The organism is Cellulomonas sp. NTE-D12 (assembly GCF_027923705.1).
Classification (GTDB): domain Bacteria; phylum Actinomycetota; class Actinomycetes; order Actinomycetales; family Cellulomonadaceae; genus Cellulomonas.
Map to the genome: position 1 here is coordinate 907833 of NZ_AP026442.1, position 56506 is coordinate 964338.

Here is a 56506-nt window from a genome sequence, read left to right on the forward strand (position 1 = left end):
GCACATCGCCGAGATCCCCGGGCTCCGCGCGGTAGCCGACCCCGCCTGGGGGACGTGCAACTTCCAGTCGTTCTGGGTCGAGGTGGGACCGGGGTACCCGCTCGACCGTGAGGGGCTGCTCGCGCACCTGGCGGACCAGGAGATCTCCGCACGGCGCGGGATCATGGCGTCGCACCGGCAGCCCGCGTACGCCGCGACGGACCACGTGCCCCTGCCGGTGACCGAGCACCTGACCGACACCACGCTGATCCTGCCGGTGTTCCACCAGATGTCGGAGTCGGAGCAGCACCGCGTGGTCGATGCGCTCCGCAGCGCCGGGCAGTCCGCATGAGCGGCACCCCGCTGGTCCTGGTCACCACGTCCGGCCTGGCGCGGGAGGTCCTCGCGCTGCTCCGGATGCACCCGATGTACCAGGTGGTCGGCTTCGTGGACGACGACCCGGCCCGGCAGGGCACCACCGTCGACTACGTCCCGGTCCTCGGACCGGTGCAGGCGCTCCGGGACCGGCCGGACGTCCAGGTGCTGGTGTGCGCCGGCCGCGGGTCCGTCCGCGAGGCCCTGGTGGGCCGGCTCGAGCAGCTCGGCGTCGACGAGCAGCGGTACGCCACCGTGGTCCACCCCGGGGTGGAGGTGCCACCGGGCTGCAGCGTCGGCGCCGGCAGCATCCTGCTGGCGGGCACGGTGCTCACCGCCGCGGTGACCGTGGGTCGGCACGTCGCGGTGATGCCGCACGTGACGCTGACCCACGACGACGTGGTGGAGGACTACGCCACGGTGTGCGCCGGCGTGCACCTGGCCGGCCGTGTCCGCGTCGGCCGGGCGGCGTACCTCGGCACCGGTTCCACGGTCCGCGAGGACGTGCAGGTCGGTGCGGGCGCGACGCTCGGCATGGGTGCGGCGCTGGTCGACGACCTGCCGGCGGGGCAGACGTGGGCGGGTGTGCCGGCCCGTCACCTCGCCGCCGCCGTGCGGGCACCCCGGCACGGCGTGAGCGCACGGGTCGAGACGACGGACGACGCGGGGCCGGCGACGGCCCCGGACGAGCAGAGAGCAGGCGCAGCATGAGCATCCCCTTCGTCGACCTGTTGGCCCAGCACGCCGAGGTGGCCGACGAGGTCCGAGCCGGCCTCGACGAGGTGTTCGCCGCGACGGCGTTCGTGGGTGGCCCTGCGGTCAGCGCCTTCGAGGCGGACTACGCCGCCTACGTCGGCGCCGCGCACTGCATCGGCGTCGCCAACGGCACCGACGCGCTCGAGCTGGCGCTGCGGGCCGTGGGCGTACGCCCTGGTGGCGAGGTGATCGTCCCGGCCAACACGTTCATCGCGACGGCGGAGGCCGCGTCGCGCATCGGTGCCGTGCCGGTGCCGGTGGACGTCGACCCCGTGCACCTGCTGATGGACCCGGCGGCGGTCCGGGCCGCCGTGGGTCCGCGCACGGAGGCGATCGTCCCGGTGCACCTGTTCGGCCAGGTGGCGCCCGTCGAGGAGCTCGGCAAGATCGCCGCCGACGCGGGTGTCCCGCTGATCGAGGACGCCGCCCAGGCGCAGGGTGCCCGCCGCAACGGCCGCTCGGCCGGCACGTTCGGGCTCGCGGCCGGCACCAGCTTCTACCCGGGCAAGAACCTCGGTGCCGCCGGTGACGGTGGGGCGGTCACGACGTCCGACGCCCAGGTCGCCCGGTCGGTCCGCGTCATCGCGGCGCACGGCTCGGCGCACAAGTACGACCACGAGGTGATCGGCTTCAACTCGCGTCTCGACACGGTGCAGGCCGTCGTGCTCGCTGCGAAGCTCCGTCGCCTCGAGGCGTGGAACGCCGCGCGCCGGGCCGCCGCGGACCGCTACGCCGTGCTGCTCGACGGTGTCGACGCGGTGCAGCTGCCGACGACGGCCGAGGGGAACGAGGACATCTGGCACCTCTACGTGGTGCAGGTGGACGAGCGCGACCGGGTCCTGGCCGAGCTGTCGGCCGCGGGCATCGGGGTCGGCATCCACTACCCGACGCCGGTGCACCTGACGGCCGCGTACGCCGACCTAGGTCTGGGTCGCGGCGCCTTCCCCGTCGCCGAGGCGGCGGCGGACCGCATCCTGTCCCTTCCGATGTTCCCCCACCTCACCTCCGGGCAGCAGGAGCAGGTGGTGGAGCAGCTCGCCAGGTCCGTGGCCCGGACGGCCCCGTGACGACGCCGCAGCCCGAGCCGCCGGGGGTGCGCAGCCGAACCCGGCGGCACGAGGCTGCGGACGCACGGAGGCCGCGATGAGGGTCCTCGTGTGCCCCGCGATGATGGAGATCGGCGGCAGCCAGCTCAACGCGATCGAGCTGGCGGCCGCGGTCCGCGACCTCGGTCACGAGGTGGTCGTGTACGGACCGCCCGGCGTGCTCGTCGAGCGCGTGCTGGCGTCCGGCCTCGAGCACGTCGTCGCGCCGCGGGAGAACGCATGGCCCACCCGTGCGGGCACCGCCGCGCTGCGCAGGCTCGTCCGGGACCGCGCCATCGACGTCGTCCACGCGTACGAGTGGGGCCCCGCGGTCGACGCGGCACTGGGCCCGCACCTGGTGGCGGGCGTGCCGCTGGTGGTGACGGTGCTGTCGATGTCGGTCCCCGACGTCGTGCCCCGCGAGGTGCCGCTGGTCGTCGGGACCGCCGACCTCGTCGCCGGCTCCGCGGGACGTCGCGGCCCCACGCTCCTGATGGAGCCGCCGATCGACACGCACAGCAACGCGCCGGGGGCGGAGGCGCAGGCGCGCGCCGCCCTGGGTCTGCAGCCCGACGACGTGGTTCTGACGGTGGTCGGCAGGCTGGTGGACGACCTGGGCAAGCTGCCGGGGGTGCTCGACGCGATCGCCGTGGCGGACCAGCTGGCCGACCGCGGGGTGCGCCTCGTCGTCGCCGGCGGTGGTCCGGGGCTCGCGGCGGTCCGTCAGGCGGCCGAGGAGGTCAACGACCGCCAGGGCCGCCGCGTGGTCGTGGTCACCGGCCCGCTGCTGGACCCTCGTGACGCGTACGCCGCCGCGGACGTGGTCCTCGGCATGGGCAGCTCGGCGCTGAAGGGCATGGCCTTCGGCAAGCCCCTGGTGGTCCAGGGTGCCGAGGGCTTCTGGCGGCGGATGGACCCGACGACGGTCGACGAGTTCCTCGCCCAGGGCTGGTGGGGGCTCGGCGGCCGCGGCCGGTCCGACCTGCTGGACGCCCTCCTGCCGCTGCTCGACGACGACGGGCTGCGCGAGCGGCTCGGGGCGGCGGGCCGGGCCCTGGTCCAGGAGCGCTTCAGCCTCGAGCGCGCGAGTCGCTGGCTGGTGGACCTCTACGAGCGCGCGGTCGACGAGCAGCCGACGACGACGCGGCGCATCGCGGACGTCGTCGCCACCGCGGGACGGGTCGCGCGGCTGAAGCTCGCGCTCGCCCGCGACGGTCTGGGGCAGCGGCCTGCCGCCGCGGACGCCGGGAGCACGGCTGCGCAGGTGGTCGCATGACCAGCACCGCACCGGCTGGAGCCCTCGGGGCGCACGTGCGCCGCGGGCTGGCGTGGAGCGCGCTGAGCACCGTCACGCTGCGGGTCGGCGGGTTCCTGGTCGGCATCGTGCTGGCCCGGGTGCTCGGACCGTCGGAGTTCGGCGTGTACGCCGTCGCTCTGACCGTCCAGGCGGTGCTGGTGACCCTCGCCGACCTGGGGCTGAGCGCCGACCTGATCCGGTCCCACGAGCCGGAGCGGCTCGCGCCGACGGTCGGTCTGCTCTCGCTGGTCGCGGGCGGCGTGCTCACCGCCGGCATGGTGGCGACGGCCCCGCTCGTGGCCACCGCGATGGGCAGCCCCCAGTCGGCGCCCGTCGTCGCCGTGCTGTCCACGACGCTCCTGCTCGCAGGCGCCGGGGTGGTGCCGTACGCCGCGCTGCAGCGGGCCTTCGACCAGAAGAAGATCTTCTCCATCGCCGTCGTGGACTTCGTCGTCGGCACCGCCGTCACGCTCGGGCTGCTCGCCGCCGGCTGGGGCGCGATGGCGCTGGCCATCGGTCGCGTGGCGGCACAGCTGGTGACGCTGGTGCTGCAGTTCGCGCTGACCCGGACGCGGCCGCGGTTCGGGCTCGACCGTGCGGTGCTCCGGCCGACGCTGCTGTTCGGCCTGCCCGTCGCGGGGGCCAACCTGCTGTCCTGGGCGCTGCTCAACGTGGACAACGTCGTGGTCGCCCGGCTGCTCGGCTCCACCGCGCTCGGGTTCTACGTGCTCGCCTTCAACATCTCGAACTGGCCGATGTCCGCGATCGGGCAGGTGGTGCGATCGGTCGCGCTGCCGGCGTTCGCGGTCCAGGGCCGCGCGCGCACCGACCAGGGTCGGTCGACGGGGGACGACCTCTCACCGGCCGCCGGGCTGGCTGCCGCGGCGGCGCTCCCGGCCGGGGTGCTGCTCGCCGCCCTGGCGACGCCCGTCGTGCGCGTGGTCTACGGCGACGTGTGGCGCCCGTCGGTGCCGGTGCTCGCCGCGCTGGGGCTCTTCGGTGCGATGCGCGTGCTGTTCGACCTGTTCGCGTCGTACCTGCTCGCGAGGGGTCGGTCCCGCGCGGTGCTGCTGGTGCAGGTGGTGTGGTTCGTCGCCCTGGTGGTCGGCGTGGTGGTCGGTGCACGCGGCTGGGGCATCGCCGGGGCCGGTTGGGCGCACCTGGTGGTCGCCCTGGTCGTGGTGCTGCCCGCCTACGTGTGGGCGCTGCGTGGCGCCGGTGTGCCGTGGCGGCCGCTCGGCCGCGCGCTCGTCCGTCCCGCGTCGACGTCGGCGCTCGCCGGTGTGGTGGCCGGCGGCCTCGCCCACGTGCTGTCGACCCCCGCGGTGTCCCTGGTGGTCGGCTGCGTCGTGGGCGGCGCGGTGTACGCGGCGCTGACCCTCCGCTGGTTCCGCGGCGCCGTCGCGGGCCTGCGCCGTGGCACCGCGGAGGTCGAGCCGGAGCCGGCGTCCGAGGTGGCAGCGCCCGTCGAGGCGGACCCCGTCACGCCGGGCCACACCGTGGCCGGGGCGGCACTCGGTGCGACGGGGGTGGCGCCGTGACCGCCGATCGCAGCACCCTGGCGCGCACCCGCTCGGGGAGGGTCCTGCACATCGTGCCGGTGGCGCTGCGCAGGCGCCCGCACGTCGCGGTCGTGGTCCCGTGCTTCAACTACGGCCGGTTCCTGCCCGCGGCTGTCGGCAGCGTGCTGGCCCAGCCGGGGGTCGACGTCAGCGTGGTGGTGGTCGACGACGCGTCCACGGACGACAGCCTCGAGGTGGCGCGCTCGCTGGCCGCGGCCGACCCTCGGGTGCAGGTGATCGCGCACGAGTCCAACCGCGGCCCGGTCGAGACGTTCAACGACGGTCTGGCGGCCGCACGCGGCGACTACCTGGTCCGCCTCGACGCCGACGACCTGCTCACGCCCGGTTCGCTGGCGCGCGCCGTGGCCGTCGGAGAGGCGTTGCCCGACGTCGGCCTGGTGTACGGGCACCCGGTGCACTTCCACGGCGACCCACCGGCGCCGCGCCGAGGTCGGGACCGGGCCAGCGGGTGGACGGTGTGGCCGGGCACCCAGTGGCTCGCGGACCGCTGCGCCGACGGCACCAACGTGATCACCTCGCCCGAGGTGGTGATGCGCATGTCCGTGGTCGAGCGCGTCGGTGGCCAGCAGCCGCTCGCGCACACGCACGACATGGAGATGTGGTTCCGGATCGCGGCGTTCGCCGACGTCGCGTACGTGCGCGGCTGCGACCAGGCGCTGCACCGCGAGCACGCGGACAGCCTGTCCGCGCGGAAGGTGGACGACGTCAAGGACCTCGAGCAGCGCCTCGAGGCGTTCGAGGTGCTCTTCGCCGGTGTCGTCGGGGAGGTTCCGGGCGCCTCCGTGCTCCGCAGCACCGCGTTGCGCGCCGTCGCCCTGCGGGCTCTCGAGATCGCCTCGCACCGGCTGGACCGGGGCCGCGCGTCGGAGTCGGTGACCCAGGGACTGGCCGCGGTCGCGCTCCGCGCATGGCCCGAGGTCGTCGGGCAGCCGGCCTGGGCGCGGCTCCAGCGCCGGCTGCAGGCGCCGGGCGGCTGGTCGCCCCGGCGTCCGGCCGCCGTGCTCGCCTCCGCGGCGTCGCGCGTCGAGGCCGAGCGCGCCGTCTGGCGCTGGGAGCGGCACGGCGTGTACGGCGGCGCGCGCTGACCGACCCGACCACCCGGTGCGCGCCACGCGGCGACCGCCGTCGGGACGCCGACGTCAGCCCAGGATCGTCCGGAACGCCGCGCCTAGGTCCTCGCGGAGACCCTCGTCGGAGTACCGGCCGAGGATGGCCTGCGACGCCTGCCGGCCGAGCCGGCGTCGCTGCGCCTCCGGCAGCTCCGTCGCGGCGAGCGTCGCCTCGACCAGCTCGAGCGTGCCGGTGACCGGCCGGCACAGCTGCGGGTCGAAGAACTCGTCGCCGCCGCCGCCGGTGTAGCCGACCACGTAGCAGCCGCTGGCCATCGCCTCCGCGGGGGGCAGGCCGAACCCCTCGAGCTCGGAGAAGCTGACGAACACCGAGCAGCGGCGCATCAGGTCCGCGATCGCCCGTTCGCTCAGCCCCGAGGCGGCCACCGTGGTCCAGCCCGGCCTGCGGCTGGCCATCACGTGCTCGAGCAGCTGCGCCTCACGCCGCCGGTGGGCACGCACGTAGCCGAGCACCGGCTCCCGAGCACCGTCCGGTCCGGGGTGGAACACGGCGCCGTCGACCACGGGCCGGCACAGGTGCACCGGCAGCTGCGGGAACGCCAGCTCCAGGAACCGCCGGTTGTCCTCCGACACCGTCATCAGCCCGACCAGCGACGGCAGGCCGGCGTACGGCGCACCGGGACCTGCGGTCGCCGGCAGCTCGTCGTACGTCCGGTAGGCGTTCTGGTTGAACACCACCACGCGCACGTCCGCCGGTAGCGCGTGCAGCCCGATCCCGTAGTACTCGGGCACGACCAGGACGTCCTGCGGTGAGAGCACCAGGTCGCGGGGGTAGACGATCCGCGTGTCGTTGTCGAACCAGGTGCACCGGAACCCCTCGCGTGCGTGCAGCACAGCGGCGGGGATGCCCATGGCGTTGAGGGTGTCGACGTGCCGGTAGAGCACCCGGACGCCGCCGCTGGGGCTGTCGAGGTGCGGGGTCAGGTAGTACGCGGTCGGCGGTCCGACGGCCGGGCCCACCCGGAGCCGGGGCAGCTGGCGTGGCCGCAGGTGCCGGACGCCCGAGGTCGCGAGCCGTGCCGAATCGGCGAGGCGGTCACGCAGACCGCTCACGGCGCACCGGTGACGAGGTCCCGGTGGCTCGCCGGACGTGCGCGGGCTGCGCGGGCTCGGCGGGGCACGCGGCCACAGTAACCACTCAGGTCCGGCCGGCCGGGAGGGGTCCGGGAAGATCACCCGCGCCCGGCCTCGGTGCAGCAGCGACCGCCGCCGGGTCCGGACGTGCGCCGGCCTGCGTGGTCAGTCGCGACAGCGCCGCCACCAGACCGAGGAACAGGAAGAGGCAGCCCGCGACCTGCGGGAAGCCCAGCGCGTCGAACGTCGCGGCGGCCGCGGCGGCGGAGGCCAGGCCTGCCACGAGGCTGACGGCCAGGCTGCGATCGGCCACCGACGGGAGGCGCCGGCCCATCCGCACCGCGACCACGGCCGCGGTGACCAGCAGGGCCAGGAACGTGGCCAGGCCCACCAGTCCGGTCTCGACGACCGTGCCGAGGTACTGGTTGTCGAGGATGTGGTACCGCGGCAGGAAGGTGCCGAAGCCCCGTCCGAACAGCGGGTCGAGGCCCACGTAGCGCAGCGCGATCCCGTAGGAGTCCACCCGCGACAGGGCGCTGTTGTCCGAGGAGATGCCGGTGAACAGCCGCGTCATCGTGCCGAGCAGGCCCGGCACCGCGACGTAGACGGCACCGAAGCCGCCGACCAGCGCCACGTAGGCCCAGCGACGCCGCTCCTTGGGCCACGTCGGCAGCACCACGACCAGGACGAGGGCCAGCCCGAGGATGGCGGAGCGCGAGAGGGTGACGGGGATCGCCGCACCGATGGCGACGACGGGGAACCAGCGACGGACCGGTCCGCGCCGCCGGTCGTTCAGGGCCAGGTGCAGGGCCAGCGGCAGCACCATCGTCAGGAGGACGCCGAACTCGATCGGGTGCGTCGAGGTGCCCGCCGCGCGGGAGAAGCCGTTCCGCGCGAACACCCCCGTCACGGCGCTGTTCTGCGTGAGGCCGGGGATGACGATCCGGTCGACGAAGGCCGTGCCGGTGGTGAACTGGAGCAGGCCCACCAGTGCACCGACCGCCGTACCGGCGACGACCACCCGGAGCACGTCGTCGAGCCGCTCCCTGGTGGTGATGCCGTCGCCGGCGACCAGCAGGATCCCCGCCCACGACAGGACGACGAGCATGCCGCGGTCCGCGGCGCTCAGCTCGACCCCCTCGATCGGTCGCGTCACGGCGACGATGTACGACACCAAGGTCGCGAACCAGAACACGCCCATCGCGAGCTGGACGGGCCGCCGGGTGCGGACCTGCGGCAGGCGGGCGAGGAAGTGGCTCGCCGCCCACCAGAAGGCACCGGCCATCCCGAGCACCTGCGCCGGGCTGCCGGCGGAGCCCAGCGGCGCGAGCACCAGCTTGGCGGGCAGCACGAGCAGCAGCACCGCCCACAGCCGCAGGAGGCTCGCGGCGTCCGGGCGGCGGGCGCCGAGGTCGACCACGTCCGGCGTGGGCTCGAACGGCGTCGAGAGGTCAGCGCCGCGCGCCGTGCGGTTCATGCGAGTCGGTCGGCACGGTCTCGTGGGGCACGGTCTCGTGGGGAGCAGCTCCGCGGAGGGACGCGCCGTCGCGGGCGGGCACGGTGTCGTGGGTCGGTTGGGCCTGGTCCGGGACGGCCGGTCGCGGTGCGGGCGGGGTGCCCTGGCGACGGCGCGGCCGCCGGGCGCGACGGCCGAGCAGCGTGTCGACGATCCGCACGACGAGCACCGTCCCGGCCAGCCCGAGGACAGCGACGGCGACCATCGCGCGGGTCTGGCTCTTCGTGTCGCGGGTCGGTGCGGCGACCCGGGCGACCTCGGTGATCCGGATCGCGAGCGAGTCCTGCACGCCGACGTCCTTCTGGAGCTGAGCCAGCCGGACGGGAGCCTCCCGCACCACGGCGTCGAGCAGGTCCATCGCCGCCTGCGGGGTGGCCGCCGACGCGTCGACGACGAGCAGCGGGCCGCTCGCGTCGGTGTCGCGCGCGACGGTGTACTTCGAGGACCCGCCGGCGGGGGCGTGCTGGTCGTGGAACGTGCCGCTGTTGAGCGCACGGACCAGGACGTCGGCCGCCGGGTTCAGGCCGCCGATGGCGAGGAAGGGGTTGGCGGGGGCGTCCGTCGTGGTCTGCGGCGGGATGAGCACCAGCGACGACTGGGCGGTGTACTGCACCGCGACGGCGAGCGTGGTGGCGTAGGCCATGCCCGCCGTGGCGAGGAGCCCCAGCAGGACGAGCCACCAACGCCGGCGGAGCTGGGCGAGGATCTCGCTGAACTCCATCCGGGATGCTCCTCGTCGCGACGGTCCGGTCGGCTCGGACGTTGTCACAATGCTCTCATCCGACGAACTGGGCGCCGGATCGTGACGAGGTGAATTGGTGGAGATGCGGTGAGCCTGCACCGGACGGTGATCCGGGCCGCGCGGTCGCCCGTCGCGGCGACGATCCTGCTGCTCGGGACCGGTGCCGCGGCGTGGAACGCCTGGGAGCAGCCGTCGGCCACGGTGGTCGGCGAGGTCCGCGTCGTCCTCCTGCCGCCCGACCACGCGCTGCCCAACGCCCTCGCGGAGACCACGACCTCCCTGATCAGCCTGGCGGGCGTCGTCGCGCGCGGCGTCGAGGGGTTCGAGGGGCCGCAGACGGTGGACTCGGACGTCACGCTGGCCAGCCAGGGCGTGCGGCTGGGCTACAGCGTGCGTCAGCCCAGCCTCGGCGGTCAGTGGGAGACCTCCTTCCAGGACCCGGTGGTGGACGTGCAGGCGGTGGGCCCGACCCAGGAGGTCGCGGCGACGCAGCTCGGCCTGGGACTCGCCCACGTGGGCTCGGAGCTGACGAAGATCCAGGACCGCGAGTCGGTCCCGGCGGATCAGCGGGTGCGCGTGCGGCTGAGCCCGGCCGACCCCGTGTACACCGTCCAGAAGGGCAGCCGCACGCGAGCCCTCGGGGCGACGGTCCTGGCCGGCGCCGTCGCGCTCGGGACGTGGTGGCGGCTGCGGCGGTCCACGGGTGCGCCTCGCCCGCGCGGGCCCGCCGAGACCGACCTGACCTGAGCGCCCCCTGACCTGATCGCCCCTGACCCGGCCACCCGGCGGGCGGTCCATGATCCGGGATGTCGGGATCGTGGGGGTTCCGCCTGGATCCGTCGGATGGTGCACTGGGTGGCGCCGGGACGTCCGGCGACGGGGTCCAGGTCCCGTGGTGCACTGCGACGGGAGGTCGGCCCGTGACGCTGCCGCCCCGCGGTCTGCCGCGACGGTTCGTCCCGGGTGTGCGCGCGACGCGGTGGCTGCGACGCGGCGCGGTGGCCGTCGTGGCGGTGGTTCTCGCTGCGGTCCTGCTCGTGGCCGACCGGCCGGCGCCCGCGGCGGCGGAGTCGATGTGGGGCGATGCGGCGCCGCCCGGGGTGCGGGTCGCCGTCGACCCACTGGCCGTGAACGTCGGGACCGCGTTCCGTCCGACGGTCTCGGGGGTCGTCGTCGGGCTGCGCTACTGGAGCGCCGCAGCCGCGTCGGCCGGACCCGACGGCGGCCTGTGGGACGCCGCGGGGCAGCTCGTGGCCGGCGCACGGTTCGGACCGGCGCGCGCCGCGGGGTGGCAGACCGTCATGCTGGCCCACCCGGTGCGCCTGAGCGCAGGTGCGGCGTACGTCGTCTCCTACCACGTGACCTCGGGCCGCTACCCCGTGACCGAGGGGTTCCTGGGCGGCTCCCGGTCGCCGCTGCTGCAGGTGGACCCGGGCGCGTCGGGCGTCTACGGCTACGGCGGCGGCGACGTGTTCCCGACGCAGAGCTGGCGGCAGTCGCAGTACTGGGTGGACGTCGTCTTCCGTGGCGACCCCGGAGCCAGTCCGGAGGTGCTGCCCGCAGCGTCACCCACGACGACGCTCTCCGAGGTCCCGCCTCCGGAGCCGCCGACGCCGTCGGCCGGCCCTGCCGCGACACCCACGCCGACGCCGTCTGCGGCTCCGAGCACGCCGGCGCCGACGCCGCACCCCAGCCCCCGCGCGGGCACGGCAGCACCCCCGGCGAAGGCGCCACCTGCGGCTCCCGCACCGGCCGCGCCGCTGCCGCCCGCCTCCGCCAAACCGGGCGCCGGCAACACCGGTGTGCCCGCCGGGACCGCGCTCTCGCCAGCCGACGGGTTGACGGTCACGACGCCGAACCAGGTGCTCAGCGGGCTGGACATCCACGGCGGCGTGGTGATCCAGGCGCCGGGGGTGGTGATCCGGGCGTCGCGGATCACCGGCACCGACACCAACGGGGTGCTGGTGCAGTCGGGCAGCGTCACGATCGTCGACAGCGAGATCTCGGGCTTCGAGAACGCCATCGCGGGCGACGACTGGACGGCGCAGCGCGTGAACATCCACTCGGTGACCGGTGACGGCGTCAAGCTCGGCAGCCGCGTGACGCTGAGGGCCAGCTGGATCCACGACCTGACGCCGGCGCCCGGCGCCCACGCCGACGGCGCGCAGATGCAGGACGGTGTGAGCAACCTCCTGGTGGCGGGCAACACGATCGAGCCCGGTGACCCCGCGAACTCCGCGATCTTCCTCGCGCCGGACCTCGGTCCGAGCACCGACGGACCTGTGACGATCACCGGGAACTGGCTGGACTACGGCGGTTACGCGCTGTTCTGCCTCGACGGTGCCAACGGGCGCTACGTGGTCCGGAACATCACGATCAGCGACAACCGCTTCGGGGCCAACTCCGGCTACGGGGAGTTCCGGATCACCGTCCCCGTCACCTTCACCGGGAACGTCGACGCCGCGGGACGGCCGCTCACCCTCTGAGGCGGGTCGGACCGATCGTGGCGTGCGACTGTGACCTGCAGGTCTGTCGCGTGGACGGGACCTTCGTCGCGGCCTGGGAGCGGGTGCCGGGGTGAATCGAGCGGCGGGACCGCTCGTACCAGGTATTTGTTCGCCGCGGTGGCGAATTTGGGCCAGCCGCAGTGTGATCTACGACACATTTGGTCGGACGGTCTGTCCGGTTACGTCGCGAACGTCCGCTACCCCATATCACAGATAGATCACGGAGGCGTTGGACCAAAAGGGTGAATTGCTTTCCTTACAGTGACACGAACGGGTGAACCCACCCGACCGTGTCGCGCGGTGCCAGCGACGTCGACAGACCTCGACGTCACGACCGAAGGACAGCTCTTCCCCATGTACTCACTTCGCAGCGTCACGCGAGCCGTGCGCCGTCGCACGGCTCGTGCCGTCCGGACCCCCGCCGCCCGTCGCTTCGCCTCGGCACCCAGCCGCGCCGTCGCACAGGCCGCCGCAGCCACCGCGCTCGCGGTCGTCGGCGTCGGCACCGTCGGCGGAGCCCAGCTCGCCGCGGCAGCGCCGTCCACCACCACGGCCGTCGCGTCCAGCACCTCGATGAACGTGCTGGCGACCAGCGCTCGCACCACCACCAGCCCGTCGTCCGCGATCGCCGCGGCGGCCGTGTCGCCGTCGGCGGCGTCGCAGATGGTGCTGCTGGTGGCGGCCGACGGGCCGAGCGCAGGCACCCAGTCGGTCGCCTCCGTCTCCGGCTGCGGCCTGACGTGGTCGCTCGTCCGCCGCGCCAACGGCACGCAGGGCACCTCCGAGGTGTGGTCGGCTGCCGCCCCGACGGCGCTGACCTCGTGCGCGCCGTCGGCCAAGCTGACGCAGACCGGCTACCTCGGCGCCGCCTCCCTGTACGCCGTCTCCGGCGGGACCGTGACGGCCTCGGCCGGGACCTCGGCCCGGTCCGGCGCCGCCGCGACCACCGTGAACGCCCCTGCGGGTGCGCTGGTGCTGGCGGTCGGGAACGACTGGAACGCCGCCGCGCAGCGGACGGCCCTGGCGAACGAGGCGCTGACCGCGCAGTACCTCGCGTCCGTCGGTGACACCTACTGGTTCCAGAAGGCCACGCCGTCGACGACGGGCTCGCTGGTCGTCGGCACCAGCGCTCCGGCCAGCTCGAGCTGGTCGTACGCGGCGGTGGCCCTGACCACGTCCACGGCCCCGACGGCCACGCCGACGGCGACCGCCACGGCGACGCCGACCGCGACCGCCTCGCCGACCGCGACCGCCACGCCGACGTCCACGGCGACGCCCACCCCGACCGCGACGGCCAGCCCGTCGCCGACGGCGACCGCCACGCCCACCCCGACCGCCACGGCCACGCCGACCGCGAGCCCCTCGCCGACGGCGACCAGCACCCCGGTGAGCACGTCGACCGCGATGCCGGGCGCCACCAACACCGGCGTCCCGGCCGGGACCGTCCTCACCCCGTCGGGCTCCATCCACGCCACCACGGCCGGTCAGGTGATCAGCAACCTCGACATCACGGGCGGCGTGACGGTGGACGCGCCCAACGTCGTCATCAAGAACAGCCGGATCCACGGCTCCGGCTCCGGTGACGGCGTCCGGGTCCTGTCCGGCAGCGTCACGGTGCAGGACAGCGAGATCTACGGCTTCGAGAACGCCATCGGCTACGACCACTGGACGGGCCTGCGCCTGAACATCCACGGCGACACCGGCGACGGGGTCAAGCTCGGGTCGAGCACCACGCTGCAGGACAGCTGGATCCACGACCTGACGCCGGCGGCCGGGGCGCACTCCGACGGCGGCCAGATGCAGTCCGGTGTGACCAACCTGGTCGTGCGGCACAACACGATCGACATGACGTCGACCAACGGTGCGAACTCGGCGCTGTTCCTGGCCCCTGACCTCGGCCCCAGCACCGCTGGACCGGTCCTGGTCGAGAACAACTACCTCGCGGGCGGCGGGTTCACCCTGTACGTGGTCGACGGTGCCAACGGGACGTACTACGTCGGCAACATCACGGTGCGGAACAACGTGTTCGGCGACTCCGGGTACGGACCGGACAACGTGAACGTCCCGGTGACCTGGTCCGGCAACACCCTGGTCAACGGCACGGTGGTGAACCCCTGACGCCGGTCAGCGGAACCAGGCGGTCCGTCTCGGCCCACCGCGGCTGAGCTCACCGACCGTCACAGCAGTCATGCCGCGCTCGTCGGCCTCCGTCAGCAGGAGGTCGACGAGCGCGGCTCTGTCGAACCGCGTGTGCACGGGCTCCCCGTCGGGTCCCGGCTCCAGCCGCTCGTGCAGCAGCAGCACGCCGCCCGGCGTCAGGCCGGCGGCGGCGCGTGCCAGGACCACGTCGGCGGGGTCGTCCTCCCAGTCGGCCGCGTCGGCCGACCAGACGACCACGTCGAGCCCGGCGCGCCGGGCGGCGGCCCAGCTCGCCGGTGACTGCAGCCCGTACGGAGGCCGGTACCAGCGCACCGTCGTGCCGGCGACCGCCTCGAGCCGGCGTCGCGCATCGCGTAGGTACCTCAGCGCACCGCGGTGGCCCATCCGCGGCAGCGGCCGGTGGTCGAGGCCGTGCAGCGCGATCTCGTGGCCGGCGTCGCGCACCTCGTGGACCAGCTCCGGGTGGCGCTCGGCCTGGTCGACGAGCAGGAAGAACGTGCAGCGCACACCGTGCCGTGCCAGGACGGCCAGCAGCCGGGGCGTCTCGGCGCCGTCCGGTCCGTCGTCGAAGGTGACCGCGACCTGGTGGGCGTCGTGCCCGCCGTTCACCGATCCGAACGGACGCAGCGCGGCGTCGGCCGTCCGTCGCAGGGCCCGACGTCCCCGCGGGCCCAGAGCGGCCAGGGGGCCGGGCAGCGCGCGAGGGCTCATGGTGCGGCCTCCTCCGTCGGTGTCGGCCCGCCCGACCGGCGGTCCGACGGGCATCTTCGCACCGGGCCGCCGCTGACCGGCGGCAGACCGTCCTCTACCCTGGCGCTGCGCGAAGGGAGCCGCCGTGGCGGAGGACGGGACAGGAGCGGAGCAGCGGCGGTCGCCGATCCGCATCGGCTTCGCCTGCCACTGGACCCAGCCGCCGCAGCAGAGCTGGTCAGGCACGCCGTGGCACCTGCGGGCGGCTCTGCAGCAGGTGGCGGAGGTGCAGGACCTGCCGCTCGAGCTGGCACCACCGCTGCGTCAGGTGGCGCGCGTCCTCGGGGCTCGGCGCACGCCCCACGGATGGACGTCCACCTGGCGGCACGGTGCGCTGAGCCGGGTGGCGATCCGGCGGCAGCTGCGCACCGCCACGGAACGGCAGCATCCCGACCTGGTGCTGCAGATCCAGGACCTCGGCGTGACCCCGACCCCGTTCGCCGTGCTGCAGGACCTCAGCTACGGCCTGCTGCTCGACGCCTACGGCCCGGACGGGGTGCCGCACTTCCGCGCCCTCGGCAGGCGGCGGATCGACCGGCTGCGCCGGGCGCAGGACCGCGTCTACGCCCAGGCGGCGCTGCTGCTGCCGATGAGCGAGTGGCTCGCCGCGCACCTGCGGTCCCAGGGTGTCCCTGGCGACCGGGTCCGGGTGGTCAACCCCGGCGCCAACGCGGCCGTCCCCGTGGGCACCCCGGTACCGGCCCGGCGGGTCGGTACCGCGCGTCGGCTGCTCTTCGTCGGCCGGGACTTCGATACCAAGGGCGGGGCGCAGGTGGTGGCGGCCCAGCAGCTGCTGCGCCGCGAGCTCGGGCCCGACGTCACGCTGACGGTGGCCGGCCCGGCGCAGTGGCCGCTGCGCTCACCTGTGCCGGACGGCGTCACGTTCCTCGGCCGGGTCCCGGGTGCGCAGGTCGGACGGCTGATGGACACGCACGACCTGTTCGTCATGCCGTCGCGGATGGAGGGCTTCGGCATCGCCTTCGTCGAGGCGCTGACGCGCGGCCTGCCGTGCATCGGCCGGGACGCCTGCGCGATGCCGGAGATCATCGGGCACGACGACGGCGGGCGGCTGGTCCGCTCGGAGGACCCGGGCGAGCTGGCCGCGCTCGTCGCGGAGGCGCTCGCGGACGACGTCCTGTACGCGGCGTGCGCCGCCGCGGCGGACCGGCGGCGGCGGCACTTCAGCTGGGAGCGCGCGGCCTCCGAGGTGGTCGCTGCTGCCGAGGAGAGCCTGCGCGTCCGTCCGGGTGAAGGTGCCGCCGCAGCCGGGTGACATCCGTTTGATCCGGTTTGCGCCCGATCTGTCCGGCGATACCGTGCCGAGAGCGACCGCACACGGTCCACCGTCGACCCGGAGGTGCCGCCGTCATGGCCGTCCCGCGCACGAAGGTCCTGATCATCGTGCAGAACCTGCCCGTCCCGCTGGACCGGCGGGTCTGGCTCGAGTGCCGGGCGCTGACCCGGGCGGGGTACCAGGTCTCGGTGATCTGCCCGCGCGGTCCCGGCGACCCGGCGCGGCAGACGATCGACGGTGTCGCGATCTACAAGTACCGTCCCGCGCCCGAGGCGAAGGGTCTGCTCGGCTTCGTCGTCGAGTTCGTCTACTCGTGGCTGCGGACCGCGGCGCTCTCCCTGACCGTCCGTCGGGAGCGCGGCTTCGACGTGATCCAGGCGTGCAACCCGCCGGACACCTACTGGCTGCTCGCCCGGCTCTGGCGGCCGCGCGGCGTGCGGTTCCTGTTCGACCACCACGACCTGAATCCGGAGCTGTTCGTGTCCCGCTTCGGCGAACCGGCCGGTGCGAAGGCTCGCACCGAGCTGATCGGGCTGCGCTGGCTCGAGCGGCGCACCTTCCGGGCGGCCGACCGCGTGGTGTCCACCAACGAGTCCTACCGGCACGTCGCGCTCACCCGTGGCGGCGTGCCGAGGGACCGCACGACGGTGGTGCGCTCCGGTCCGGACACCCGCGTGATGCGACCCGTGGAGGGCACCGACCACCTCGCGCGCGGCGGCCACCTGCTCGTCTACCTCGGCATCATGGGCCCGCAGGACGACGTCGACCTGGTGCTCCGGGTGATGGACGAGCTGGTGCACCGGCGCGGCCGCACCGACGTGCGGGCGGCGCTCCTCGGGTTCGGCGACTGCCTGGCGGACCTGCGGGCGCTCAGCCACCAGCTGGGGCTGGACGACGTCGTCGAGTTCACCGGCCGCGTCGGTCCGGACAAGATCGCCGCCTACCTGTCGGCCGCCAGCGTGGGCCTCTGTCCCGACCGCAACACGCCGCTGAACAACCGGTCGACGATGAACAAGACCATGGAGTACATGGCGTTCGCCGTCCCGCCGGTCAGCTTCGACCTGGTGGAGACGCGGGTGTCGGCGCAGGACACGGCCCTGTACGTGCCGTCCGGCGACGTGTCGGCGTTCGCCGATGCCGTCGAGCGGCTGCTGGACGACCCCGACCTGCGCGTCGACCTCTCGCTGCGCGCCCGCGAGCGGGTGGTCGCGGAGCTCGACTGGTCGCCGCAGGCGACCGCGTACGTGCACACCTTCGACTCCCTGACCGGGCACCGGTCCGGTCCGGGGCCGTTCGTCGACCCGTCGCCGGAGGTCCCGGCCGGCGCCGTCGACCTCGACCGCCTCGAGGAGTTCGTCCGGGCGCGCGGCGGTGCAGCGGCCGGGCCGGACGACCAGGTCAGCGCACCACTGCCGGCGACCACGCCCCGGGGATGAACACCCTCGGCTTCGCACCCGGCGTCGAGATGTCGAGCGACCAGACGTCGGTGGTGCCGGGCTCGTCCGCCCGCGCCATGCCGTACAGGATCGTCGTGTCGTCGAGCCACTCGATCTGGTCGTCGCAGCCGGCCGTCACGTCGTAGAGCGTCTCGGTCCCGTTGGCCAGCGTCAGCACGGCGTACGCCCACACCTTCTGGCCGGCGTCGGTGCGCACCACCTTCTTGTAGGCGAGGTGCGCGCGGTCCGGGGAGATCGACGGGCACTCGCCGCCGCTGCGGAACGCGGTCAACGTCCGTGCCGACACGCTGCCCTTCAGCAGCCAGGTGGCGTTGGCGGACTGCGAGGCGCCCGTCGCGTAGAAGGTGTCGTCGTCGACGAAGGACACGCCCCAGAAGTTGCGGTCGGACGCCGTGTAGGGCTTCCCGTCCACGGTGAGGGCGTAGTCCTCGAGGCTGCCGAGGTCCGTGCCGTCGGCCTTGTGGATCGTGGTCTCGGTGGAGAAGCCGACCTGGGCGTACGAGTGGCCCGTGACGAACGCGGTGGTCGCGACCAGGCTGCCGTCGGGGGAGATCCGCGACCGGCTCGGGATGCCGGGCAGCGGCCAGGTCGCGGTGGTGCGCCACGACGAGTCGAGGACGTCGGTCTCGTAGCGTGTGGCGACACCCCGGACGATGCGCAGGCACGACGTGGTGGAACCGACGGTGTAGAGCCGGTCGCACGCGGCGTCCGCGAAGGCGCGCGGTCCGGCGGGGGCCGCCAGCGGGACCACCGCCACCTGCCCGTACTGGGGGCCGGGAAGCGTGGAGCGGAAGACGACGTGCGGCGTGGCCAAGGCCGAGGCGAGGTCCGTGCTCGCCACCGAGGGCGCGGAGGCCACCTGGTGACGCTGGCTGCCGGCCGCCCGGACGACGTACCAGCCGACGCCCGCGGTGACCACCAGCACCACGGCCACGAGAGCCACGAGCCGCGGCGTCGGTCGTCTCACGGGCGGTCACTCCTCGGTCCTCGGCGGCTGCCACGGGCGCCGCGGTCGCGGGAGCGGTGTCCCAGCGGCGCCGGCTGACGCCCAGTGTGGGGTACCGGCGCCTGGGCGCCCAGCGCCGCAGCGGTGTCTGCCGGGTGATCCGACGGCCGTCAGCGGACCACCGCCGGGGACCACGCCCCCGGGATGAAGAGGGTCGGCCGGGCCGCCAGCGTGCCGACGTCGAGGGACCACACGTCGGTGGTGCCGGGCTCGTCAGCCCGGGCCAGCCCGTACAGGATCGTGGTGCCGTCGAGCCACTGGGCCTGGTCGTCCGTCCCCGCGGTGGCGTCGTACACCGTCTCCGTGCCCGTGCCGAGCGTCAGGACGGCGAACGCCCACACCTTCTGGCCGGCATCGGTGCGGAGCAGCTTCTTGTACGCCACCCGTGTGCCGTCGGGGGAGACGGAGGGGTACTCGCCACCGGCTCGGACGGAGGTGAGCGTCCGTGCAGACACGTCTCCCCGCACCAGCCAGGTGGCGTTCGCGGACTGCGAGGCGGCGGTGACGTAGAACGTCTCGTCGTCGACGAACGACACGCCCCAGAAGTTGCGGTCCGTCGCGGTGTAGGGCTTGCCGTCGACGGTGAGCGCCCACTCCTCGAGGTTGCCCAGGTCGGTGCCGTCGGCCCGATGGATCCGCGTCTCGGTCGACGAACCCGCCTTGGAGCAGGCCTGCTCCGTGATGAAGGCGGTGGTCGCCACCAGGCCGCCGTCCGGCGAGATGCGGGAACGGCTGGGGACCCCGGGCAGCGGCCACGTGACGGTGGGCCGCCACGAGGCGTCGAGCACGGCGGTCTCGTAGCGGGTGACCACGTCGCGCACCACACGCAGGCACACCGTGGTGGTGCCGACGGTGTCGAGCTGGTCGCACGCCGCGTCGGTGAACGCCCGGGGCCCGGCCGGGTCGGTCAGCGGCACCACCGCCACCTCTCCGTAGTGGGTCCCCGGCAGCGTCGACCGGAACACGACGTGCGGCACCGTGGTGGCGGAGCCGAGGTCGGTGCTGGCGACCGACGGGGCGGAGGACACCAGGGCCCGGTGGCTCGCGGCGGCCCGGAGGACGTACCACCCCACGCCCACCGTCACGACGAGCACCACCGCGACCAGCGCGACCAGCCGCGGTGCGGGCCGGCTCATGCGGCGACCTGCGTCCGCAGGCGCGCGTCGAGCGGCCGGAGCGTGCGCCAGGCGACGGGGACGGCCACCGCGAGCAGGCCGGCGACCAGGAGCATCGCGGGGCTGCGGCCCAGGGTGAACCAGGCGAGTCCGAACAGCCACGAGGCGCACATCCGGGAACCGGCCACCACGCCCTGCGCCGTGCCGATCGCGGACCCGCGCACAGCGGGACCGGCCAGCCGGCCCGCCAGTGCCGACAGCACCCCGTCCGTGCCGGCGTAGAACAGGCCGAGCAGGGCCAGCGTCGCGACCGTCGACGCCGTGCCGCCGCCGACGACGGCCGCGCACAGGTACGCGCCCAGCAGGGCGACGTGCGAGGCGACGAACACCCTCGCCCGTCCGATGCGGTCGGCGAGGCGACCCATCGGCGTGGCGAGGCACATGTACGCCGCATTGGTGCCGACGTAGAGCAGCGGGAACCACTGGGAGGCGAAACCGTCCCGCGTCTGCAGCGAGAGGTAGACGAACCCGTCGCCCACCGTGAGCAGCGCGAGCAGACCTGCCACGCCCATCAGCCGTCGGACCCCTGGTTCGGTGAGGAACCGCCAGCTGAACGACTGCTTGCCGCCGGGTGCGAGCGCCGTCAGGTCGCACGTGCAGCCCTTGCACTTGGGCAACCCGCGCTCCTCACGTGCGCGGTGCCGCTCGAGCCAGGCGGCGCGACGCGGGCGCAGGTCCGGCACCATGAGTCCCAGGACCGCCAGACCGAGGACGGCGCAGCCGAACGAGATCACGAACACCGTCCGGTACCCGTTGGGGATCGCCCAGAGCACGACGAAGGCAGCCAGGGGACCGAGTGCGGCCCCGACGGTGTCGAAGGTGCGGTGCACGCCGAAGGACCGGCCCAGCGTGCGCGGGTCCGACGAGGCGGCGATCATCGCGTCCCGCGGTGCCGTCCGCATGCCCTTGCCCACCCGGTCCACCGCCACGAGCGCGGTGATCGCGAGGAACCCGGACGCCAGCAGCAGGCCCGCCCTGGTCAGCGCCGAGACGCCGTAGCCGAGGAACGCGACCCATTTCGGGTGGTCGCCGCGGTCGGACGCCCAGCCACCCACCACGCGCACCAGGGCGGTGGCACCCTGCATGAGGCCGTCGACGAACCCGTAGGTCAGCGTGGACATGCCGAGCGCGCTGGTGATGAACAGCGGCAGCACCGCGGAGACGGCCTCCGACGAGATGTCCGTCAGCAGGCTGACGAAGCCGAGCGCGACGACGACCGACGAGACCCGCACGGGTCGTGACGAGGCGCGGGGTGAGCCGGTCCGCCTGACGGCTGTGGCGGAGGAGGCACCGGCCGCGGCCACCGTCTCGGCGGACGAGGTGCTCCGCACGGCGTCAGCCGGCCGTGGTCAGGCTGCCGGCGACGGCGATCTCGGTCCCACCGCCGAGACGTGCCTTGACGGTCACGACGATGCCGTCCGTCCCGTGCTGGTACAGGTGCGCCGACGTCCCGGGCAGGGCGGGGCTGCTGGCAGGGGTGAAGCCGCTCGCGCCGAACGCCTCGTCGTACGCGCCGAGCACCTGGGCCGGGGTCGCCGCGCTCGACGCCTGCATGCCGACCTGCACCCGGGCGCCCTCGCTGGAGACGGAGCTCGAGACGACGGTCACGCCCTTCGGGACCGGGACCACCTTCACGGGGAAGCCCGCGACGACGGCACCGTTGCGCTCGGCGGTCGCCGGTGCGGCCCCGGTGAGCAGAGGCTCGGCCGCGGGGGCGGTCGGCGCCGCCTGCAGGCCGGGCAGCGTGACGACCGGCGGTGCCGCCGGCCCGGGAGCCTGCTCCCGACCCGGTGCGGCCGACGACGCCGGCGAGCTGCCGTGCGCCCCGGACGACGAGCCGGACGTGCCGTCCCCGGTGCCGCCGGACGACCCTTGCGTGCCCGTGGTCGCGCCGTCGGCTGCTGCGTGGGCGGCACCAGCCGTGCTCGTGTCCGTCGCCTGGTGCGCGGCGGTGCATCCCGTCAGCCCGAGCAACGCCCCGACCAGCGCTCCCCACGCCAGGGTGCGAGCTGCCGACGGTCTCGCTGGACGACCCATGATCACGCGCCTCCGACACCACCGGCGACATACCTGCCCCAAAAGGACATTCGGGACAGGTCAACCCTAGGACGGCGGCGTGGGGCCGGAGGGCGGTCCCCCGGGTTTCACCCGGGTGCGAAGCGTCAGAGCGCCAGCTCGGCGGCGATGTGCCGGGCGATCTCGAGCGCCGCCGTCGCAGCGGGTGACGGTGCGTTCAGCACATGCACCTGGCGCGCGGTGCGCTGGATGACGAAGTCGTCCGCCAGGGTGCCGTCGCGCTCGACGGCCTGGGCGCGGACGCCGGCGGGAGCCGGGAGCAGGTCGTCCTCCCGGATGCCCGGGACGATGCGCGCGAGGCTCGCGGCGAACGCCTTCTTCGACAGGGAGCGCAGCACCTCGCGGGCGCCCGGGACGACGTTGTGCGCCGCCATCCGCCACGTCCCCGGCCAGGACAAGGCGTCCACGAGGTCGCCCGGCACCACGTCCCGCCAGGTGTAGCCCTCCCGGGCGAGGGCGAGCACCGCGTTGGGTCCCGCATGCACGCCGCCGTCCACACCGCGCGTCAGGTGGACGCCGAGGAAGGGGAAGCGGGGGTCCGGAACCGGGTAGATCAGGCCCTGGACCAGCGCGGCCGCCCGCGGCGCGAGGGCGAAGTACTCGCCGCGGAACGGCACGATCCGTGCCGAGGGGTCCACCTCGCACGCCCGTGCCACGCGGTCCGCCTGCAGGCCGGCGCAGGACACCAGCCCGTCCGCCTGCAGGTCCAGGCGGCCCGACCCGTCACCGTGAGCCGCACGCACCCGCACCCCGGCCGTGTCCTCCTGCGCCGCGACCAGCCCGGCGCCGAGGAGCACCTCGCCGCCCGCGGCGCGCACCTCGTCGGCGAGAGCGCGGCAGACCCCGACGTAGTCGACGATCCCCGTCGGCTCGACCCGCAGCGCCTCGACGCACGCGACGTGCGGCTCGAGCTCACGCGCCTGCGACGCGGTGACCAGCCGCGCGGCGACGCCGTTCGCAGCCCCTCGTTCCGCGAGCCTGTGCAGGCCGTCGACCTCGTCGTCCGTCGACGCGACCACGAGCTTGCCCGTCACGCGGACGTCCACCCGGTGCCGGGTGGCGAAGTCCACCATGCTGCGGGACCCGGCGACCGCCATCGTCGCCTTGAGGCTGCCCGGGGCGTAGTAGAGCCCGGAGTGGATGACGCCGGAGTTGCGGCCCGTCTGGTGGGTGGCGACCCGCCGCTCCTTGTCCAGCACGGTCACCCGGTGACCGTCCGCAGCCAGCCGTGCCGCGGTCGCCAGCCCGACGATCCCCGCGCCGACCACGACCACGTGTGCCATCTCGTCCATCTCCTCGGTGCACCGTGCCGATGCCGGTGTCGACGGCAGGATTCCACGGCCGGGGACCGGCGGCGGGGGCGCCGGCAGAGATCACCCGGCGGTGCCGTGCCGCCGCACGGGTGATGTGCCGGGTGATTACCGTCGCCCGTCCTGAATCGGGGCAGAAGGTGCAATAGCCTCGACTGGCCGTCGGGTGGTGGCGTGCGGTGATGGGGGTGCGCGATGGAGGGCTTGGGGGCTGACATCGGCGCCGTGGCGACCGTGCTGGTACCGGCGCACGACGAGGCCGCGGTGATCGGCCGGTGCCTCCGGGTGCTGCTCGAGGACGTGCCGCCCGGCCGGCTCAAGGTGCTGGTGGTGAGCAACGGCTCGTCCGACGGGACGGTCGCCGTGGCCCGGCGTGCCGCCGCGGAGCTCGGCCACGCCGTCGAGGCCCTCGAGCTGGCGCAGGCCGGGAAGATCGGCGCGCTCCGCGCGGGTCTCGCGGCCGTCGAGGTGTGGCCGGTGATCGTCCTGGACGCCGACTGCGAGCTGCCCGCGGCGACCGCCCAAGCGCTGGCCGATGCGCTGGCCACGGACGTCCCCACCGTCGCCTCGGCGCGCTTGACGGTGGCCGCGGGGGCCTCGTCGGGACTGGTCCGGCGGTTCTACCGGGTGTGGACGTCGCTGCCGTACGTGCGCGAGGGGATGGTCGGCTCCGGCGTCTTCGCCCTGAACGAGCCGGGCTGGCGACGCCTCGGCGACCTGCCCGACGTGACCAACGACGACGGGTGGGTGCGTCGGTCGTTCGCCCCGCACGAGCGCGTGCTGGTGCCGGAGCCGTTCGTCGCCCACGCGGCCCGGACCACCCGTGCACTGGTGTCGCGGCGGGCCCGCATCGTGAACGGCAACCGGGAGCTCGCGGTGCGGCTCGGCGCGGAGGACGGCCCGACCAACGCCGGCGGCCTGCGCGGTTCGGTGCGGAGCGGTCAGGTCGGCCTGGTCGATGCCGCGGCGTTCCTGCTCGTCACGGGCGCCAGCAGGTGCGTCGCGGCCGTGCGGCGGGCGCGCGGCGACCGGCGCTGGGGCACGGACCTCACCTCTCGGGTCGCCGCATGAGCGCCGGGACGCGCGGCCCTGTCCCTGGGCACGGTCGCCGTGAGGGGTTGCTCGGGGCGCTGCGACGGGTCGCCGACCCCGGGCTGCTGGTGCACCTGGCCAAGGTCGCGCGGTTCTACTCCTACGCGCACGTGCAGCCGCGGCGCCGGATCACGGCCGGCCCGGGGCTGCGGATGTCGCCCGTCGCGAGCCTGCGCAACGGCGAGCGCATCGTCCTCGGGAGCGACGTGCACGTGGGCGAGCGGTGCTTCCTGTGGGCCGGGGACTCGACCGGGCGGATCGTGCTGGGCGACAAGGTGCTGCTCGCGCCCGAGGTGTTCATCACGGCCAGCAACTACGGCCTGGCCCACGGGACGCCCGTGATGGACCAGCCGAAGCGCGAGGCCGACGTGGTGATCGGCTCCGACGTGTGGCTCGGCGCACGGGTGGTGGTGCTGCCCGGCGTGGCGATCGGCGACGGTGCCGTCGTCGGCGCCGCCTCGGTGGTGTCGCGCTCGTTGCCCGCCCACTGCATCGCGGTGGGCAGCCCGGCACGGGTGGTCGGCTGGCGGGACGGCTACGTGCCGACCGGCGACCCCGGGTCGGCGGTGGCACCGTGACCGCCGTGCCCGAGGTGTCGGTGGTCGTCGTGTCGCACGACGGTGCCGAGTGGCTCGACCGCTGCCTGCAGGCTCTGACCGGCGACGGCCGGCCGTCGGTCAGCGTCGAGACCGTGGTGGTCGACAGCGGCTCCGGTGCCGAGACGCTCGCCCTGCTGGAACGCTGGGCTGACCGGGTCGACGTGCTGGTCGCGGGGGAGAACGTCGGGTTCGCCCGTGGCTGCAACCTCGGGGTCGCACGGACGACCGGCCGGCGGGTGCTGCTGCTCAACCCCGACGCGGTCGTCCGTCCGGGGTGCGTCGACGCCCTGGTCCGGGCGCTCGACGAGCACCCGGAAGCGGGACTGGTGGGCGGCCGGACCGTCCGGCCGGACGGCTCGGTCGACCCGAGCTCGTGCTGGGGACGTCCGACGCTGTGGAGCTGGTTCTGCTTCGCCACCGGTCTCAGCTCGGCGCTGCGTGGCTCGCGGCTGTTCGACCCCGAGTCGCTGGGGCACTGGCAGCGGGACACCCCTCGTCGGGTCGACGTGGTCACCGGGTGCCTGCTCATCGCCGAGCGGACCACCTGGGACCTGCTGGGCGGCCTCGACGAGAGCTACTTCATGTACGGCGAGGACGCGGATCTGTCGCTGCGCGCCGCCGCCGCGGGGCTGCACCCCCGGATCACGCCCGACGCGGTGGCCCTGCACGCCGTCGGCGCGTCGTCCGGGGGCAACTCGTCGGCGACCAAGATGCGGCTGCTGTTCACCGGCAAGGCGACGCTCGCCCTGCGGCGGTGGTCACCGGTGCGCGCGCGGCTCGGCATCGGTCTGCTGCGGGCCGGGGTGGCGCTGCGGGCGCTCGGCGAGCGGGTCCGGCGGACGCCGTCACCGCGATGGGTCCCGCTGGTCAGCGACCCGAGCTGGACGAAGGGGTGGCCGGAGCAGCGGCCAGCGCTCGCCGCACCTCGGTGGTGATCAGGCTCATCGCGGTCTCGGCCGCCTCGGCGTCACCGGCCCGGACGGCAGCGGCGACCGCCTCGTGGGCCGCCAGTGCCTCCTCCTCGGGGTGCGGCGGCATCAGGCCGTGCTCGGTGCGGCCGCGGAGCACCTCGGCCACCACGTCGGTCAGCGCGGCGAACATCTCGTTGCCCGAGGCGCGCAGCAGGCGCGCGTGGAACTCGATGTCGAGCTCCATGAACTCCGCGAGCCGACCCTCCTCGCCGAGGCGGCGCATCCGCGCGGTGAGCGCCACCAGCTCGTCGCCCTCCTGACGGCCGGCCGCGGCCGCGGCGCACGCGGCCGCGTGCGGCTCGACGGCGAGCCGGAGCTCGGTCAGGGAGCGCAGCTGGTCGGCGCGCTGGGGGCCGTCCAGCCGCCACCGGATCAGTCGCGGGTCGAAGACGTCCCACTCCTCGCGCGGGCGGACCACCAGGCCGACGCGCCGGCGTGAGGTGATCAGCCGCATCGACTCGAGCATGCGCATCGCCTCGCGCGCGACCGTCCGGGAGACGCCGAACCGCACGCAGATGCCGTCCAGCGTCAGCGCGGAGCCGACCGGGGTGATGCCGTCGACGATCTCGCGGCCGAGCGCGTCGAGCAGGCCGTCGTGCAGCACCGCGCCCATCGCCCGTCGTCCTCCCCCCGGTCTGGCGAGGGTAGCGCCCTGCAAGGCGCGTGGGACGGGACCGGTGGCCGGCTGCGCGGAGCGCCTGCAGGATGTGACGGGCGTCACGTCATTAAGTATGACCTTTGGGTAGCCAAAGGTGTCACCTTTGGGGGACAGTGTTCGCCGTCGACGTCGACGGGTGACGACGAGGTCAGGAGCGGGCAGTGGAAGAGCGTCAGCACGTGGTCGTGATGGGCGTGGCAGGGTCCGGCAAGACGACGGTCGCGCACCTCCTCGGCGAGCGGCTCGGCTGGGTGGTCGCCGAGGCGGACGAGTTCCACCCCGCGTCCAACGTCGCCAAGATGGCCGCCGGCCACCCCCTGACGGACGAGGACCGCTGGCCGTGGCTGGCGGCGATCGCCGCGTGGATCGGTGAGCAGGACGCGGCGGGCCGCTCGTCCGTCGTCACGTGCTCGGCCCTCAAGCGCGCCTATCGCGACGTGCTCGCCGCCGCGCCGGGACGGGTCCGGTTCCTGCACCTCGCGGGCTCGCCGGAGCTGATCGGCGACCGGATGACGCACCGGACGGGCCACTTCATGCCGACCACGTTGCTGCCCTCGCAGTTCGCCACGCTCGAGCCGCTCGAGCCCGACGAGGACGGCGTGACCGTCCCGGTGTCCGTCTCGCCGAACTCCGTCGTCGACGCCGCGCTCGTCGCGCTCGGCCTGCACCCGTCCGGCGAGCACCCGTCCGGGGAGCAGCCCTCCGGCACACCCTCCGAATCCACCGCAGCACCAGAACAGACAAAGGAGTCTTGATGTCGTCCCTGCTCCTCGCGGCGCCGACCACAACGGCCGGCACCCCGCAGCTCATCGTGGCAGCCGTCATCGGCATCGCCGCGATCATCCTGCTCATCGTGTGGCTGAAGCTGCACCCGTTCCTGTCGCTGACGGTGGGCGCCGGCCTGATGGCCGTCATCGCCGGCGTCCCGTACCTCAAGGCCTTCAACAGCTTCAGCACCGGGCTCGGCTCGACGGTGGCGAGCGTCGGCGTGCTGATCGCGCTGGGTGCCGCCATCGGCACGCTGCTGGTGCGCTCGGGCGGTGCCGACGAGATCGTCGACACGGTCCTGGCCAAGACGCCGCTGCAGCGGCTGCCGTGGGCGCTGGCGCTGGTCGCCTTCATCATCGGCATCCCGCTGTTCTTCGAGGTCGGCGTGGTGCTGCTGATCCCCGTCGTGATGGTGGCCGCCCGCCGGGCCAAGGTGCCGCTGATCCTGCTCGGCATCCCCGCGCTGGCCGGCCTGTCCGCGCTGCACGGCCTGATCCCGCCGCACCCCGGGCCGCTGATCGCCATCGCGGCGCTCAAGGCGAACCTCGGCCTGACCCTGGGCCTCGGCCTGCTCGTCGCCCTGCCCACCGTCGCCATCTCCGGTCCGCTGCTGGCCCGCTACATGGCCCGCTGGGTCCCCATCGAGGCGCCGGCGCTGCTCGGCGAGGCCAGCCACGACCCCAACCAGCGCCGGCCGCGCTTCGGCGTCGCGCTCCTCGTCGTGCTGCTGCCCGTGGTCCTCATGCTGCTCGCGACGCTGGCCGAGACGATGGGCTTCGCCAAGTCGGGCATCGGGCAGGCGCTGACGTTCGTCGGCACCCCGCTGATCGCGCTGCTCATCACGACGCTGCTCGCGCTCGTGCTGCTCGGCACGGCCCTCGGCACCGGCCGCGACAAGGTGTCCGCGATCGTCGGCTCCTCGTTCGGGCCGATCGCCGGGATCCTGCTCATCGTGGGTGCCGGTGGCGGCTTCAAGCAGACGCTGGTGGACACCGGGGTCGGCAACGTGATCGCGTCCGGCCTGGCGAAGTCGGCCCTGTCCCCGCTGCTGGCGGCGTGGCTGGTCGCGGTGCTGATCCGCATCGCCACCGGCTCGGCCACCGTGGCGACCATCACGGCGTCCGGCATCGTCGCGCCGCTGGCGTCCGGTCTGCCGGCGACGCACGTCGCCCTGATGGTGCTGGCCGTCGGCGCGGGCTCGGTGTTCCTGTCCCACGTGAACGACGCCGGGTTCTGGCTGGTCAAGGAGTACTTCGGGATGACCGTGGGGCAGACCTTCAAGACGTGGGCGCTGATGGAGTGCGTCCTGTCGGTGGTCGCGCTCGCGTTCATCATGCTGCTGAGCCTGGTGGTCTAGCGCGGCGACCTCTGCCCGGCAGCCCCGGGCGCAGGCAGGAGTGTTACGTGGTGCCCCGGACCAGGTCTCGGTCCGGGGCACCACGCCGTCCGGGCCCCATGTCGTCCCCACGTCGTGCGGACCCCGGGGCGTCGGGGTCGCGATGCCGCCGCGCGCCGGGGGCATGTCGGTGATGCTTCGTAGACTTGTCCCATCCCCGGGTCCGGCAACGGATCCGGCCTGTCGTGCTGCCCGCGTCCGGGTGGCGCGGTGCCGATCGCCCGGCCTGCGAACCGGGTGCCGTCCCGCTGCGGAGGACCGATGGACCTGACCGGACTGCTGCCTGCGCTGCTCGCCGACCCGGCAGCCGCCGAGGCCGTGCAGCAGGTGCGTGCCCGCGGCGAGCTGGACGTGGTCAGCCCGGCCGGCGTGCGGCCGCCCCTGCTCGCGGCGATGGCCGGGGCTCGTCCGACGGGTTCGCCGGTGGTGGCGGCGGGCCGGCCCCTCGTCGTCGTCACCGCCACCGGCAGGGACGCCGACGAGCTGGCCGGCGCGCTGCGCTGCTACCTGCCGGACGACGACGTGGCGGTGCTGCCGGCCTGGGAGACGCTGCCGCACGAGCGGCTGTCGCCCCGCAGCGACACGGTGGCCCGCCGCCTGGCGGTGTTCCGGCGGCTGGCGCACCCTGGCGAGCCGGGGCCGGCCGGACCGGTGCGGGTGCTGGTGGTGCCGGTGCGGGCGCTGCTGCAGCCGGTGGTGGACGGGCTCGGCGAGCTGGTCCCCGTGCAGCTCGCCGTGGGGGACCGGGTGGACCTCGACCAGCTGGCGCAGGGGCTGGTCGACGCGGCGTACACCCGGGTGGACATGGTGGAGCGCCGCGGCGAGTTCGCGGTGCGTGGCGGCATCGTCGACGTGTTCCCGCCCACCGAGGACCACCCGCTGCGCCTCGAGCTGTGGGGTGACCAGGTCGAGGAGATCCGCTGGTTCTCCGTCGCCGACCAGCGCAGCCTCGAGGTGGCGGACCGCGGCCTGTGGGCGCCGCCGTGCCGGGAGATCCTGCTGACGGACGCGGTCCGCGAGCGGGCCGCCGCGCTCGTCGAGCAGCTGCCGGGCGCGGTCGACATGCTCGACCGCCTGGCGCAGGGCATCGCCGTGGAGGGCATGGAGTCGCTCGCGCCCGTGCTGGTCGACCGGATGGTGCCGGTGCTGGACCTGGTGCCCGACGACGCCCTGCTGGTGGTCGCGGACCCCGAGCGGGTGCGGCGCCGGGCGCACGACCTCGTGGCGACCACGCAGGAGTTCCTCGCGGCGGCCTGGACCGGCGCGGCGGCCGGTGGCGCGACCCCGCTGGACCTCTCGGCGGCGTCGTTCCACTCGTTCGCCGAGGTGCGCGGGCTCTCGGCGGTGCGCGGGCTGGGCTGGTGGACCCTGTCGTCGTTCTCGCTCGAGGTGGCGGCCGTTCCGGCGGGTGCGGACGGCGAGCACGACGACGCGGCCGACGACGGCCCGGCGGTCTCGTCGGACGCGACCACCCTGCTCGTCGCCGCCCGGGACGTGGAGCACTACCGCGGGGACGTCGCCCGCGCGATCACCGACCTGCACGCCCACCAGCAGGACGGTTGGCGGATGGTGCTGACCACCGAGGGGCACGGTTCGGCCCAGCGGATGGTGGAGCAGCTGCGCTCGGCGGACGTCCCTGCCCGGCTGGTGTCCGGCGTGCCCGACGAGCTGGACCCCGGCGTGGTGCTCGTCGTGCCCGCGCCCGCGGGCCCCGGGTTCGCGTCCGAGCAGCTGCGCCTGGCGCTCTTCAGCGAGTCCGACCTCACCGGCCGTGCCGGGACGTCCACCCGCGACATGCGCCGCATGCCCAGCCGCCGGCGCAACGTGGTCGACCCGCTGCAGCTGCGCCCCGGCGACTTCGTCGTGCACGAGCAGCACGGTGTCGGCCGGTTCGTCGAGCTGGTGCAGCGGACCGTCGGCACCGGTCCGACGGCCGCGACCCGCGAGTACCTGGTCATCGAGTACGCGTCCGCCAAGCGCGGGCAGCCGGGCGACCGGCTCTACGTGCCGACCGACCAGCTGGACCAGGTGACCCGCTACGTCGGTGGCGAGTCACCGACCCTCAACCGGATGGGCGGCGCGGACTGGGCCAAGACCAAGGGCCGGGCCAAGAAGGCCATCAAGGAGATCGCCGCCGAGCTGATCCGGCTCTACTCCGCCCGCATGGCGACGCCCGGCTACGCCTTCGGGCCGGACACCCCGTGGCAGCGCGAGCTCGAGGACGCGTTCGCCTACGTCGAGACGCCGGACCAGCTCGCCACCATCGACGAGGTCAAGGCGGACATGGAGAAGTCGGTCCCGATGGACCGGCTGATCTGCGGCGACGTCGGCTACGGCAAGACGGAGATCGCCATCCGTGCGGCCTTCAAGGCCGTGCAGGACGGCAAGCAGGTCGCGGTGCTGGTGCCGACCACGCTGCTGGTCTCCCAGCACCTGGAGACGTTCTCCGAGCGGTACGCGCCGTTCCCGGTGACGGTGAAGGCGCTGTCGCGGTTCGAGACGGCGTCGGAGTCGAAGGAGGTGCTCGACGGGCTGGCCGACGGCAGCGTCGACGTGGTGATCGGCACGCACCGGCTGCTGTCCGGCGGGGTCCGGTTCAAGGACCTCGGGCTCGTGATCGTCGACGAGGAGCAGCGGTTCGGCGTCGAGCACAAGGAGACGCTGAAGGCGCTGCGCACCGACGTGGACGTGCTGTCGATGAGCGCCACGCCCATCCCGCGCACGCTCGAGATGGCGGTCACCGGGATCCGCGAGATGTCGACGTTGGCCACCCCGCCCGAGGAGCGGCACCCGGTGCTCACCTTCGTCGGCGCGTACGACGAGAAGCAGATCACCGCCGCGATCAGGCGCGAGCTGCTGCGCGAGGGCCAGGTGTTCTACATCCACAACAAGGTGGAGTCGATCGAGCGGGCCGCCCAGCGCCTGTCCGAGCTGGTGCCGGAGGCCCGGATCGCCGTGGCCCACGGCAAGATGCACGAGAAGCAGCTGGAGCAGGTGATCCTCGACTTCTGGGAGAAGAGGTTCGACGTGCTGGTCTGCACGACGATCGTCGAGACCGGCCTGGACATCTCCAACGCCAACACGCTGATCCTCGAGCGCGCGGACCGGCTGGGCCTGTCCCAGCTGCACCAGCTGCGCGGCCGCGTCGGCCGGGGTCGGGAGCGGGCCTACGCCTACTTCCTCTACCCGCCGGAGGCTCCCCTCACCGAGACGGCACACGACCGGCTCGCCACGATCGCCGCGAACACCGATCTCGGTGCCGGCATGGCGGTCGCGATGAAGGACCTGGAGATCCGCGGTGCGGGCAACCTGCTCGGTGGCGAGCAGTCGGGCCACATCGAGGGCGTCGGCTTCGACCTGTACGTGCGGATGGTGGGGGAGGCCGTCGCGGCGTTCCGCGGCGACCAGCCGGAGGAGCAGCCGGACGTCACGCTCGAGCTGCCGGTGGACGCGCACATCCCGCACGACTACATCGCGCACGAGCGGCTTCGGCTCGAGGCGTACCAGAAGATCGCCGCGGCCACGGACAAGGCGGGACTCGAGGCGGTCCGCGCGGAGCTGCTGGACCGGTACGGCCTGGTCCCCGCCGCGGTGGACAACCTGTTCGAGGTGGCGGCGTTCCGGCAGCACGCGCGTGCCGCCGGGCTGACGGACATCACGGCGCAGGGCCGGTACGTGCGGTTCGCGCCCGTCGAGCTCGCCGAGTCCGGCCAGCTGCGGGCCAAGCGGCTGTACCCCGGCACGGTGCTGAAGCCGGCGGTGCGCACCATCCTGGTGCCGTTCCCGACGACCGCCCGGGTGGGTGGCAAGCCGCTGCACGGTGCGGCGCTGCTCGAGTGGGCGCGGACCGTGGTCGACGCGGTGGTCCGCGGCGACGTGTCGGCGGCGGCGGGCGTCGGGACGGCCGCGCGCTGACGCCGGCGGCGGGGGCGACCGCGTGCCGACCGGGCGCACGGGACCGTCAGCAGGACCGCCTACGATGTCGCCCGGACCAGCGGTCGATGCTCGAGGAGGACCTGTGAGGCTGCAGCGCGACGCGAGGACGGGGCTGCGCCGGGCGGTCGGCACGGTGGGATCGCTGGTGCTGATGACCGGGGTCCTGGCGGGCTGCGCCGACGGCGCCCGGCCGGGGACGGCCGCCGTGGTGGACGGACGCACGATCCCGGCCTCCGAGGTGTCGGACGCGCTGAGCCAGCTCGGCCCGCTGTTCAACGGTGCGACGCCGCAGCTGGTGCTGCAGGTGCTGATCGACGAGCCGACGCTGACGCAGCTCGCCTCGGACAAGGGCGTCGGCATCAACGACGCCGAGGCGACCCAGTTCCTCGCCCAGTCGTTCCAGGGTGCGGGCGTAGCAGCGCCGACCCACTACTCGACAGGCGCGATGGCGATCGCGCGGTACCAGCTCGCCGCCAACAACGTGCAGGGCCTGTCCGACTCCGCGTCCGCGGTCGCGGACCTGCAGAAGCGCCTGGCGGCGCTCAAGGTGACCGTCAACCCGCGCTACGGCACGTTCGACCCGACGGCGGCCGGCGTCGCCGCGCCGACGGCCTCGCCGTGGATCGTCACGCAGGGTGCCCAAGCCACCCCCGCACCCGGCGACTCCGCGGCGCCGACCCCGCAGCCGTCGGCCAGCGCCACCCCGTGACCGACCGCACCTGCTGACCACCTCCTCGTGACCACCGCACCGGACGGCGAGCCGGCAGCCGCACGCGATGCGCTGCGCGAGCTCGTCGCGGTGATGGACCGCCTCCGCTCACCCGGCGGCTGCCCGTGGGACGCGGCGCAGACGCACACCTCGCTGCTGCCCTACCTGCTCGAGGAGTCGCACGAGCTGGCCGAGGCCGTCGAGGGGGACGATCGCGCCGGGCTGCGTGAGGAGCTCGGCGACGTGCTGCTGCAGGTGGTGTTCCACGCGCGGATCGCGACCGAGCACCCCGACGACCCCTTCGACGTCGACGACGTCGCGCGGGACCTGGTCGCCAAGCTGGTGCGCCGGCACCCGCACGTGTTCGCCGACGCCGAGGTCGCCTCGATGGGCGCGCTGCACACCCAGTGGGACCGCATCAAGCGGGCCGAGAAGCAGGACCGCGGCTCGGCGCTCGACGGCGTGCCCGCGTCCCTGCCGGCCCTCGCCCGGGCGCAGAAGATCGCCTCGCGGGCCGCCCGGGCAGGCCTGGACGCACCGGTGCCGGCGGACGACGAGCTCGGCGCGCAGCTGCTGGAGCTGGTGCGGCGGGCCCACGCCCAGGGCGTGGATGCCGAGGGTGCGCTGCGCCGTGCCGCGGCGGCGTGGGAGAGCGCGCTCCGCGACGTCGAGGCCACCGCGACGGCATCCGGCGAGGAGGCCGGCACCACACCCGACAACGCGCGCACTCCGGACGTGCCGAGCTGATGACGTGCCTCGTCACTGCGCTGACCTGGGCCTTTGGTCCAGTGCTGCGTCGTGGCGTGGTGAGGACCATGGGACGGCCTGTTGCTGCAGGCCACAGCCAGAGGAGTGATCGATGCTGATCGGGATCCCGACGGAGTCTCGACCCGGGGAACGGCTGGTGGCCGGCACGCCACGTACCGTCGCGGGCCTGGTGAAGCTGGGCTACGACGTGGTGGTGCAGGCCGGGGCGGGTGCGGCGGCGAGCATCCCGGACGAGGCGTACGTGGCGGCGGGCGCGAGCGTGGCCGACGCGGAGGCCGTCTGGGCGGCCGACGTGGTGACCGCCGTCAACACGCCCTCCGACGCCGAGCTGGCCGGGCTGCGGTCCGGGCAGGTGCTCGTGGCCAGCCTCGCCCCCGCGCTGCACCCCGAGCTGGTGCAGACCTTGTCCGCGCGGGGCGTCACGGCGCTGGCGCTGGACGCGGTCCCGCGGATCAGCCGGGCGCAGGCGCTCGACGTGCTGTCCACCATGTCCAACGTCGCGGGCTACCGGGCCGTGATCGAGGCGGCCGCCGAGTACGGCGGCATGTTCACCGGTCAGGTGACCGCCGCCGGCAAGACGGCACCGGCCACCGTGTTCATCATCGGCGGCGGCGTCGCCGGGCTCGCGGCCATCGGGGCCGCGGCGTCGCTCGGCGCCCAGGTGCGGGCGTTCGACGTGCGGCCCGAGGCCGGTGAGCAGATCGAGTCCCTCGGCGCGACCTTCGTCCAGGCGTCGGCCGCCGCCCAGCAGGAGCGGTCGGCCACCGGCTACGCCGCGGCGCTGACCGAGGACCAGGAGAAGGCGACCTTGGCGCTGTACGCCGCGGAGACGGCGCGGGCAGACATCGTCATCACGACCGCGCTCGTCCGGGGTCAGGCGCCGCGCACCATCACCGCGGAGATGGTCGCTGCGATGCGACCCGGATCGGTGATCGTCGACCTGGCCGCCTCCGGCGGCGGCAACTGCGAGCTGACGGTGCCGGGGGAGCGGGTGGTCACCGACAACGGCGTGGTCATCCTCGGCTACACGGACCTGACCAGCCGGATGCCGCAGCACACGTCGCAGCTGTTCGGCACCAACGTCGTCAACCTGATGGCCCTGCTGACCCCGGGCAAGGACGGGCAGCTGGTGCTCGACCTCGACGACCCGGTGCAGCGCGGCATGACGGTGACGCGGGACGGCGAGGTCCTCTGGCCACCACCGCCTGTGCAGGTCTCGGCGGCTCCCGCGGCGGCGCCGGCAGCGACCGACGAGCGCACCCCCGAGCAGCGCGCCGCCGAGGCGGCCGCCAAGAAGGCCGCCGCATCGCGACGCAGCCTCACGCTGATGGTCACGGCGGGTGCCGTGCTGGCGATCGCCCTGGCGTTCACCGACGTCGCGTTCCTCGCGACGTTCACGGTGTTCGTGCTGGCCGTGTTCGTGGGCTACTACGTCATCAGCAACGTCAGCCACTCGCTGCACACCCCGCTGATGTCCCAGACCAACGCGATCTCCGGGATCATCCTGGTCGGCTCGCTGCTGCAGATCGGCTCGGCGGACACCCTGGTCACGGTCCTGGCCGTGGTCTCGGCGGCCATCGCGAGCATCAACGTCTTCGGAGGCTTCCTGGTCACGTACCGGATGCTCGGCATGTTCCGGAAGGGTGCGTGACCGTCGTGAGTCTCACCACGGTGGCCCAGGCCGCCTACCTCGTGGCGGCCGTCCTGTTCATCCTGTCGCTGGCCGGCCTGTCCAAGCAGGAGACCGCCCGCCGCGGCAACGTCCTCGGCATGGTCGGCATGGGCGTCGCGCTCGTCGCCACCATCGTCCTGTCCCTCAAGGACTCGGTGCGGTCTCCGTGGGTGACGGCGCTGCTCATCGCGCTGGTGCTGGTGGTCGGTGCCGTGATCGGCACGTGGCGCGCCCGCACGGTCGAGATGACGCAGATGCCCGAGCTGATCGCGATGCTGCACAGCTTCGTCGGCGCCGCGGCCGTCATCATCGGCTACAACTCGTACCTCACCGAGAAGGCCGGTGGCGCGCACCTCGTCGAGGTGTTCCTCGGGGTGCTGATCGGTGCGGTGACGTTCACCGGCTCGATCATCGCGTTCCTCAAGCTGTCGGCGCGGATCAAGTCGAACCCGCTCACCCTGCCGGGCCGCAACCTGCTGAACCTCGGCGCGCTGGTGGTGTCGTTCGCGCTGATGGGCTGGTTCGTCGCGGCGCCGTCGATCTGGCCGCTGGCGATCATGACGGTCATCGCCCTGGCGCTGGGCCTGCACCTGGTCGCGGCGATCGGCGGCGGCGACATGCCGGTGGTCGTCTCGATGCTGAACTCGTACTCCGGGTGGGCCGCGGCCGCCGCCGGCTTCATGCTCGGCAACGACCTGCTGATCGTCACCGGCTCCCTCGTCGGGTCCTCCGGTGCGATCCTCTCCTACCTGATGTGCAAGGCGATGAACCGGTCGTTCATCTCGGTGATCCTCGGCGGGTTCGGTGCCGAGGGGGGCAAGGTCAGCGCCGCTGCGGTCGGCGGTGAGCACCGCGAGGTCAGCGCAGCCGAGGCCGCCGAGCTGCTGTCGTCGGCCCGCTCGGTCATCGTCACCCCCGGCTACGGCATGGCCGTCGCCAAGGCGCAGTACCCGGTGGCGGAGCTGGTGACCCGGCTGCGGGAGAAGGGCGTCACCGTCCGGTTCGGGGTGCACCCGGTCGCCGGCCGCCTGCCCGGGCACATGAACGTGCTGCTCGCCGAGGCGAAGGTGCCGTACGACATCGTCCTTGAGATGGACGAGATCAACGACGACTTCAAGGACACCGACGTCGTCCTGGTGATCGGCGCCAACGACACCGTGAACCCCGCCGCGCTGGAGGACCCGGGCTCGCCGATCGCCGGCATGCCGGTGCTGCACGTGTGGGAGGCGCACCAGGTGATCGTCTTCAAGAGGTCGATGGCCACCGGCTACGCCGGGGTCCCGAACCCCCTCTTCTACCGGGAGAACACCGCGATGCTTTTCGGCGACGCCAAGACCCAGGTCGAGGCCATCCTCGCTGCTCTCTGAGGGCCTTTCGGCCCAAGGTCCTGGCGCTGCCCGAGGCCTCCCGCACTAGGGTGGTTTCGCAAACCCACCATCTGTCCGAAGGAGCACCCATGGCCACCATCGAGGCCGTCGGCGCCCGCGAGATCCTCGACTCGCGCGGCAACCCCACCGTGGAGGTCGAGGTCGCCCTCGACGACGGCACCCTGGCTCGTGCGGGCGTCCCGTCGGGCGCCTCCACCGGCGCCTTCGAGGCCGTGGAGCGTCGTGACGACGACAAGGGCCGGTACCTCGGCAAGGGCGTGACCGGCGCGGTCCAGTCCGTGATCGACGAGATCGCCCCGGAGCTCATCGGCTACGAGGCGACCGAGCAGCGCCTGGTCGACCAGGCCCTGATCGACCTGGACGGCACGCCCAACAAGGGCAAGCTCGGCGCCAACGCCATCCTCGGCGTGTCCATCGCCGTCGCCAAGGCCGCGGCCGACTCGGCCGACCTGCCGCTGTTCCGCTACCTCGGTGGCCCGAACGCGCACGTGCTGCCCGTCCCGATGATGAACATCCTCAACGGTGGGTCGCACGCCGACTCCAACGTGGACATCCAGGAGTTCATGGTCGCGCCGTTCGGCCTGCCGACGTACAAGGAGGCGCTGCGTGCCGGCGCCGAGGTGTACCACTCCCTCAAGAGCGTGCTGAAGAGCAAGGGCCTGTCCACGGGCCTCGGCGACGAGGGCGGCTTCGCCCCCAACCTGCCGAGCAACCGTGACGCGCTCGACCTCATCGTCGTCGCGATCGAGAAGGCCGGCTACGTGCCGGGCAAGGACGTCGGCCTCGCGCTGGACGTCGCGGCCACCGAGTTCTTCTCGGAGGACAAGTACGCGTTCGAGGGCCAGAAGCTGCAGTCGGCCGCGATGATCGAGTACTACGAGAAGCTCGTCGCGGACTACCCGCTGGTCTCCATCGAGGACCCGCTGTCCGAGGACGACTGGGAGGGCTGGGGCGCCCTCATGGAGCGCATCGGCTCCCGCGTCCAGGTCGTCGGCGACGACCTGTTCGTCACCAACCCGGAGCGCCTGGCCAAGGGCATCAAGCTGCGTTCGGCCAACGCCCTCCTGGTGAAGCTGAACCAGATCGGCACCGTGACCGAGACGCTCGACGCGATCGAGCTGGCGCAGCGCAACGGCTTCCGCACGATGACCTCGCACCGCTCCGGCGAGACCGAGGACACCACCATCGCGGACCTGTCCGTCGCGTCGAACGCCGGCCAGATCAAGACCGGTGCGCCGGCCCGTGGCGAGCGCATCAACAAGTACAACCAGCTGCTCCGCATCGAGGAGGAGCTGGACGACGCCGGCACCTACGCCGGTGCGTCCGCCTTCCCGCGCTTCCAGCGCTGAGGCGTCCCGCAGCTCAGCACCATCCCGAGGGCCGGTGACCGTCAGGTCGCCGGCCCTCGGCGCGTCCGGGTTCGGACACGTGCGGACACCTGCACGAGCTCGGCGTCGACCACACGCTCCTGCTACGACGACGGTGTGGGCGCGGCCGCGTGGTCCGCCGTCCGCCGCGCCCGGACACGGCGGAGCGGCACCGGGTACCCGGGGTTGGCGACGTGCCGGGGCACAATCGAGCACATGCCGTCCGCCCGTCGTCCTGCCGCGCCCGGCGCGCGCTCGGCGGGCACACCCCGGGTGGCCGAGCGCGCGGCGTCGGGCGTCACGCCGCGCACCACCCCACCACGGACGGGAGCCCCGCCGCGGACCACCGCGCCGCGCACCAGCCCGCCGCGCGCGTCCCGTCGTCCGGCTGCGGCCCGGGCGTCGACCCGGCCGTCGTCCATCACCCCGCCTCGCGGCACCCCGCGTGCCGAGGTGGTCCAGCAGCGGCTCCCGCGGATGCTGACGGTGCGCGCCATGGTGCTGGGCCTGGTGCTGCTGCTCGCGTTCGTGCTCGTGTACCCGACGCTGCACTCCTACCTGGAGCAGCAGACGCAGCTGGCGCAGCTGCGCGCCCAGGTGGCGGCGGCGCAGCAGCACAACTCCGACCTGCAGGCGGACCTCAAGCGCTGGGACGACCCGGCGTACGTCAAAGCGCAGGCGCGGGAACGGCTCAACTTCGTGATGCCGGGCGAGACGGCCTTCCGGGTGGTGGACCCGCAGACCGTGCCGGACACGGCGCCGAACGCGCCGAAGACGGGTGCGAGCGACGGGTCCGGCGCGGTCGGCTCCACGCAGCCGTGGTACCTGGACGTGTGGCAGTCGGTCCGGGCGGCGGGTGCGGCCGCGGCGCCGACGACCAAGGCGACGTCGGGAGCGACCTCCGCGCCGACCGGTTCGCCCACCGCGGCGCCCACGGGCGCAGCGAAGCCCTGAGACCTCGCCCGGTCCGAGCGGTGCGGAGCAGCCGGTAGCGCCCGACGGGTGCTCGGCCGACGGACGGCACGGCCGGCCGACCCTGGTCAGGGACAATGGAGGTCCCCTCGCGACAGGACGCCTTCCCGATGACCGAGCAGCACGTGCCGCCGTACCCCGCCGTCGACCCACGTGACCTCGCCGTGGTGACGGAGCAGCTGGGCCGGCCCGCCCGCGGCGTCGTGCGGATCGCCGCGCGCTGCGTCTGCGGGCGCCCGACGGTGGTGCAGACGGCGCCGCGGCTGGACGACGGCACCCCCTTCCCGACGACGTACTACCTGACCAACCCGCAGGCGGTCGCGGCGGTGAGCACGCTCGAGGCGACGGGTCTGATGAAGGAGCTGACGGCACGGCTCGCGGTCGACGAGGAGCTGGCGGCCGGGCATCGTCGGGCGCACGAGGCGTACCTCGCCGACCGGGAGGCGCTGGGCCACGTGCCCGAGATCGCGGGGATCTCCGCCGGGGGGATGCCGACGCGGGTGAAGTGCCTGCACGTGCTCGTCGGCCACGCGCTCGCCGCCGGTACCGGCGTGAACCCGGTCGGTGACGAGGTGCTCGCCCTGATCAGGGACACGTGGCGGCCCGACAGGTGCACGTGCTGAGCCGCTGAGGGCAGGCCGGACGGCCCGGTCGGTGTCTGGGGTGGATGGCACGATGTGCCGGTGACACGCGTGGCAGCCATCGACTGCGGGACGAACACCATCCGGCTCCTGGTGGCCGACCTCGACATGGCGGCGGGCACGCTGACCGAGGTGGTCCGGCTGGCCGAGATCGTGCGGCTCGGCCAGGGCGTCGACCGGACCGGTGAGCTGGCGCCCGAGGCGCTCGCCCGGACGCTGGACATGACGGCGCGCTACGCCGCCACCTGCCGTGAGCACGGGGTCGAGGCGGTGCGGTTCGTCGCGACGTCGGCGACGCGGGACGCCCGCAACCGCGACGAGTTCGTCTCGGGGGTGCGCGGCGCGCTGGGCGTCGACCCCGAGGTGGTGACCGGCCACGAAGAGGCCGCCCTCTCGTTCCGTGGGGCGACAGGTGTGATCGCCGCGACGCATCCGGGCCCCTTCCTCGTCGTCGACCTCGGCGGCGGCTCGACGGAGCTGGTGCTCGGCAGCCGCGAGCCCGAGGCGGCGGTCTCGATGGACATCGGGTCCGTGCGGCTGACCGAGCGGCACCTGCGGTCCGACCCGCCCACCGCCGAGGAGATCGCCGCGGCACGCGCCGACGTGTCCGCGGCGCTGGACGAGGCGGAGAAGACGGTGCCCCTGGGCCGGGCCGTCACGCTGGTGGGTCTGGCGGGGTCGGTGACGTCGGTGACGGCGCACACGCTCGGCCTGCCGCGGTACGACCGGACCGCCATCGACGGGGCGGTGCTGGACGTCCGCACCGTCGAGGCGGCCTGCGACGACCTGCTGCACCGCAGCCGCGCGGAGCGCAGCGCGCTCGGCTTCATGCACCCGGGACGGGTCGACGTGATCGGCGCCGGGGCCCTCATCTGGTCCGAGGTGATCGCCCGGGTGCAGGCGGAGGTGGCTCGCAACGGCCGCCAGCTCACCGAGGTGGTCACCAGCGAGCACGACATCCTCGACGGCATCGCCTGGAGCATCGCCGGCTGACGGCGTCGTGCCCCGCAGGGGAGGCCGCGTCCGTTCGCCACGTTGTGCCTAGGCTGGAGCTTCACCGACCCCGGGATGAGACGTGACCACCGAGATCTGGACAGACATCGCCCTGGTCCTCCTGTTCATCGGCATCGGAGGGCTGTTCTCCGGCACGGAGCTCGCGCTGGTGTCCCTGCGCGAGAGCCAGCTGGTGCAGCTGGACAAGCAGGGCGGCCGCGGCGCCCGCGTCGCACGGGTGGCGCGCAACCCCAACCGGTTCCTCGCGGCGGTGCAGATCGGCGTCACGGTGGCCGGCTTCTTCTCGGCGGCGTTCGGCGCGTCGACGCTGGCGCCGCACGTCTCGCCTGTGCTGGTTCGCTGGGGGCTGTCCCAGGGTGCCGCGGACACGGTGGGGCTGATCGCGCTGACCCTGGTGATCGCGTACCTGTCCCTGGTGCTCGGCGAGCTGGTGCCGAAGCGGCTGGCGATGCAGCGGCCGGCGAAGGTCGCCACCGCGGTGGGCTCGGCGGTCGACCGCCTCGCGTGGGTGATGACACCGGTGATCTGGCTGCTGTCCGTGTCCACCAACGGTGTGGTGCGACTGCTCGGCCAGGACCCGAGGGCCAAGGGCGAGGCGGTGACGGACGAGGAGCTGCGCGACCTCGTCGCCACGCACCCGGACCTGCCCGAGGACGAGCGCCGGCTGATCGACGACGTGTTCGACGCGGGTGACCGGCTGCTGGTCGAGGCGATGCGTCCGCGCGGCGAGGTGCGGTTCCTGTCCGCCGCGCAGTCGGCCGTCGACGCGGCGGCGGAGGTGCGGCAGCTGCCCTACTCCCGCTACCCGGTCACGGGGACCGACTTCGACGACGTGGTCGGCTTCGTGCACGTGCGGGACCTGCTCGCGGCCGTGGCGGACCTCGCGGTGGACCTGGGCGACGGGGTGCGTGACGAGCCGGAGGCCACCGTCGGCGACGTCGCCCGGCCCATCCCGTCGCTGCCCGGCACCAACAAGGTGCTGCCGACCCTGTCCAGCATGCGTCGGACGGGTACCCACATCGCCCTGGTCGTGGACGAGTACGGCGGCACGGACGGCATCGTCACCCTGGAGGACCTGCTCGAGGAGCTGGTCGGCGACATCGTCGACGAGCACGACGTGAAGCCGGAGACGAGCGGCACGGGGTCCGACGTGGACGCGCGGCTGACCCTCGAGGAGTTCGCCGACCGGACCGGCGTGCTGCTGCACGACGGTCCGTACGAGACGGTCGCGGGCTACGTGCTGTCGCGGCTCGGCCGCATGGCGGCGATCGGCGACCGCGTGCCGGTGGAGACGGTGCGCTCGGGGCTGACCAACGCCACGCTGCAGGTCACCGCGGTGGACGGGCACCGCGTGGCGGCCGTGCGGCTCGACCCGGAGGGTGATCCCACCGTGCTGCAGGGCCGGGTGTCGGGCTCCGCCGCCGACCGCGACCAGCCGCCGGCGACCGACTGACCCGCTAGGCCGTCACGGCCGCGTCGACGGCCTCGGTCAGCCGGCGTGCGATGTCCTGGACCACGCCGAGGGTGTTGATCACCGAGGTGCGCAGGGCGCGTTCCGGTCGCACCAGGGCGTCCACGCGCCGGGCGACGTGCAGGTCGCGCAGCGGACGGAGCACAACGCCGGGCCGGACCGGTGCGGTGTAGCGGGGCATCAGCGCGATGCCGCCTCCGGCTGCGACGACGGCGGCCGCGACGGTGAAGTCGTTGATCCGGTGGCGGAGCTGCGCCGGCCGGCCCGCGGCGGCGGCGATCGCCTCGAGGGACCCGAGCAGCGGGTAGCCGCTCTGCACGGCGATCCACGGCTCGCCGCCGACGTCCGCCACCGACAGGTCGGCTCGGCCGGCGAGCGGATGTCCCACCGGGAGGGCGACGTCGAGGGGCTCGTGCAGCAGCGGGGTCACCGACGTACCGGCCGGCCACGGTGGGCCGTGGTCGGGCCGGTGCGCGATGACGATGTCGTGGTCCGCGGTGAGAGCGGAGAAACGGGCCTGCTCCACGTCCTGGTCGGCGAGCTCGAGGACGGCGTCCCCGCCGGCCTGGAGCAGTCGCGGGAACAAGGTGGCGGCAGCGCTGTGGAAGGCCGCGACCCGCACGGTGCCGCAGGGGTCGGTCAGGTGCCCGTCGACGGCGCGCTCGGCGCGGGCCAGGGCGGTGGCCACGTCGGCCGCAGCGGTCGCGAGGGCGTGGCCCGCGTCCGTCAGGACGAGCGTGCGCCCCCGCCGTTCGGTCAACGGAACGGGCGTGCTGCGCTGCAGCGCGGCCAGCTGCTGGGACACGGCCGACGGGGTGACGAACAGCGCTGCGGCGACCGCCGTCACGCTGCCGCGGTCGCCGAGCTCCCGGAGTACGGCCAGCTGTCGCGGGTCCATGAAGTGATCCTAAAAGAACGCTCGAGAAACACGTCATTGATCTTCACGGTGGGCGCTTGCAAGGTCGGCCCGTGCTCACCACTCGGTCCCGCTCCGCCGTCGACGCGGTGCTCCTCGGCGTCGCGCTCGCCTGGGGCAGCAGCTATCTGGTCGCGAAGGAGCTGACCACGGTCGCCCCGGTGCTCGTCGTCCTGACGCTGCGCTACGTGATCTCGGCCGTCGCGCTCGGGGCGGTGTGCCTGGTGCGACGGGTGCCGTCCCCGCGGGGCCGGCAGCTGCGCGTCGGTGTGCTGCTGGGCTGTACCCAGGCGGCGGTGCTCACCCTGGAGACGTTCGGCGTCGCGGCGACGTCGGCGACCAACGCCGGCCTGATCATCAGCCTGACCATCGTCTTCACCCCGTTCCTCGAGAGCCTCTGGTCGCGCGCCTGGCTGCCTCTGCCGTTCTTCGTCGCCGCGGTCCTCGCCGTGCTGGGCGTGGCGCTGCTGGTGTCCGGTCACGGCTTCCGGGCTCCGACGGTGGGCGACGTGCTGATGCTCGCCGCCGCGGCGGTCCGCGCCGTGCACGTCACCCTGATCGGTCGGCTCACCAGCGGCCGGCCGCACAGCTCGCTGTCGCTCACCACGGTGCAGGCGGTGGTGGGCACCGTGCTGCTCGGCGCTGCCGCCGGTGACCGGCTCGCCTCGACCGTGCCGCACCTGTCGTTCGTCGGCTGGAGCCGGTTGGCCTACCTCGCGCTGGCCTGCAGCGTGTTCGCCTTCCTCGCCCAGACGTGGGCCATCCGGCGCACGTCGGCCAGCCGGGCCAGCCTGCTGCTGGGGACCGAACCGGTCTGGGCCGTCGCGGTCGGCGTCAGTCTCGGCGGCGAGCCGTTGACGGCTCTCGGCGTCGTCGGGGCGGCCCTGGTCATCGCGTCCACCTCCTGGGGCCAGCAGGTCGAACGTCGTCATCGGCTCGCCGTCGGGACGCCGGCCCCACCCTCGTGCTCGCCGGCGACGGTTGACCGCGCTGCCCGCGAGCGGGATGCCGGCCGTCTCTGGGCGCCCCCTGTGCGGAGGATCACGTGACACCGCCACGGCGGGGACGAAAGTCCCGGTTTACGGTTGAGACATGTCCGATCCCGCTGCCGTCCAGGGTTCCGCGCCGGTCCCGTCGGAGGCGCCCGTGCGTCCGGCCAAGCCGCGCAAGTCGCCTCGGGTGCTCATCCTCGGGGGCGGCACGGTGGGGCTGTACACCGCCCGCCGGCTCCGCCGCCGACTCGGCAAGCGGGACGCGGCGATCGTCGTCGTCGACCCGCGGTCCTACATGACGTACGCGCCGTTCCTGCCGGAGACGGCGGCCGGGTCGATCGACCCCCGCAACGTGGTGGCCCCGCACCGCCGAGCGCTCAAGGGTGTCGACGTGCTGCAGGGCAAGGTGACGCAGATCGAGCACGCCGGCCGGCGGGTGCAGATCACGCCCGAGGAGGGCGACCCGTACTGGGTGCAGTACGACCACCTGGTGGTCGGGCTCGGCTCGGTGGCGCGGACGCTGCCGATCCCCGGCCTGGCGGAGGAGGGCATCGGCTTCAAGACGGTCGAAGAGGCCATCGCGCTGCGCAACCACGTGCTCGACCGGATCGACCTGGCGGCCAGCACCTGGGACCCGGAGCTGCGTCGGCGGATGCTGACGTTCGTCTTCGTCGGCGGTGGCTTTGCGGGTATCGAGGCGCTCGCGGAGGTCGAGGACCTCGCGCGCTACACGATCCGGCACTACAAGCAGGTGGAGGAGGACGAGCTGCGGTTCGTCCTGGTCGAGGGCTCGCCGCGGATCCTCCCCGAGGTCAGCGAGGAGCTCGGCGGCTACACCCTCGAGCAGCTGCGCAAGCGGCGCATCGAGATCTACCTGTCCACGTTCCTCAACTCCTGCGTCGACGGGCACATCGTGCTGTCCGACGGCACCGAGTTCGACACCGAGACCGTCGTGTGGACGGCGGGCGTCAAGGCGAACCCCGTGCTGGCCGACTCCGACCTGCCGCTGGACAAGACCGGCCGCGTGATCACCAACGCGTACCTGCAGGTGACGACGGCCGACGGCGACGTCGTCCCCGACGCGTACGCCGCAGGGGACTGCGCGGCGGTCCCGGACCTGGTCAACCCGGGCAAGACGTGCCCGCCGAACGCCCAGCACGCGCTGCGCCAGGGCAACCACCTGGGCGACAACCTGGCGCGCATCCTCAGCTCGGCGCCGCCGACGGAGTACAAGCACAAGAACATCGGCGCCGTCGCCTCGCTGGGCATGTACAAGGGCGTCGCGCAGATGTTCGGTCGCATCAAGGTGCGCGGCTTCCTGGCCTGGGTGCTGCACCGCACGTACCACGTCTTCGCCATGCCGACGGTGAACCGCAAGCTGCGCATCATGATGGGCTGGACGTCGTCGCTGCTGCTGCGCCGCGAGGTCGTCTCGCTCGGCGCCCTGCAGGACCCCCGCGCCGAGTTCCGCGCCGCGGCGGTGCGGCCCAAGCCGAAGCCCGCCGCGGAGCAGGCCGACCCGTCGGTGGCCGGGGCGCGCTGAGCGGCCCGACGCGCAGCGCCGGCTGGCACGATGGGGCTCGCGCCCCCGTAGCCCAACCGGCAGAGGCGGCCGGCTTAAACCCGGCTCAGTCCGGGTTCGAGTCCCGGCGGGGGCACCAGGGCACGGCGCCGCCGTGCGGCACCAGGCGCCCTGCGGCCGCCCGCGGCGCTCGTTTGTCGGACCTCGGTGGGACGGTCGTCGGATGAGTCCCACGTTCGCCATGCTGGTCCTCGAGGTGCGCGACCTCCGGCGCTCGATCGAGTTCTACCGACTGCTCGGGCTCGACGTCCCCGACCCGCGGCCGGATCGTCCGGTGTCGATCTGCCGGCTCGGGCCGGGCGCCAAGCTGGTGCTGACCGAGCAGTTCGCCGCCCGCTACGACCCGGACTGGGTGCGGCCGGAGCGCGGCTACCAGCAGCTGGTGGAGTTCTACGCCGGTGACGACGTCGCGGTCGACGCGGAGTGGGCCCGGCTCACCGGCGCGGGGTACCACGGGCGCATGGCGCCGACCCAGACCGCGGGGCCCTACGCGGCGATGGTGGACGACCCGGACGGCAACGTCATCCTGCTGACGTCCGACGAGGCGGCCCGGCCGGACGGGGCGACGGTGTAGCGCTGCTGGCGGCCTCAGTGGTCCGCGGCGGGCGGCGGGGTGCCCTGGTCGTCGTCGTCCCGCTCAGCCAGACGGCGCTCGCGCTCGCGCAGCTGGTCCTCCCACGCGCGCAGCAGCTTCTCGTGCTCGGCGTTCGACTCGGCGATCCCGGCCAGGAACGCCGGGTCGTCGTCGGGTGCGACGGCGCGGGGGCGCTCGTACTCCGGGAAGCCGGCCGTGGCGGTCGACGGCCACGGGACGCGACGTGGACCCGGCCCGACCGGCCTGCCCGCCACGAGCCAGGCGACGCCGCCGACCAGCGGGAACAGCAGGATGAGGACGATCCAGCCGCCCTTGGGCAGGTTCCGGACCGCGCCCGGGTCGGCCTGGATGCAGTCGATCAGGCAGAAGACGAGCAGCGCCAGGTCCAGGGCGAAGGGCAGCACGCGCAGCATGGGCCGGACGGTAGCGGAGGACGACGCCGCGCGGGAGCGGTTCGGGCCTCAGGAGTCGAGGTGCGCGTCGAGGTCCGCGTTGAGCCGTCGCAGCATGTGCGCCAGCGTGCCGAGGTCCTCCTCGGACCAGGCCGAGAGCACCTCGCGGTAGACGGCGTTGCGCGCCGCCCGGGTGCGTGCGAGCGCGTCGAGACCCTCCGACGTCGCGGAGATCACCTGGTGCCGTCCGTCGCGCGGGTCCTTGCCGCGGCGGACGTGGCCGGCCTCCTCCATCGCGACGACCTGCCGGGTCACCGTCGACCCGTCGAGCCGCAGCTCGTCCGCGATGCGGGTGATGGTGGAGGGCCCGTTCGACTCCAGCAGCCGGAGCGCGAGGTAGGCGGACCGCTCCAGGGCCCCGTCCATGAGGCGGGAGCGGCGACGGTTCCGGTCCGAGAGGCGCAGCAGCAGCGCCACCTCGGTCTCGATGCGCCCGATGCGGTCGTCGGACCTCGGGGCCGTCTGGGCCGTTGCCGTCATGAGACATCCCCCTGAACCAGGTGTATGGTACAAGTAAATCACTGGTGCATACAGCAATCGATGCACCGGCCGCACGACGAGGTGCGCACCACCGTCCTCCACAGGGAGCCGCATGAGCGCCACCACGCGCGACGAACCGCACCGCACCGCCATCTACGCCACCGCGCTGACCGCCTTCTTCGCGATCGCGGGCATCGCTGTGGTCGATCCCATCCTGCCCGTCATCGGCAGCTCGCTGGGCGCTTCCACGTGGCAGATCGAGCTGCTGTTCACGGCCTACATCGCCGTGATGGCCCTCGGCATGGTGCCCGCCGTGATGTCCACGGGGCGGTTCGGGTACAAGAAGGTGCTCACCGCGGGGGTCTCGGTCGTGGCGGTCGCCGCGCTGGCGGCGTCGGCGGTCGGCGGCATCGGGCAGCTCGCGGCGCTCCGTGGGCTGTGGGGCCTGGGCAACGCGATGTTCTTCGCGACGGCGATGAGCCTGCTCGTCGCGCTCGCACGGCAGAGCGAGTGGGTGGTCGAGCTCTTCGAGACGTGCGTCGGCCTCGGGTTCGCCGTCGGGCCGCTGATCGGCGGCCTGCTCGGCAGGATCAGCTGGCGGGTGCCGTTCATGGCGTGCGGCGTGCTGATGGTGGCGGCTGCCGTCATGTCGGTGTCCCGGCTGCGTGACCCCGACGAGAAGCCGTCGCGACTCCGTCTGACCGACGTCTTCGCCTCGTTCCGCAAGCCGGCGTTCATCGCGCTGTGCGCGCTGACCGCGACCTACAACTTCGTCTTCTTCGTGGTGCTCGGCTACACACCGGTGGCGCTGCACCTGTCGGTGGTGCCGCTCGGCCTGGTGTTCACCGCGTGGGGGATCGGCCTCGCGTTCGGCATCCTGGTGGTCGGCCACCGGCTCGCGCACCGCATCGGTGCGGTGGCGACCGTCGGCCTCGCGGTGCTGGTGCTGACCGGCTGCCTCGTCGGCCTGGCCGTGTCGACCAGCACCACGGTGTCGATCGTCGTGCTGGTGGTCGCCGGCATCTGCATGGGCGTCTGCAACGCGAACCTCACGGACCTGGCGCTGGCCACCGGCCTGCCGGACCGGCGGTCCACCACCGGTGCCTTCAACCTGGTCCGGTGGGGCTTCGCCGCGCCGGCGCCGGTGATCTCCGGCCTGGTCGCCGAGCACGTCGGGCTCAAGGCGCCCTTCTGGGTCGCCGTCGTGGTGCTGGGCGTGGGTCTGGTGGTGTTCGCGCTCACCAGCCACGTGATGGCTCGGGCTGCGGGCGAGAAGACGCTGTGGTCCCGATGGAACGCCGGCGCCCGTGCGGCGGAGCTGACGCCCGGTGAGGCGATGGGCGAGATCTGAGCTGCGCCTGCAGGGCTGGACAGCACGACGGCTGGGTCACCGCGAGGTGCCCAGCCGTCGTGCTCCCGGAACGGTCAGGCGTCGCGCGACCGGAGGCGGATGGCCGCGAAGGCCAGGATGACCACGACCCAGGCGACCAGCACCGCGTAGCCCTGCCATGCGCTGAGGTGCACGTGGTACAGGTTCGCGTCGTTGGTCGCGGTGAGCTGCTGCTCTGTCATCGTCAACCTGCTGCCCGCCGAGGCGGGGAGGAAGGGCGTGACGTGCTGCAGCCACTTCCACACGACCTGGGCCAGCACGTTCAGCACGTTCTCGATCACCAGCAGGAGCGTCAGGACCACGCCCAGTGCTGCCGCCGAGTGGCGCAGCAGCGCGCCGAGGGAGAACGCGAACAGGGTGGTCGTGGTCAGGTAGAGCGCGGTGCCGAGGACGATGCGCTGCACCTGCGGGTCGCCGGCGTCGAGGCTGCCTCCCGTGGAGTGCAGGATCGCCGACGCCAGTACGGCGCTGAGCAGCACGGTCACCAGGGTGAGCACGAGGGTGACGACAGCCACCACCGCAGCCTTGGCCCACAGGACGGGGAGGCGCGTGGGGACCGCTGTCAGGCTGGCGCGGATCATGCCGGTGCTGTACTCGGACGTCACCGTGAGCACGCCGAGCACGGCGAGCGGGATCATCGCCAGCTGGGCGCCGGCGCTCAGCGGGATCAGGGGGAGGGGACCCGCCTCGTTGACCTGCTGCTGGGCGCTCAGCGCCCGCATGCCGAACGAGACCGCCACCACCAGGCCGACGAAGACCGCTGCCGTGAGCGCAAGGGTCCAGTACGTCGAGCGGACCGTCCAGAACTTGAGCCACTCGGACCGCAGCACGTGCAGCGGCGAGAGTCGCAGGTCCGACCGTGCGGGCTGCTGCGAGGGCGTGGTCGCCGGGGTCGTGGTCGCGGTGCTCATCGCACGTCCTCCTGCACGTCGGTCTGCGCGCCGGCGGCCGGCGCGGTCGGTGGCACCGGGGGTCGGGCGGTGGACGGCGGTCCGCTGGGCACGGCCTGCCCGCCGCCCGGGTAGCCCGTGCGCGGATCTGCCGGGGCCGCCACACCCGAGTGGTACTCGACCTCCTCGGCGGTCAGCGCGAGGTAGGCATCCTCGAGCGAGCCGCTGACCGTGGTCAGCTCGTGGAGCACGATGCCGTGCGCCGCGGCCGCCTCGCCGACGGCCTCCGGCCCGGTGCCGACCACCTGGAGCACGCCGGGCTCGGCGCTGTCGACGGTCGCGCCCGCCCCTCGCAGCACGTCGGCCAGCTCGGTGGCGCGCGGGCTGCGCACCCGCACGGTGGAGTGGGTCGCACCGGCGACCACCTGCTCCACGGGCGCGTCCGCGATGATCCGACCGCGGCCGATCACGATGATGTGGTCCGCCGTGACCGCCATCTCGCTCATCAGGTGCGAGGAGAGGAAGACGGTCCGGCCCTGCGACGCGAGGTACTTGACCAGCGTGCGGACCCAGATCACGCCCTCGGGGTCCAGGCCGTTCACCGGCTCGTCGAGGATCAGCGTGTGCGGGTCGCCGAGCAGGGCGACGGCAACGCCGAGCCGCTGGTTCATGCCGAGCGAGAAGCCGCCGACGCGCTTGCCGGCGACGGTGCCGAGCCCGGTCAGCTCGATCACCTCGTCCACGCGGCGTTCGCCGATGCCGTGCGTGGCGGCCATCGCGCGCAGGTGCCCGCGGGCCGTGCGTCCGGGGTGGACCGCCCGCGCCTCGAGCAGCGCCCCGACCTCCGTCAGCGGCGACCGGTGTGCGGCGTAGTGCTTGCCGTTCACCGTCACGTCGCCGGCGGTCGGCCGGTCGAGGCCGACGATCATCCGCATCGTGGTGGACTTGCCCGCCCCGTTGGGACCGAGGAACCCCGTGACCCGTCCGGGCTGCACGGTGAAGCTCGCCCCGTCCACGGCGGTGGTGTGCCCGTACCGCTTCGTCAGACCGTGTGCCTCGATCATCGCCGTCCCGCTCGCATCGTCCGACCGTCCGTCTCGTCCTGTGAGGTGGGGGCCGGAGACCTGCGGAACGCGCCGACTGCTCGACGACCCCACACGACCGTAGGCGACGAGGGCTCGTCTTGGGGCCGGTTCGACCGACCAGATACCCGGCCGATGCTCCGGCTCGCCGTCCGTCGGCGTCGCGGTCGGTGACCAGGCCGGCGATGAGAAGGTGGGCCGGTGACGTACGCGCAGCACATCTCCGAGCTGGTGGGGCACACGCCGCTGGTCCGGCTGAACTCGGTGACGGCGGGCCTGGCGGCCACCGTCCTGGCGAAGGTCGAGTACCTCAACCCCGGCGGCTCGGTGAAGGACCGGATCGCCCTGCGGATGATCGAGGCGGCCGAGCAGTCCGGCGCGCTGCGCCCCGGCGGCACGATCGTCGAGCCGACCAGCGGGAACACCGGCGTCGGGCTCGCGCTGGTCGCGCAGCGCAAGGGGTACCGCTGCGTGTTCGTCTGCCCGGACAAGGTCAGCCAGGACAAGCGCGACGTGCTGCGCGCGTACGGCGCCGAGGTCGTCGTCACCCCGACCGCCGTGCCGCCCGACCACCCGGAGTCGTACTACTCCGTCTCGGACCGCCTGGTCCGCGAGATCGAGGGGGCGTGGAAGCCGGACCAGTACTCCAACCCGAACGGTCCGGCGAGCCACTACGCCAGCACCGGTCCGGAGATCTGGGAGGGCACCGAGGGGACGATCACGCACCTGGTCGCGGGCGTCGGCACCGGCGGGACGATCACCGGTACCGGGCGCTACCTGCACGACGTGTCGGCGGACCGGCCGGTGGAGCTCGGGGGACGGGTCCGGGTGGTGGGCGCGGACCCGGCGGGGTCGGTCTACTCCGGCGGTGACGGGCGGCCGTACCTGGTCGAGGGCGTGGGGGAGGACTTCTGGCCGCGCGCGTACGACCCGTCGGTGCCGGACGAGATCGTCCCGGTGTCCGATGCCGAGTCGTTCGCGATGACGCGCCGGCTCGCGCGCGAGGAGGCGCTGCTGGTCGGTGGCTCGTCCGGGATGGCCGTCGAGGCGGCGCTGCGGGTGGCGCGTCGGCTGCAGGACGAGGACCCGGTGGCGGCGGCGCGCGTCGCGATCGTCGTGCTGCTGCCGGACGGCGGCCGGGGGTACCTGTCCAAGATCTTCAACGACTCGTGGATGCGGTCCTACGGCTTCCTCGCAGCCGGCGAGGGCGCCACGGTCGCCGACGTGCTGCGCTCCAAGGACGGGGCCATGCCGGCGCTGGTGCACACCCACCCCACCGAGACGGTGCGCGACGCGATCGAGATCATGCGTGAGTTCGGGGTCTCGCAGATGCCCGTGGTCGGTGCGGAGCCGCCGGTGAAGATCGGCGAGGTGGCCGGCTCGGTCAGCGAGCGCGGGCTGCTGGACGCGGTGTTCGGCGGCTCGGCGGCGCTGGCCGACCGCGTCGACCGGCACATGTCGCCCCCGCTGCCGCTGATCGGCTCCGGCGAGCCGGTGGACGCCGCGCGGGCGGCGCTGCAGGGCGCCGACGCGCTGATGGTGGTGCAGGACGGGCAGCCGGTCGGCGTGCTGACCCGGCACGACCTGCTGGGGTTCCTGGCCCGCTGAGCCGGGGCGCGGGCACCGTCGCTCGGTGCTCTAGCCTCGTGCCCGTCGCGCCGGCGCGGCGCGTGCGAGACGAGGAGCAACGTGGCGATCTTCGACCTGTCCCTGCCCGAGCTGCGGGCGTACCTGCCGCAGCTGGACGAGCCCGCCGACCTGGACGACTTCTGGTCCGGGACGCTGGCGGAGGGGCGGGGGCACGACCTGGCGCTGACCGTCGAGCCGGTCGACACGGGGCTGCGGCTGATCGAGGCGTTCGACGTGACGTTCGCGGGCTTCGCTGGCGACCCGATCCGCGCGTGGCTGACCCGGCCCGCAGGGGTGACCGAGCCGCTGCCGGCGGTCGTCGAGTACATCGGCTACGGCGGCGGGCGCGGGTTCGCGCACGAGCACCTGGCCTGGGCGGCCGCCGGCTACGTGCATCTGCTGATGGACACCCGCGGGCAGGGCTCCACCTGGGGCACCGGTGGTCACACGCCCGACCCGGAGGGCAGCGGCCCGGCCGCGAACGGCGTGATGACCCGTGGCGTCCTCGACCCGGCGACGTACTACTACCGCCGGCTGATCACCGACGCGGTGCGCGCGGTCGACGCCGTCCGCGCCCTGCCTGGGGTGGACCCGGCGCGCGTCGCCGTCACGGGTGGCAGCCAGGGCGGCGGGCTCGCGCTCGCGGTGTCGGGCCTCGCGGACGGCCTGGTCGCGGCGATGCCCGACGTGCCGTTCCTGTGCCACTTCCCGCGGGCGATGGCCCTCACCGACAACTTCCCGTACGGGGAGGTGGTGCAGTACCTCGCCGTGCACCGCGACCACGTGGACCAGGTGCTGCGCACCCTGTCCTACGTCGACGGCGTGCACCTCGGGCGACGGGCGTCCGCACCGGCGCTGTTCTCGGTCGCGCTGCGCGACCAGACGTGCCCGCCGTCCACCGTCTTCGCCGCGTACAACCACTACGGGACCCTGGCCGTCGGCGCCCGGCCCGACCGGGACATCGAGGTGTACGAGTTCAACCAGCACGAGGGCGGGCTGGGGTACCAGCTCGACCGTCAGCTGCGCTGGCTCGCGGACGTGCTGGCCAGCGCGCCGACCAGCCCCCTCACCAGGTAGTCGAAGCTCACCTCGAGGTCGTCGGGCATCCCGAAGCCCCCGGCCGCCTCGAGGACGACGAAGCCGTGCACGGCGGACCGGACCGCGCGGACGGCGTCCACGTGCCGGTCGGCGGGCACGTCGAGCTCCCCGACGGCGCGGGCGACGACGGCCACGCTGCGGGCCGCCGCGGCCTGCAGCTCGGTCGCTTCCTCCGGTACGCCCAGCAGCTCGGTCTGCGTCGCGGCGTAGCGGCCGGGGTGGTCGTGGGCGAACCGCCGCATCGTCCACGCCAGCGCGACCAGCGCGTCGGCACCCTGACGGCCTTCAGCCGTCTGCTCGAGGGCGTCGGCGAGCTGCTCGATGCACCGCTGGGCGACCGCTCGGCGCAGCGCGGGCAGACCGGCCACGTGCTTGTACAGGCTCGGCACCGCGACGCCGGCCCGTGCCGCGATCGCGGCGAGGGTCAGGTCGGCGTAGCCCGTCGGGCCGCCGTCGTCGACCACCGCCAGCGCGAGCCGCAGTACGGCGTCCGGGTCGAGGCCGGCGCGCGGCACGTCAGCGGTCCGCGGGGTCGGCGTGCCCCGCGCGCGTGGGGAGGACCAGGCGACCCGAGGCGTCGCGAGGACGCGCCGCGAGCCAGCTGAGCGTCGCGGGCACGACGTCGTCCGCCGCCTGGTGGTGCGGGTAGTGCGCCACGTCGTCCAGGAGGACGGCGCGGGCGTCGAGCGTCTGCTCGATCCAGGCCGCCTCGGCAGCCGGGTCGCGCAGGTCGGGGTCACGGCGGCCGATGAAGGCGAGCACCGGGGCGTGGACGTCGCCGAGGCGGGCCTCGACCGGGGCGTGGGTGAGCTGCAGCGTCAGCCGGCGGAACTGGCGCAGGTGCGCCGGGTCGCTCATCGCGGCGCGGACCGCGGCGAGGTGCTCGTCGAACCACGGTGCACGGCGGCCTCGGCTCAGCGGGGACCGGTAGTAGCTCGCCCACAGGGCGGCGCCCCACGGCCGGACGAACATCGCGCGGTAGGCGGCGTGCATCACGTGCTCGAGGAGCGGGCCCGTCGGGGGGTTGCGCAGCAGCGGGCCGGACAGCACCAGGCCCGCGACCAGGTCGGGGCGCTCTGCCGCGGCCCAGGCGACCGAGGCCGCGCCCATCGAGCTGCCGATCAGCACGGCGGGGCCACCTAGGTGCTCGACCAGGGCGATGACGTCCGAGCCGGTGGCGAGGTCGCCGTGCAGGCGGAACGTGGTGTCCGAGTCGCCGTGGCCACGCAGGTCGGTGACGGCCGTGCGGTAGCCGGCGGCGACGAGCGGGGTGACGAGGTCCCGCCAGGTGCCGCGGAGGTCACCCATGCCGGGGACCAGGACGACGAGGGGGCCGTCGGCCGGACCGTCGACGGTGTACGCGATCCGGCCCTCAGGCCGGTCGAGGAGCTCGATGTGGTTCGTCATGACCAGAAAGCTAATGCCATTAGCCAACTCTGGCAAGAGGTCGGATGAGCGTTGTGCGGCTCGGGCAGGGCAGGATGTCCGGGCACCCGGCCGCGCGGTCGGGGCCACCGGCCGCGCACGTGGCCGGACCACGAACCGGTGAGGAGACATCCCCATGGCCGCAGTGCTGCCCGAGGCCTCGGGCTCGTTCGGAGACAAGCCCACGCTGACCTTCCCGGACTCGGCGGCGCCCGCCGAGCTCGAGGTGCAGGTGCTCAGCCGTGGCGACGGCGACCTGGTCGAGGCGGGTCAGGACATCGAGGTGAACTACCTCGGCCAGAGCTGGGGCGGCCGGGTGTTCGACAACTCGTACGACCGCGGCGAGTCGATCAGCTTCCCGATCGGCGTCGGCGCCGTCATCGCGGGCTGGGACGAGGGCCTGGTCGGCCAGCAGGTGGGCTCCCGCGTGCTGCTCTCGATCCCGTCGCACCTCGGCTACGGCGACCGCGGCGTGCCTCAGGCCGGAATCCGCGGCGGCGACACCCTGGTGTTCGTCGTGGACATCCTCGGCACCCACTGACGCGTTCGTCGACGGCGCGGCCTCCTGCCAGGCAGGGGCGCCGCGCCGTCGGCGGCTGAGGGCGACGGTAGGCCCGGCTACCCGTCGGCGGATCCTGCGTCGTCCGACGGGGCGTCCGCCGGAGCGTCGTCATCTGTCCGTACCGGACCGGCGAGGGCGAGCACCGTCTCGATGGTGTCGGCCTGGTCGGCGGGCTTGTCCTCGCGGTAGCGGAGGACCCGCGCGAACCGCAGCGCGACCCCGCCGGGATACCGCGACGAGCGCTGGAGCCCGTCGAACGCTACCTCCACCACCTGCTCCGGCCGCAGGTGCACCACCCAGCCGTCGTCGGACGTCGCCAGCTCGCGGAACCGCTCGGTCTGCCAGGCAAGCATCGCGTCGGTCATGCCCTTGAACGTCTTGCCCAGCATGACGAACCCGCCCGAGCCGTCGCGGGCGCCCAGGTGGATGTTCGACAGCAGGCCGGCTCGCCGGCCGGATCCCCGCTCCACCGCCAGCACCACCAGGTCGAGGGTGTGCCGGGGCTTGACCTTCACCCACGCGGCCCCGCGCCGACCGGCCTCGTAGGGGGCGTCGACGGCCTTGACCACCACGCCCTCCTGCCCGTCGGCAACCCACGCGGCGAACTGCCGCTGGGCCTCGGCGGGATCGGCCGTGACCAGGCGCTGCACCACGTGGCCGACGGCGACGGAATCGAGCACGGCGAGCCGCTCGCGCAGCGGTGCGTCGAGCAGGTCGCG

51 protein-coding genes and 1 tRNA gene (2 of these 52 only partly in view) are annotated in these 56506 nt (G+C 73.8%); 34 read left to right on the plus strand and 18 right to left on the minus strand.

The window, feature by feature from the left end:
- The 6 genes from QMF98_RS04190 to QMF98_RS04215 all read left to right on the plus strand — a co-directional run.
- A protein-coding gene (locus QMF98_RS04190) for a DegT/DnrJ/EryC1/StrS family aminotransferase (protein ID WP_337974814.1) crosses the window boundary here: on the plus strand, window positions 1-331 show its 3' end. Its footprint begins 806 nt before the window's first position; 331 of the gene's 1137 nt are visible here — the last part of the coding sequence; its start codon lies off the left edge, out of view; the stop codon is at window positions 329-331.
- Window positions 328-1065, plus strand: a complete 738-nt coding sequence (locus tag QMF98_RS04195) for a NeuD/PglB/VioB family sugar acetyltransferase (protein ID WP_337974815.1) — start codon at window positions 328-330, stop codon at window positions 1063-1065. The genes QMF98_RS04190 and QMF98_RS04195 overlap by 4 nt, the downstream gene beginning before the upstream one ends.
- Window positions 1062-2177 (plus strand): DegT/DnrJ/EryC1/StrS family aminotransferase, encoded by a 1116-nt coding sequence (locus QMF98_RS04200; RefSeq protein WP_337974816.1) that lies wholly within the window; start codon window positions 1062-1064, stop codon window positions 2175-2177. The genes QMF98_RS04195 and QMF98_RS04200 overlap by 4 nt, the downstream gene beginning before the upstream one ends.
- A 76-nt stretch (window positions 2178-2253) precedes the next feature.
- Complete coding sequence (locus QMF98_RS04205) at window positions 2254-3471, plus strand: glycosyltransferase family 4 protein (protein WP_337974817.1); 1218 nt, start codon at window positions 2254-2256, stop codon at window positions 3469-3471.
- Window positions 3468-5033 (plus strand): lipopolysaccharide biosynthesis protein, encoded by a 1566-nt coding sequence (locus tag QMF98_RS04210; protein WP_337974818.1) that lies wholly within the window; start codon window positions 3468-3470, stop codon window positions 5031-5033. The genes QMF98_RS04205 and QMF98_RS04210 overlap by 4 nt, the downstream gene beginning before the upstream one ends.
- Window positions 5030-6160 carry a glycosyltransferase family 2 protein gene (locus QMF98_RS04215; RefSeq protein WP_337974819.1) on the plus strand — a complete coding sequence of 377 codons (1131 nt, stop codon included), beginning with the start codon at window positions 5030-5032 and terminating at the stop codon, window positions 6158-6160. Before QMF98_RS04210 ends, QMF98_RS04215 begins: the two co-directional genes overlap by 4 nt.
- A 54-nt stretch (window positions 6161-6214) precedes the next feature.
- On the opposite strand, the gene QMF98_RS04220 is transcribed toward QMF98_RS04215, so the two are convergent.
- From QMF98_RS04220 to QMF98_RS04230, 3 genes are all read right to left on the minus strand, one after another.
- Window positions 6215-7258 carry a glycosyltransferase gene (locus QMF98_RS04220; protein ID WP_337974820.1) on the minus strand — a complete coding sequence of 348 codons (1044 nt, stop codon included), beginning with the start codon at window positions 7256-7258 and terminating at the stop codon, window positions 6215-6217.
- Window positions 7259-7343: 85 nt separating this feature from the next.
- The gene (locus QMF98_RS04225) at window positions 7344-8756 is read right to left on the minus strand and encodes an O-antigen ligase family protein (RefSeq protein WP_337974821.1); all 1413 of its coding nucleotides are present in this window, start codon (window positions 8754-8756) and stop codon (window positions 7344-7346) included.
- Window positions 8731-9516: a YveK family protein gene (locus QMF98_RS04230; RefSeq protein WP_337974822.1), complete on the minus strand. Its 786-nt coding sequence runs from the start codon at window positions 9514-9516 to the stop codon at window positions 8731-8733. Before QMF98_RS04230 ends, QMF98_RS04225 begins: the two co-directional genes overlap by 26 nt.
- Window positions 9517-9624: 108 nt before the next feature.
- On the opposite strand from QMF98_RS04230, the gene QMF98_RS04235 reads away from it, so the two are divergent.
- The 3 genes from QMF98_RS04235 to QMF98_RS04245 all read left to right on the plus strand — a co-directional run bounded on the left by QMF98_RS04235 (window position 9625) and on the right by QMF98_RS04245 (window position 14162).
- Window positions 9625-10284: a hypothetical protein gene (locus QMF98_RS04235; protein ID WP_337974823.1), complete on the plus strand. Its 660-nt coding sequence runs from the start codon at window positions 9625-9627 to the stop codon at window positions 10282-10284.
- Between the two features lie 173 nt (window positions 10285-10457).
- The gene (locus QMF98_RS04240; protein WP_337974824.1) at window positions 10458-12023 is read left to right on the plus strand and encodes a DUF4082 domain-containing protein; all 1566 of its coding nucleotides are present in this window, start codon (window positions 10458-10460) and stop codon (window positions 12021-12023) included.
- A 375-nt stretch (window positions 12024-12398) separates the two neighbouring features.
- Complete coding sequence (locus tag QMF98_RS04245) at window positions 12399-14162, plus strand: right-handed parallel beta-helix repeat-containing protein (protein WP_337974825.1); 1764 nt, start codon at window positions 12399-12401, stop codon at window positions 14160-14162.
- Window positions 14163-14168: 6 nt separating this feature from the next.
- Here the strand turns inward: QMF98_RS04245 and QMF98_RS04250 are convergent, their stop codons facing one another.
- A complete protein-coding gene (locus QMF98_RS04250; RefSeq protein WP_337974826.1) occupies window positions 14169-14915 on the minus strand; it encodes a polysaccharide deacetylase family protein in 747 nt (248 codons plus the stop codon).
- A 124-nt stretch (window positions 14916-15039) separates the two neighbouring features.
- On the opposite strand from QMF98_RS04250, the gene QMF98_RS04255 reads away from it, so the two are divergent.
- On the plus strand, window positions 15040-16227 hold the full coding sequence (locus QMF98_RS04255; protein WP_337974827.1) for a glycosyltransferase family 4 protein: 1188 nt from the start codon (window positions 15040-15042) through the stop codon (window positions 16225-16227).
- Window positions 16228-16322: 95 nt separating this feature from the next.
- Window positions 16323-17684 carry a glycosyltransferase family 4 protein gene (locus QMF98_RS04260; protein WP_337974828.1) on the plus strand — a complete coding sequence of 454 codons (1362 nt, stop codon included), beginning with the start codon at window positions 16323-16325 and terminating at the stop codon, window positions 17682-17684.
- Here QMF98_RS04260 and QMF98_RS04265 read toward each other — a convergent pair.
- From QMF98_RS04265 to lhgO, 5 genes are all read right to left on the minus strand, one after another.
- Window positions 17647-18672: a hypothetical protein gene (locus tag QMF98_RS04265; RefSeq protein ID WP_337974829.1), complete on the minus strand. Its 1026-nt coding sequence runs from the start codon at window positions 18670-18672 to the stop codon at window positions 17647-17649. The genes QMF98_RS04260 and QMF98_RS04265 overlap by 38 nt on opposite strands.
- A 149-nt stretch (window positions 18673-18821) precedes the next feature.
- Window positions 18822-19847, minus strand: a complete 1026-nt coding sequence (locus QMF98_RS04270) for a TolB-like translocation protein (protein WP_337974830.1) — start codon at window positions 19845-19847, stop codon at window positions 18822-18824.
- The gene (locus QMF98_RS04275; protein ID WP_337974831.1) at window positions 19844-21118 is read right to left on the minus strand and encodes an MFS transporter; all 1275 of its coding nucleotides are present in this window, start codon (window positions 21116-21118) and stop codon (window positions 19844-19846) included. Before QMF98_RS04275 ends, QMF98_RS04270 begins: the two co-directional genes overlap by 4 nt.
- A 103-nt stretch (window positions 21119-21221) precedes the next feature.
- The gene (locus tag QMF98_RS04280) at window positions 21222-21923 is read right to left on the minus strand and encodes a hypothetical protein (RefSeq protein ID WP_337974832.1); all 702 of its coding nucleotides are present in this window, start codon (window positions 21921-21923) and stop codon (window positions 21222-21224) included.
- 125 nt (window positions 21924-22048) lie between these two features.
- Window positions 22049-23245, minus strand: a complete 1197-nt coding sequence (gene lhgO, locus QMF98_RS04285) for an L-2-hydroxyglutarate oxidase (protein WP_337974833.1) — start codon at window positions 23243-23245, stop codon at window positions 22049-22051.
- A gap of 222 nt (window positions 23246-23467) precedes the next feature.
- Between lhgO and QMF98_RS04290 the strand changes: the two genes are divergently transcribed.
- Genes QMF98_RS04290 through QMF98_RS04300 form a run of 3 tightly spaced genes read left to right on the plus strand, consistent with a single transcriptional unit; the run spans window position 23468 to window position 25898 of the window.
- A complete protein-coding gene (locus QMF98_RS04290; protein ID WP_337974834.1) occupies window positions 23468-24343 on the plus strand; it encodes a glycosyltransferase family 2 protein in 876 nt (291 codons plus the stop codon).
- Window positions 24340-24942, plus strand: coding sequence for an acyltransferase (locus tag QMF98_RS04295; RefSeq protein WP_337974835.1), 603 nt, complete (start codon window positions 24340-24342; stop codon window positions 24940-24942). The genes QMF98_RS04290 and QMF98_RS04295 overlap by 4 nt, the downstream gene beginning before the upstream one ends.
- Complete coding sequence (locus QMF98_RS04300; RefSeq protein ID WP_337974836.1) at window positions 24939-25898, plus strand: glycosyltransferase family 2 protein; 960 nt, start codon at window positions 24939-24941, stop codon at window positions 25896-25898. Before QMF98_RS04295 ends, QMF98_RS04300 begins: the two co-directional genes overlap by 4 nt.
- On the opposite strand, the gene QMF98_RS04305 is transcribed toward QMF98_RS04300, so the two are convergent.
- Window positions 25831-26547: a FadR/GntR family transcriptional regulator gene (locus tag QMF98_RS04305; RefSeq protein WP_291763372.1), complete on the minus strand. Its 717-nt coding sequence runs from the start codon at window positions 26545-26547 to the stop codon at window positions 25831-25833. The genes QMF98_RS04300 and QMF98_RS04305 overlap by 68 nt on opposite strands.
- Window positions 26548-26753: 206 nt before the next feature.
- On the opposite strand from QMF98_RS04305, the gene QMF98_RS04310 reads away from it, so the two are divergent.
- From QMF98_RS04310 to QMF98_RS04365, 12 genes are all read left to right on the plus strand, one after another.
- Window positions 26754-27347 carry a gluconokinase gene (locus QMF98_RS04310; RefSeq protein WP_490715642.1) on the plus strand — a complete coding sequence of 198 codons (594 nt, stop codon included), beginning with the start codon at window positions 26754-26756 and terminating at the stop codon, window positions 27345-27347.
- Entirely contained in the window at window positions 27347-28717 is a 1371-nt protein-coding gene (locus QMF98_RS04315; protein ID WP_337974837.1) for a GntT/GntP/DsdX family permease, read from the plus strand. The genes QMF98_RS04310 and QMF98_RS04315 overlap by 1 nt, the downstream gene beginning before the upstream one ends.
- 300 nt (window positions 28718-29017) lie before the next feature.
- Entirely contained in the window at window positions 29018-32671 is a 3654-nt protein-coding gene (gene mfd, locus QMF98_RS04320) for a transcription-repair coupling factor (RefSeq protein ID WP_337974838.1), read from the plus strand.
- A 103-nt stretch (window positions 32672-32774) separates the two neighbouring features.
- Window positions 32775-33401 (plus strand): SurA N-terminal domain-containing protein, encoded by a 627-nt coding sequence (locus tag QMF98_RS04325; RefSeq protein ID WP_337974839.1) that lies wholly within the window; start codon window positions 32775-32777, stop codon window positions 33399-33401.
- A gap of 27 nt (window positions 33402-33428) precedes the next feature.
- Window positions 33429-34148: a nucleoside triphosphate pyrophosphohydrolase gene (locus QMF98_RS04330; RefSeq protein WP_337974840.1), complete on the plus strand. Its 720-nt coding sequence runs from the start codon at window positions 33429-33431 to the stop codon at window positions 34146-34148.
- Between the two features lie 112 nt (window positions 34149-34260).
- Window positions 34261-35820 carry a Re/Si-specific NAD(P)(+) transhydrogenase subunit alpha gene (locus QMF98_RS04335; RefSeq protein WP_337974841.1) on the plus strand — a complete coding sequence of 520 codons (1560 nt, stop codon included), beginning with the start codon at window positions 34261-34263 and terminating at the stop codon, window positions 35818-35820.
- Between the two features lie 5 nt (window positions 35821-35825).
- A complete protein-coding gene (pntB, locus tag QMF98_RS04340) occupies window positions 35826-37208 on the plus strand; it encodes a Re/Si-specific NAD(P)(+) transhydrogenase subunit beta (RefSeq protein WP_337974842.1) in 1383 nt (460 codons plus the stop codon).
- An 89-nt stretch (window positions 37209-37297) separates the two neighbouring features.
- Window positions 37298-38578: a phosphopyruvate hydratase gene (gene eno / locus QMF98_RS04345; protein ID WP_337974843.1), complete on the plus strand. Its 1281-nt coding sequence runs from the start codon at window positions 37298-37300 to the stop codon at window positions 38576-38578.
- Window positions 38579-38812: 234 nt separating this feature from the next.
- Window positions 38813-39550, plus strand: a complete 738-nt coding sequence (locus QMF98_RS04350) for an FtsB family cell division protein (protein WP_337974844.1) — start codon at window positions 38813-38815, stop codon at window positions 39548-39550.
- A gap of 128 nt (window positions 39551-39678) precedes the next feature.
- Window positions 39679-40191: a DUF501 domain-containing protein gene (locus tag QMF98_RS04355; protein WP_337974845.1), complete on the plus strand. Its 513-nt coding sequence runs from the start codon at window positions 39679-39681 to the stop codon at window positions 40189-40191.
- A 60-nt stretch (window positions 40192-40251) separates the two neighbouring features.
- Window positions 40252-41202 (plus strand): Ppx/GppA phosphatase family protein, encoded by a 951-nt coding sequence (locus QMF98_RS04360; RefSeq protein WP_337974846.1) that lies wholly within the window; start codon window positions 40252-40254, stop codon window positions 41200-41202.
- Between the two features lie 82 nt (window positions 41203-41284).
- Window positions 41285-42676 carry a hemolysin family protein gene (locus tag QMF98_RS04365; RefSeq protein WP_337974847.1) on the plus strand — a complete coding sequence of 464 codons (1392 nt, stop codon included), beginning with the start codon at window positions 41285-41287 and terminating at the stop codon, window positions 42674-42676.
- A 4-nt stretch (window positions 42677-42680) separates the two neighbouring features.
- Here the strand turns inward: QMF98_RS04365 and QMF98_RS04370 are convergent, their stop codons facing one another.
- Window positions 42681-43592, minus strand: coding sequence for a LysR family transcriptional regulator (locus QMF98_RS04370; protein ID WP_337974848.1), 912 nt, complete (start codon window positions 43590-43592; stop codon window positions 42681-42683).
- A gap of 71 nt (window positions 43593-43663) precedes the next feature.
- On the opposite strand from QMF98_RS04370, the gene QMF98_RS04375 reads away from it, so the two are divergent.
- The 4 genes from QMF98_RS04375 to QMF98_RS04390 all read left to right on the plus strand — a co-directional run bounded on the left by QMF98_RS04375 (window position 43664) and on the right by QMF98_RS04390 (window position 46758).
- Window positions 43664-44659, plus strand: a complete 996-nt coding sequence (locus tag QMF98_RS04375; RefSeq protein WP_337974849.1) for a DMT family transporter — start codon at window positions 43664-43666, stop codon at window positions 44657-44659.
- Window positions 44660-44702: 43 nt separating this feature from the next.
- Window positions 44703-46145, plus strand: a complete 1443-nt coding sequence (locus tag QMF98_RS04380) for an NAD(P)/FAD-dependent oxidoreductase (RefSeq protein WP_337974850.1) — start codon at window positions 44703-44705, stop codon at window positions 46143-46145.
- 41 nt (window positions 46146-46186) lie between these two features.
- Window positions 46187-46263: transfer RNA gene (locus QMF98_RS04385), tRNA-Leu, on the plus strand.
- A gap of 84 nt (window positions 46264-46347) precedes the next feature.
- On the plus strand, window positions 46348-46758 hold the full coding sequence (locus QMF98_RS04390) for a VOC family protein (protein ID WP_337974851.1): 411 nt from the start codon (window positions 46348-46350) through the stop codon (window positions 46756-46758).
- A gap of 14 nt (window positions 46759-46772) precedes the next feature.
- Here the strand turns inward: QMF98_RS04390 and QMF98_RS04395 are convergent, their stop codons facing one another.
- Both QMF98_RS04395 and QMF98_RS04400 read right to left on the minus strand, forming a co-directional pair.
- Window positions 46773-47192 carry a PLD nuclease N-terminal domain-containing protein gene (locus tag QMF98_RS04395; RefSeq protein WP_337974852.1) on the minus strand — a complete coding sequence of 140 codons (420 nt, stop codon included), beginning with the start codon at window positions 47190-47192 and terminating at the stop codon, window positions 46773-46775.
- A 48-nt stretch (window positions 47193-47240) separates the two neighbouring features.
- Window positions 47241-47711 carry a MarR family winged helix-turn-helix transcriptional regulator gene (locus QMF98_RS04400; protein ID WP_337974853.1) on the minus strand — a complete coding sequence of 157 codons (471 nt, stop codon included), beginning with the start codon at window positions 47709-47711 and terminating at the stop codon, window positions 47241-47243.
- Window positions 47712-47823: 112 nt separating this feature from the next.
- Between QMF98_RS04400 and QMF98_RS04405 the strand changes: the two genes are divergently transcribed.
- Window positions 47824-49062: an MFS transporter gene (locus tag QMF98_RS04405; protein WP_337974854.1), complete on the plus strand. Its 1239-nt coding sequence runs from the start codon at window positions 47824-47826 to the stop codon at window positions 49060-49062.
- 74 nt (window positions 49063-49136) lie between these two features.
- On the opposite strand, the gene QMF98_RS04410 is transcribed toward QMF98_RS04405, so the two are convergent.
- The gene (locus QMF98_RS04410) at window positions 49137-50012 is read right to left on the minus strand and encodes a DUF2705 family protein (RefSeq protein ID WP_337974855.1); all 876 of its coding nucleotides are present in this window, start codon (window positions 50010-50012) and stop codon (window positions 49137-49139) included.
- Window positions 50009-51055 carry an ATP-binding cassette domain-containing protein gene (locus QMF98_RS04415; RefSeq protein WP_337974856.1) on the minus strand — a complete coding sequence of 349 codons (1047 nt, stop codon included), beginning with the start codon at window positions 51053-51055 and terminating at the stop codon, window positions 50009-50011. The genes QMF98_RS04410 and QMF98_RS04415 overlap by 4 nt, the downstream gene beginning before the upstream one ends.
- 219 nt (window positions 51056-51274) lie before the next feature.
- On the opposite strand from QMF98_RS04415, the gene QMF98_RS04420 reads away from it, so the two are divergent.
- Both QMF98_RS04420 and QMF98_RS04425 read left to right on the plus strand, forming a co-directional pair.
- Window positions 51275-52681: a cystathionine beta-synthase gene (locus QMF98_RS04420; protein WP_337974857.1), complete on the plus strand. Its 1407-nt coding sequence runs from the start codon at window positions 51275-51277 to the stop codon at window positions 52679-52681.
- Window positions 52682-52762: 81 nt separating this feature from the next.
- Window positions 52763-53779: an acetylxylan esterase gene (locus tag QMF98_RS04425; protein ID WP_337974858.1), complete on the plus strand. Its 1017-nt coding sequence runs from the start codon at window positions 52763-52765 to the stop codon at window positions 53777-53779.
- Here QMF98_RS04425 and QMF98_RS04430 read toward each other — a convergent pair.
- Both QMF98_RS04430 and QMF98_RS04435 read right to left on the minus strand, forming a co-directional pair.
- Entirely contained in the window at window positions 53719-54315 is a 597-nt protein-coding gene (locus QMF98_RS04430) for a TetR/AcrR family transcriptional regulator (protein ID WP_337974859.1), read from the minus strand. The two genes, QMF98_RS04425 and QMF98_RS04430, sit on opposite strands and share 61 nt — an antisense overlap.
- 1 nt (window position 54316) lies before the next feature.
- Window positions 54317-55207, minus strand: coding sequence for an alpha/beta fold hydrolase (locus QMF98_RS04435; protein ID WP_337974860.1), 891 nt, complete (start codon window positions 55205-55207; stop codon window positions 54317-54319).
- A 154-nt stretch (window positions 55208-55361) separates the two neighbouring features.
- Here QMF98_RS04435 and QMF98_RS04440 point away from each other — a divergent pair, with 154 nt between their 5' ends.
- Window positions 55362-55766: an FKBP-type peptidyl-prolyl cis-trans isomerase gene (locus QMF98_RS04440; protein WP_263731749.1), complete on the plus strand. Its 405-nt coding sequence runs from the start codon at window positions 55362-55364 to the stop codon at window positions 55764-55766.
- A gap of 77 nt (window positions 55767-55843) precedes the next feature.
- Here the strand turns inward: QMF98_RS04440 and QMF98_RS04445 are convergent, their stop codons facing one another.
- On the minus strand, window positions 55844-56506 hold the end of the coding sequence (locus QMF98_RS04445; RefSeq protein ID WP_337974861.1) for an ATP-dependent DNA ligase. Its footprint extends 957 nt past the window's final position; 663 of the gene's 1620 nt are visible here — the last part of the coding sequence; its start codon lies off the right edge, out of view — the gene reads right to left on this strand; the stop codon is at window positions 55844-55846.

Excerpts from the sequence above, each read along its gene's own strand:
- QMF98_RS04370 (WP_337974848.1), bottom strand. The coding sequence starts at position 43,592 with ATGGACCCGCGACAGCTGGCCGTACTCCGGGAGCTCGGCGACCGCGGC.
- QMF98_RS04295 (WP_337974835.1), top strand. The coding sequence starts at position 24,340 with ATGAGCGCCGGGACGCGCGGCCCTGTCCCTGGGCACGGTCGCCGTGAG.
- QMF98_RS04260 (WP_337974828.1), top strand. The coding sequence starts at position 16,323 with ATGGCCGTCCCGCGCACGAAGGTCCTGATCATCGTGCAGAACCTGCCC.
- QMF98_RS04280 (WP_337974832.1), bottom strand. The coding sequence starts at position 21,923 with ATGGGTCGTCCAGCGAGACCGTCGGCAGCTCGCACCCTGGCGTGGGGA.
- QMF98_RS04270 (WP_337974830.1), bottom strand. The coding sequence starts at position 19,847 with ATGAGCCGGCCCGCACCGCGGCTGGTCGCGCTGGTCGCGGTGGTGCTC.
- QMF98_RS04335 (WP_337974841.1), top strand. The coding sequence starts at position 34,261 with ATGCTGATCGGGATCCCGACGGAGTCTCGACCCGGGGAACGGCTGGTG.
- eno (WP_337974843.1), top strand. The coding sequence starts at position 37,298 with ATGGCCACCATCGAGGCCGTCGGCGCCCGCGAGATCCTCGACTCGCGC.
- QMF98_RS04230 (WP_337974822.1), bottom strand. The coding sequence starts at position 9,516 with ATGGAGTTCAGCGAGATCCTCGCCCAGCTCCGCCGGCGTTGGTGGCTC.
- lhgO (WP_337974833.1), bottom strand. The coding sequence starts at position 23,245 with ATGGCACACGTGGTCGTGGTCGGCGCGGGGATCGTCGGGCTGGCGACC.
- QMF98_RS04355 (WP_337974845.1), top strand. The coding sequence starts at position 39,679 with ATGACCGAGCAGCACGTGCCGCCGTACCCCGCCGTCGACCCACGTGAC.
- QMF98_RS04380 (WP_337974850.1), top strand. The coding sequence starts at position 44,703 with ATGTCCGATCCCGCTGCCGTCCAGGGTTCCGCGCCGGTCCCGTCGGAG.
- QMF98_RS04250 (WP_337974826.1), bottom strand. The coding sequence starts at position 14,915 with ATGAGCCCTCGCGCGCTGCCCGGCCCCCTGGCCGCTCTGGGCCCGCGG.
- QMF98_RS04395 (WP_337974852.1), bottom strand. The coding sequence starts at position 47,192 with ATGCTGCGCGTGCTGCCCTTCGCCCTGGACCTGGCGCTGCTCGTCTTC.
- QMF98_RS04205 (WP_337974817.1), top strand. The coding sequence starts at position 2,254 with ATGAGGGTCCTCGTGTGCCCCGCGATGATGGAGATCGGCGGCAGCCAG.
- QMF98_RS04390 (WP_337974851.1), top strand. The coding sequence starts at position 46,348 with ATGAGTCCCACGTTCGCCATGCTGGTCCTCGAGGTGCGCGACCTCCGG.
- QMF98_RS04400 (WP_337974853.1), bottom strand. The coding sequence starts at position 47,711 with ATGACGGCAACGGCCCAGACGGCCCCGAGGTCCGACGACCGCATCGGG.
- QMF98_RS04305 (WP_291763372.1), bottom strand. The coding sequence starts at position 26,547 with ATGGGCGCGGTGCTGCACGACGGCCTGCTCGACGCGCTCGGCCGCGAG.
- QMF98_RS04405 (WP_337974854.1), top strand. The coding sequence starts at position 47,824 with ATGAGCGCCACCACGCGCGACGAACCGCACCGCACCGCCATCTACGCC.
- QMF98_RS04315 (WP_337974837.1), top strand. The coding sequence starts at position 27,347 with ATGTCGTCCCTGCTCCTCGCGGCGCCGACCACAACGGCCGGCACCCCG.
- QMF98_RS04210 (WP_337974818.1), top strand. The coding sequence starts at position 3,468 with ATGACCAGCACCGCACCGGCTGGAGCCCTCGGGGCGCACGTGCGCCGC.
- QMF98_RS04195 (WP_337974815.1), top strand. The coding sequence starts at position 328 with ATGAGCGGCACCCCGCTGGTCCTGGTCACCACGTCCGGCCTGGCGCGG.
- QMF98_RS04225 (WP_337974821.1), bottom strand. The coding sequence starts at position 8,756 with ATGAACCGCACGGCGCGCGGCGCTGACCTCTCGACGCCGTTCGAGCCC.
- QMF98_RS04245 (WP_337974825.1), top strand. The coding sequence starts at position 12,399 with ATGTACTCACTTCGCAGCGTCACGCGAGCCGTGCGCCGTCGCACGGCT.
- mfd (WP_337974838.1), top strand. The coding sequence starts at position 29,018 with ATGGACCTGACCGGACTGCTGCCTGCGCTGCTCGCCGACCCGGCAGCC.
- QMF98_RS04435 (WP_337974860.1), bottom strand. The coding sequence starts at position 55,207 with ATGACGAACCACATCGAGCTCCTCGACCGGCCTGAGGGCCGGATCGCG.
- QMF98_RS04440 (WP_263731749.1), top strand. The coding sequence starts at position 55,362 with ATGGCCGCAGTGCTGCCCGAGGCCTCGGGCTCGTTCGGAGACAAGCCC.
- QMF98_RS04350 (WP_337974844.1), top strand. The coding sequence starts at position 38,813 with ATGCCGTCCGCCCGTCGTCCTGCCGCGCCCGGCGCGCGCTCGGCGGGC.
- QMF98_RS04200 (WP_337974816.1), top strand. The coding sequence starts at position 1,062 with ATGAGCATCCCCTTCGTCGACCTGTTGGCCCAGCACGCCGAGGTGGCC.
- QMF98_RS04290 (WP_337974834.1), top strand. The coding sequence starts at position 23,468 with ATGGAGGGCTTGGGGGCTGACATCGGCGCCGTGGCGACCGTGCTGGTA.
- QMF98_RS04410 (WP_337974855.1), bottom strand. The coding sequence starts at position 50,012 with ATGAGCACCGCGACCACGACCCCGGCGACCACGCCCTCGCAGCAGCCC.
- QMF98_RS04415 (WP_337974856.1), bottom strand. The coding sequence starts at position 51,055 with ATGATCGAGGCACACGGTCTGACGAAGCGGTACGGGCACACCACCGCC.